This window comes from Flavobacterium sp. S87F.05.LMB.W.Kidney.N (assembly GCF_004366435.1).
In the GTDB taxonomy this organism is placed as follows: domain Bacteria; phylum Bacteroidota; class Bacteroidia; order Flavobacteriales; family Flavobacteriaceae; genus Flavobacterium.
The window spans coordinates 502,216-559,886 of record NZ_SODX01000002.1; the positions used below are offsets into that span (position 1 = coordinate 502,216).

At 33.1% G+C, this 57,671-nt stretch carries 50 protein-coding genes and 1 tRNA gene (1 of these 51 running past the window's edge); 36 read left to right on the top strand and 15 right to left on the bottom strand.

Annotated elements, in window-relative coordinates:
* Window positions 1-134 precede the first annotated feature (134 nt).
* The 3 genes from EDB96_RS08040 to EDB96_RS08050 all read right to left on the bottom strand — a co-directional run bounded on the left by EDB96_RS08040 (window position 135) and on the right by EDB96_RS08050 (window position 10,330).
* Window positions 135-929, bottom strand: a complete 795-nt coding sequence (locus EDB96_RS08040; protein WP_166669278.1) for a 4'-phosphopantetheinyl transferase family protein — start codon at window positions 927-929, stop codon at window positions 135-137.
* Entirely contained in the window at window positions 916-4,926 is a 4,011-nt protein-coding gene (locus tag EDB96_RS08045) for a non-ribosomal peptide synthetase (RefSeq protein ID WP_134140079.1), read from the bottom strand. Before EDB96_RS08045 ends, EDB96_RS08040 begins: the two co-directional genes overlap by 14 nt.
* Before the next feature lie 82 nt (window positions 4,927-5,008).
* Window positions 5,009-10,330, bottom strand: coding sequence for a polyketide synthase (locus EDB96_RS08050; protein ID WP_134140080.1), 5,322 nt, complete (start codon window positions 10,328-10,330; stop codon window positions 5,009-5,011).
* Window positions 10,331-11,238: 908 nt separating this feature from the next.
* Between EDB96_RS08050 and EDB96_RS08055 the strand changes: the two genes are divergently transcribed.
* The 5 genes from EDB96_RS08055 to EDB96_RS08075 all read left to right on the top strand — a co-directional run bounded on the left by EDB96_RS08055 (window position 11,239) and on the right by EDB96_RS08075 (window position 15,687).
* Window positions 11,239-11,763 (top strand): T9SS type A sorting domain-containing protein, encoded by a 525-nt coding sequence (locus EDB96_RS08055; protein WP_134140081.1) that lies wholly within the window; start codon window positions 11,239-11,241, stop codon window positions 11,761-11,763.
* A 15-nt stretch (window positions 11,764-11,778) separates the two neighbouring features.
* A complete protein-coding gene (locus EDB96_RS08060) occupies window positions 11,779-12,507 on the top strand; it encodes a hypothetical protein (RefSeq protein WP_134140082.1) in 729 nt (242 codons plus the stop codon).
* Window positions 12,504-14,681, top strand: a complete 2,178-nt coding sequence (locus EDB96_RS08065) for a hypothetical protein (protein WP_134140084.1) — start codon at window positions 12,504-12,506, stop codon at window positions 14,679-14,681. Before EDB96_RS08060 ends, EDB96_RS08065 begins: the two co-directional genes overlap by 4 nt.
* Window positions 14,682-15,185: 504 nt before the next feature.
* The gene (locus EDB96_RS08070; protein ID WP_144219045.1) at window positions 15,186-15,416 is read left to right on the top strand and encodes a helix-turn-helix transcriptional regulator; all 231 of its coding nucleotides are present in this window, start codon (window positions 15,186-15,188) and stop codon (window positions 15,414-15,416) included.
* 67 nt (window positions 15,417-15,483) lie between these two features.
* Window positions 15,484-15,687: a helix-turn-helix domain-containing protein gene (locus EDB96_RS08075; RefSeq protein ID WP_057116544.1), complete on the top strand. Its 204-nt coding sequence runs from the start codon at window positions 15,484-15,486 to the stop codon at window positions 15,685-15,687.
* An 87-nt stretch (window positions 15,688-15,774) separates the two neighbouring features.
* Here the strand turns inward: EDB96_RS08075 and EDB96_RS08080 are convergent, their stop codons facing one another.
* Window positions 15,775-16,245, bottom strand: a complete 471-nt coding sequence (locus EDB96_RS08080) for a UpxY family transcription antiterminator (protein WP_057116543.1) — start codon at window positions 16,243-16,245, stop codon at window positions 15,775-15,777.
* Between the two features lie 585 nt (window positions 16,246-16,830).
* Between EDB96_RS08080 and EDB96_RS08085 the strand changes: the two genes are divergently transcribed.
* From EDB96_RS08085 to EDB96_RS08215, 27 genes are all read left to right on the top strand, one after another.
* Window positions 16,831-17,265 carry an adenylyltransferase/cytidyltransferase family protein gene (locus tag EDB96_RS08085; protein ID WP_057116542.1) on the top strand — a complete coding sequence of 145 codons (435 nt, stop codon included), beginning with the start codon at window positions 16,831-16,833 and terminating at the stop codon, window positions 17,263-17,265.
* Window positions 17,255-18,256: a mannose-1-phosphate guanylyltransferase gene (locus tag EDB96_RS08090; protein ID WP_134140085.1), complete on the top strand. Its 1,002-nt coding sequence runs from the start codon at window positions 17,255-17,257 to the stop codon at window positions 18,254-18,256. Before EDB96_RS08085 ends, EDB96_RS08090 begins: the two co-directional genes overlap by 11 nt.
* 39 nt (window positions 18,257-18,295) lie before the next feature.
* Window positions 18,296-19,249 (top strand): GDP-L-fucose synthase family protein, encoded by a 954-nt coding sequence (locus EDB96_RS08095; RefSeq protein WP_134140086.1) that lies wholly within the window; start codon window positions 18,296-18,298, stop codon window positions 19,247-19,249.
* Window positions 19,250-19,358: 109 nt separating this feature from the next.
* A complete protein-coding gene (gene gmd / locus EDB96_RS08100) occupies window positions 19,359-20,483 on the top strand; it encodes a GDP-mannose 4,6-dehydratase (RefSeq protein WP_134140088.1) in 1,125 nt (374 codons plus the stop codon).
* A 52-nt stretch (window positions 20,484-20,535) separates the two neighbouring features.
* Window positions 20,536-21,948, top strand: coding sequence for a UDP-glucose 6-dehydrogenase (locus tag EDB96_RS08105; protein ID WP_134140089.1), 1,413 nt, complete (start codon window positions 20,536-20,538; stop codon window positions 21,946-21,948).
* A gap of 64 nt (window positions 21,949-22,012) precedes the next feature.
* Complete coding sequence (locus EDB96_RS08110) at window positions 22,013-23,314, top strand: polysaccharide biosynthesis protein (protein WP_208326187.1); 1,302 nt, start codon at window positions 22,013-22,015, stop codon at window positions 23,312-23,314.
* 84 nt (window positions 23,315-23,398) lie between these two features.
* Window positions 23,399-24,370: a hypothetical protein gene (locus EDB96_RS08115; RefSeq protein WP_134140093.1), complete on the top strand. Its 972-nt coding sequence runs from the start codon at window positions 23,399-23,401 to the stop codon at window positions 24,368-24,370.
* A gap of 21 nt (window positions 24,371-24,391) precedes the next feature.
* Window positions 24,392-25,264, top strand: coding sequence for a glycosyltransferase family 32 protein (locus EDB96_RS08120; protein WP_057116532.1), 873 nt, complete (start codon window positions 24,392-24,394; stop codon window positions 25,262-25,264).
* 60 nt (window positions 25,265-25,324) lie between these two features.
* Window positions 25,325-26,407, top strand: coding sequence for a glycosyltransferase (locus tag EDB96_RS08125; RefSeq protein ID WP_134140095.1), 1,083 nt, complete (start codon window positions 25,325-25,327; stop codon window positions 26,405-26,407).
* On the top strand, window positions 26,404-27,669 hold the full coding sequence (locus EDB96_RS08130) for a glycosyltransferase family 4 protein (protein ID WP_134140096.1): 1,266 nt from the start codon (window positions 26,404-26,406) through the stop codon (window positions 27,667-27,669). Before EDB96_RS08125 ends, EDB96_RS08130 begins: the two co-directional genes overlap by 4 nt.
* Window positions 27,660-28,958, top strand: a complete 1,299-nt coding sequence (locus EDB96_RS08135) for a hypothetical protein (protein WP_134140098.1) — start codon at window positions 27,660-27,662, stop codon at window positions 28,956-28,958. Before EDB96_RS08130 ends, EDB96_RS08135 begins: the two co-directional genes overlap by 10 nt.
* On the top strand, window positions 28,959-30,125 hold the full coding sequence (locus EDB96_RS08140) for a glycosyltransferase family 4 protein (protein WP_134140099.1): 1,167 nt from the start codon (window positions 28,959-28,961) through the stop codon (window positions 30,123-30,125).
* Window positions 30,122-31,195: a glycosyltransferase gene (locus EDB96_RS08145; RefSeq protein ID WP_134140101.1), complete on the top strand. Its 1,074-nt coding sequence runs from the start codon at window positions 30,122-30,124 to the stop codon at window positions 31,193-31,195. The genes EDB96_RS08140 and EDB96_RS08145 overlap by 4 nt, the downstream gene beginning before the upstream one ends.
* 4 nt (window positions 31,196-31,199) lie before the next feature.
* Complete coding sequence (locus EDB96_RS08150; protein ID WP_134140102.1) at window positions 31,200-32,312, top strand: glycosyltransferase family 4 protein; 1,113 nt, start codon at window positions 31,200-31,202, stop codon at window positions 32,310-32,312.
* Between the two features lie 8 nt (window positions 32,313-32,320).
* On the top strand, window positions 32,321-32,872 hold the full coding sequence (locus EDB96_RS08155; RefSeq protein ID WP_134140103.1) for a DapH/DapD/GlmU-related protein: 552 nt from the start codon (window positions 32,321-32,323) through the stop codon (window positions 32,870-32,872).
* Complete coding sequence (locus EDB96_RS08160; protein ID WP_134140105.1) at window positions 32,865-33,683, top strand: glycosyltransferase family 2 protein; 819 nt, start codon at window positions 32,865-32,867, stop codon at window positions 33,681-33,683. The genes EDB96_RS08155 and EDB96_RS08160 overlap by 8 nt, the downstream gene beginning before the upstream one ends.
* A gap of 5 nt (window positions 33,684-33,688) precedes the next feature.
* Complete coding sequence (locus EDB96_RS08165) at window positions 33,689-34,657, top strand: UDP-glucuronic acid decarboxylase family protein (protein WP_134140106.1); 969 nt, start codon at window positions 33,689-33,691, stop codon at window positions 34,655-34,657.
* Between the two features lie 201 nt (window positions 34,658-34,858).
* Window positions 34,859-35,605 carry a glycosyltransferase family 2 protein gene (locus EDB96_RS08170; RefSeq protein ID WP_134140107.1) on the top strand — a complete coding sequence of 249 codons (747 nt, stop codon included), beginning with the start codon at window positions 34,859-34,861 and terminating at the stop codon, window positions 35,603-35,605.
* Between the two features lie 94 nt (window positions 35,606-35,699).
* On the top strand, window positions 35,700-36,467 hold the full coding sequence (locus tag EDB96_RS08175; protein WP_157848507.1) for a polysaccharide biosynthesis/export family protein: 768 nt from the start codon (window positions 35,700-35,702) through the stop codon (window positions 36,465-36,467).
* Between the two features lie 51 nt (window positions 36,468-36,518).
* On the top strand, window positions 36,519-38,858 hold the full coding sequence (locus EDB96_RS08180; RefSeq protein ID WP_166669279.1) for a GumC family protein: 2,340 nt from the start codon (window positions 36,519-36,521) through the stop codon (window positions 38,856-38,858).
* Window positions 38,859-38,896: 38 nt separating this feature from the next.
* Window positions 38,897-39,301 carry a VanZ family protein gene (locus tag EDB96_RS08185; RefSeq protein WP_134140110.1) on the top strand — a complete coding sequence of 135 codons (405 nt, stop codon included), beginning with the start codon at window positions 38,897-38,899 and terminating at the stop codon, window positions 39,299-39,301.
* Window positions 39,285-40,685, top strand: a complete 1,401-nt coding sequence (locus EDB96_RS08190; protein WP_134140111.1) for an exopolysaccharide biosynthesis polyprenyl glycosylphosphotransferase — start codon at window positions 39,285-39,287, stop codon at window positions 40,683-40,685. The genes EDB96_RS08185 and EDB96_RS08190 overlap by 17 nt, the downstream gene beginning before the upstream one ends.
* A gap of 57 nt (window positions 40,686-40,742) precedes the next feature.
* Window positions 40,743-40,946, top strand: a complete 204-nt coding sequence (locus tag EDB96_RS08195) for a hypothetical protein (RefSeq protein WP_128414957.1) — start codon at window positions 40,743-40,745, stop codon at window positions 40,944-40,946.
* Between the two features lie 588 nt (window positions 40,947-41,534).
* Window positions 41,535-41,987 (top strand): hypothetical protein, encoded by a 453-nt coding sequence (locus EDB96_RS08200; protein ID WP_057116516.1) that lies wholly within the window; start codon window positions 41,535-41,537, stop codon window positions 41,985-41,987.
* Window positions 41,988-42,007: 20 nt separating this feature from the next.
* Window positions 42,008-42,083: transfer RNA gene (locus tag EDB96_RS08205), tRNA-OTHER, on the top strand.
* 169 nt (window positions 42,084-42,252) lie between these two features.
* Entirely contained in the window at window positions 42,253-43,437 is a 1,185-nt protein-coding gene (locus EDB96_RS08210; RefSeq protein WP_134140113.1) for an MFS transporter, read from the top strand.
* Window positions 43,438-43,514: 77 nt separating this feature from the next.
* A complete protein-coding gene (locus EDB96_RS08215; protein WP_057116514.1) occupies window positions 43,515-44,336 on the top strand; it encodes a phospholipase A in 822 nt (273 codons plus the stop codon).
* A 69-nt stretch (window positions 44,337-44,405) separates the two neighbouring features.
* On the opposite strand, the gene EDB96_RS08220 is transcribed toward EDB96_RS08215, so the two are convergent.
* Window positions 44,406-44,609 (bottom strand): hypothetical protein, encoded by a 204-nt coding sequence (locus EDB96_RS08220; protein WP_134140114.1) that lies wholly within the window; start codon window positions 44,607-44,609, stop codon window positions 44,406-44,408.
* A 36-nt stretch (window positions 44,610-44,645) separates the two neighbouring features.
* The gene (locus EDB96_RS08225; RefSeq protein WP_134140115.1) at window positions 44,646-44,915 is read right to left on the bottom strand and encodes a hypothetical protein; all 270 of its coding nucleotides are present in this window, start codon (window positions 44,913-44,915) and stop codon (window positions 44,646-44,648) included.
* 122 nt (window positions 44,916-45,037) lie between these two features.
* On the opposite strand from EDB96_RS08225, the gene EDB96_RS08230 reads away from it, so the two are divergent.
* Both EDB96_RS08230 and EDB96_RS08235 read left to right on the top strand, forming a co-directional pair.
* On the top strand, window positions 45,038-45,367 hold the full coding sequence (locus tag EDB96_RS08230) for a helix-turn-helix domain-containing protein (protein WP_082586781.1): 330 nt from the start codon (window positions 45,038-45,040) through the stop codon (window positions 45,365-45,367).
* 175 nt (window positions 45,368-45,542) lie between these two features.
* Window positions 45,543-46,646: a fatty acid desaturase family protein gene (locus tag EDB96_RS08235; protein ID WP_134140117.1), complete on the top strand. Its 1,104-nt coding sequence runs from the start codon at window positions 45,543-45,545 to the stop codon at window positions 46,644-46,646.
* A gap of 117 nt (window positions 46,647-46,763) precedes the next feature.
* On the opposite strand, the gene EDB96_RS08240 is transcribed toward EDB96_RS08235, so the two are convergent.
* A complete protein-coding gene (locus tag EDB96_RS08240; protein ID WP_134140119.1) occupies window positions 46,764-47,285 on the bottom strand; it encodes a hypothetical protein in 522 nt (173 codons plus the stop codon).
* A gap of 204 nt (window positions 47,286-47,489) precedes the next feature.
* On the opposite strand from EDB96_RS08240, the gene EDB96_RS08245 reads away from it, so the two are divergent.
* Window positions 47,490-48,137 (top strand): M15 family metallopeptidase, encoded by a 648-nt coding sequence (locus tag EDB96_RS08245; protein ID WP_057116508.1) that lies wholly within the window; start codon window positions 47,490-47,492, stop codon window positions 48,135-48,137.
* Here the strand turns inward: EDB96_RS08245 and EDB96_RS08250 are convergent, their stop codons facing one another.
* The 8 genes from EDB96_RS08250 to tsaD all read right to left on the bottom strand — a co-directional run bounded on the left by EDB96_RS08250 (window position 48,138) and on the right by tsaD (window position 55,489).
* Window positions 48,138-48,704, bottom strand: a complete 567-nt coding sequence (locus EDB96_RS08250) for a hypothetical protein (RefSeq protein ID WP_057116506.1) — start codon at window positions 48,702-48,704, stop codon at window positions 48,138-48,140.
* A 3-nt stretch (window positions 48,705-48,707) separates the two neighbouring features.
* Entirely contained in the window at window positions 48,708-49,886 is a 1,179-nt protein-coding gene (locus EDB96_RS08255) for a THUMP-like domain-containing protein (protein WP_134140121.1), read from the bottom strand.
* A 2-nt stretch (window positions 49,887-49,888) separates the two neighbouring features.
* A complete protein-coding gene (locus tag EDB96_RS08260) occupies window positions 49,889-50,980 on the bottom strand; it encodes an AI-2E family transporter (protein WP_134140123.1) in 1,092 nt (363 codons plus the stop codon).
* A gap of 107 nt (window positions 50,981-51,087) precedes the next feature.
* Window positions 51,088-52,047, bottom strand: a complete 960-nt coding sequence (locus tag EDB96_RS08265; RefSeq protein WP_134140125.1) for a zinc metalloprotease — start codon at window positions 52,045-52,047, stop codon at window positions 51,088-51,090.
* Between the two features lie 293 nt (window positions 52,048-52,340).
* Window positions 52,341-52,838, bottom strand: a complete 498-nt coding sequence (locus EDB96_RS08270; protein WP_134140127.1) for a TrmH family RNA methyltransferase — start codon at window positions 52,836-52,838, stop codon at window positions 52,341-52,343.
* A 131-nt stretch (window positions 52,839-52,969) separates the two neighbouring features.
* Window positions 52,970-53,608: a DUF4159 domain-containing protein gene (locus EDB96_RS08275; RefSeq protein WP_134140128.1), complete on the bottom strand. Its 639-nt coding sequence runs from the start codon at window positions 53,606-53,608 to the stop codon at window positions 52,970-52,972.
* A gap of 138 nt (window positions 53,609-53,746) precedes the next feature.
* Entirely contained in the window at window positions 53,747-54,463 is a 717-nt protein-coding gene (locus EDB96_RS08280; protein ID WP_057116500.1) for a 16S rRNA (uracil(1498)-N(3))-methyltransferase, read from the bottom strand.
* Window positions 54,464-54,466: 3 nt separating this feature from the next.
* Window positions 54,467-55,489, bottom strand: a complete 1,023-nt coding sequence (gene tsaD / locus EDB96_RS08285; protein WP_057116499.1) for a tRNA (adenosine(37)-N6)-threonylcarbamoyltransferase complex transferase subunit TsaD — start codon at window positions 55,487-55,489, stop codon at window positions 54,467-54,469.
* Between the two features lie 194 nt (window positions 55,490-55,683).
* Between tsaD and EDB96_RS08290 the strand changes: the two genes are divergently transcribed.
* Window positions 55,684-57,671: the beginning of a translocation/assembly module TamB domain-containing protein gene (locus EDB96_RS08290; RefSeq protein WP_134140129.1), read on the top strand. Its footprint extends 2,539 nt past the window's final position; the window shows 1,988 of its 4,527 coding nt (coding positions 1-1,988); its start codon is at window positions 55,684-55,686; its stop codon lies off the right edge, out of view.

Consider the following 57,671-nt stretch of genomic DNA (forward strand, 5'->3'; position numbering starts at 1 on the left):
GGATAGAGCATCCCGATTTTTAATCGGGACGGTCGAAGGTTCGAATCCTTCTGCGTTCACATCAAAAGCCACTCAAATCGAGTGGCTTTTTTGTTTTGGGTTATATTGGTTATTGATGATTTCTTTGTTGAAAATCAATTATTCTTGATTTGAGCCATTTCTAGAAGCTTGTCTATTTTATTAGGTATAATATAAAATACCAAATTTCTACTTATTGCCGATAGGTTTTCAAATGCAACAGCGCCCAAATAAGAATCTGCAAGATTAAAACTATTTACCTGCCAGTTTTTACTGTTTTTTATGAGGCTAAAATCAATTTTATGCTGTCCGTCTAAACTCGGAATTTGTTTAAAATCTTCATCGATGCCTTTTCCTAATGCTTTTACAAAAGCTTCTTTGCGTGTCCATGAAGTATAAAAAGCATGTTTTTTATCAGCTGCATTTTGAATCTGCAAAACTTGATTGTCGTCAAACACATCTGGAAGAAGACTTGTAAAATTGAAATCTTTAGACATATATTCAATGTCTAATCCAACATTTTTGCGCGAAACTGCTATAGCTGCAAAGTCTTCAGAATGTGAGAGATTAAAAAACAACCAAGGATGTGAAGCCAAATATGGTTTTTTGTTAAATTGATAATCCAGATAAATATTCTTTACATTCAATTTGGTATGAGCTGCTAAAACGAACTTTAAAATTGATCTGTATATAATGAATCTGCTTCGGTCTATTTCTTTAAAAAAACGTTGTGCTTTCTTAAGTTCTTTAGAAGTTAGAAACTGAGATAAATCAGATTTTAGTTCGATAAAATCAGGCAGATAAATAGTGTAAATGATTATTTCATCAGTATCTAATGGTGCGAGTTTACAAGGAATCAGTTTTATGTCCTTTATCGTTGAATATTCAATGACAGGTTTAAATGTTCTCATGTTTCTCATCTAAAATGTCCTGAAGTAATCGCGCTAATACTTTGTCATTTGGCGGTGCTACAATATCTAAATGATTACCAGAGATATTATGAATTGTAACGCCTCCTAATGCTGCTTTTTTCCATCCCAAATGTGTTGGGTCTAATTTGTAATTAGCGTCATCTTTTGATCGAAATAAATCAACTTCAATGTTTTGTGGTTTTAAGTGGTAACGGTCTACAATCTTTTTAACCATGCCATCGGCTTCTATAAATTGCTGAAGAGCTAATTCTTCCTGCTCAGTCATTTCTTTTTTCTTGCCAAAATGTCTTTGTAGAATGTATTCTTTTTTTCCATTGATACGCATTTTAAAAGCTTCCCAGCTCAATAACATTTCTTTTAAAAAATCCAGCCTTCTGTGTGTAATATCGAAGTATCTCACAAGTTGTTTTCGCCTGTAATTTCCATAATAATAAGAAGAATCAACATAAGAGTCGAGCAGTGCGGTCAAGCTTACTTTTTTCCCCTGTGCTTTCAATTGGCGTGTCATTTCAAAAGCAACAATACCTCCAAAAGAAAACCCTGCTAATGCGTATGGTCCTTTCGGGTTTACTTTTATGATTGCATCTATATAATGAGCAGCCATGGCTTCAATTGATTCGTACCATCCGTCAAAACCTTTAGGTTTAGTTCCTTGAATACCATAAATAGGCTGGTCTGGGTCAAAATGTTTGCTTAAATTAATGAAATTTAAAACATTAAGTCCTGCTCCATGAACGATAAAAAGTGGCGCTTTGTTTCCCTGCGGTTTTATTGGAACCAGACAATCCGAATAAATTTCTGTGCCGGTGTTCAAAAGTTTTGCAAATTTTTCTACTGTCGAATATTTGAACAATGCTGATAAAGGAATTCGTTTACCGGTATGCTTTTCAATTTCAATCATAACCTTAACGCCTTTGATTGAATGCCCGCCCATTTCGAAGAAATCACTAAAAATATCAATGTTTTCTATATTTAAGCTTTCTTTCCAAATGGTGGCAACTATATTTTCCTCTTCGGTTCGAGGAGCAGTATAAGTTACTTTTTTGTTTACTTTATATTGCGATAATGCTTTGCGATCGATTTTTCCATTAAGCGTTGTTGGTATTTTCTCGATTAAATTAAAATCATGCGGAATTAATTGCACGGGTAATCGTGAGGCTAAAGCTTCGCGCCATTGCGGTATCTGATTTTCTGCATTTTCTAAGCTGTTATCAGGTACTATATGTGCTATAAGAAAATTTTCATCGGCTAATACGACAGCAGCTTTTATGCCGTCAAGTAATAACAAAGCTTGTTCGACTTCGCCGGGTTCAATTCGGTGACCTCTAATTTTAACCTGCTGATCCAGGCGTCCTAAACATTCAATTTCATTGTTGGGAAGTATTTTTCCTAGATCTCCTGTGCGATAAATAACATCCTCTTTATTAGAAGAAAATCTGTTTTCAATAAATTTTTCAGATGTTAGCTCTGGTCTGTTCCAGTAACCTTTTGCAACGCCATCACCTCCAATAACAATTTCTCCGATATTTCCAGGTGCAGCAAGCTGACCATGTTCATCGATTAAATAAATTTGTGTGTTTCCAATTGGTTTTCCAATAGTTATTAATTTATCGTCAGCTTTTATTTGTTTTATAGAAGACCATATTGTGGTTTCTGTTGGGCCATAAACATTCCAAAGAGTATCACATTTAGACAAAAGTTCTTTGGCAAGATCTGCTGGCATTGCCTCACCGCCGCAAAGGGCTTTAAGTGGTAATTTTTCAGACCAGCCAGAATCTAAAAGCATTGACCAGGTTGTTGGTGTTGCTTGTAAGAAATTAATATTTTCACGTTCTACTAATTCTAGTAAAAGTCTTCCATCTCTGGCTGTTTCATGATCGGCTATTATTAATGTCGCACCTTTAATAAGCGGGAGGTATAATTCTAAACCTGCAATATCAAAAGATATAGTGGTTATAGATAGTAATCTATCATTTTCAGTAATGCCAGGTTCTAAAGCCATGTTGCAAAGAAAATTCACCAAATTTTTATGGGTAATAGGAACACCTTTTGGGTTACCAGTTGACCCAGAGGTATAAAGTACATACGCTATATTTTCTGGACTAACGGTTTCAGGAAGCGGTAATGTTGAATATTCATCTAATGAATCCATTGCATCTTCTATAAAAAGCGTTTGCGGCCATGATGGCAAAGATGCGAACAATGTTTTACTGGTTAATAAAACTTTCGCACCCGAATCATTGAGCATGAATTCTAAACGTTCTTTAGGATATTCTGGGTCTAATGGTAAATAGGCGGCGCCGCATTCCATAATGGCTAATAATGTATAAACCAGTTCTGGACTTCTTGAAAAAGAAACCGCAATAAAATCGCCCGATTCAACTCCCTGTGCTTTTAAATGATGCGCCAGCTGATTTACTTTTTTATGTAATTCCAGATAGGTAGTTTTAGAATCGTGAAATTCTAAAGCTATATTATCAGGAGTAATTTCAGCTTGTTTTCGAAGTAATTCAATTAAGGAAACGTTTGGATAAGGCATTTCGGTATTATTCAGCTCACTATAATCTGCTAAATAATTACCTCCTATAAAATCGGATAATAGATTATCTGCATTGTCTATGATTTTATGGAGAATTTCTTCAAATGATGCCATCATCTGAACTATAGTTTCTTCTTTGAATAATGTTGTATTATAAGACCATTGAAATGAAGGTCCATCTTTGGCTTTAAAAATATGGAGCTGAATTTCAAAAGTTCCAAATTGACGTGGATTTACTTTAAGTTCGTGCGAAAGACCTGCAAATGAAAATTCCTCTTCTATAGTTCGATTCATGTCAACAGTAAGTATAACTGGAACTAGCGGAATTCTTGAAGGATCTCTGGCAATGGCAAAACTTTTTAATAAATGACCAAAACTAACCTGCTGATGTTCATAAGCATCAAACAATTGAGAATTTCTTTCTTTTAAATAATCTGAAAAACTAATTTCTGAGCTGATTTTACTTCTGAGCGGCAGCAGATTCACACAATCGCCAATCAATTGGCGCATGTCGTATAATGTATTTCCCGAAGAAGGAAATCCTACGACTAAATCATGCTGGCCAGTAATTTTACATAAGAATACTTCAAATGCTGAAAGTAGTGTGGTAACCAAACTACAGCCGGCACTTATTCCTATATTCTTTAATTTATTTATAATAGTTTCATCTAGAGGAAAATCAATACGGCTGCTGTTATAGGTTCGTAAAGGAGGTCTTTCGAAATCTAATGGCAGTTCAATTGTAGGAACCGATTCTTTGTAAATATTAATCCAAAAATTTTCTAAAGGTTTATATTCACTGCTTTCCATAAACGAATTTATTCTTTCGGCAAATTCGCTAAAAAGTTCAGGTGTTGTCAGTTTTGGTTCTTTATTTTCGATATACGCAGAATAAATTGTACCCAGTTCCTCTAAAATTATATCAATACTTAATCCGTCGCCAATTATATGATGGATTGTTAAGGTGGCGAGATATTCAAAATCATCAATTTTAAGTAAGTTAACTCTAAATAAAGGACCGTTGACAAGATCAAAAAGAGCATTAACTTCTTCTTTTATTAAATTATCTGTAGAAAGTTCTTTTTCAATCGCTGACAGGTTAGAAAAATCATTATGAGAGATTTCAAAGTTGACTTGGCTGTAAATACACATAAAGCGGCCGTCTGGACTAAATGTTGCTCTCAAACCTTCATGACGCTGTACTAAAGTTTGAACGGTCTTCTCAAATTTATCTATTACTAAATTGCCTTTCAGTTTAATAGATACAGACAAGTTGTAAGCTTTATTGGCATCACCTCCGCCAAAAATACAATCTGTCCATATTTCTTGCTGCGAATTTGTGGTGTAAATTACGCGTTCAATTTCAGGTGAAAATGGATTAAATTGAATTTCAGTTTCAGTTTCCATTTCTGTTTGTATTTGAGGTTGATTTTTCATTACTACTCTGTTTTAAAGGTAATTGTGCAGTTTTAAATAGATAATTTAAGATGCTAATTACTAGTTATTTCTTATCTGTTTCTTATAACTTGATCTTCACAAAATTTCCATTTTGAGTAGGATCTTGTATAAACCATGCCGGATTTCCGTTTTCATCCCGTCCCAGTTTACTGCCTTGAACAGGAGGTTCATTTGCCATTATTGTATACTTTTTTTCAGCAGTATTATTTTCATTTGAATGGTGATTATTGAGTTTTGAAATTTCAAAAGACTTTTCTTTTTTATGAACCCCATTCGTTCCATTTGTTTCGTTTCCATTTTTAGTATTCAATTTAACCGTGTCAAAATGTTCTGCTTTTAGATGGGTAAACGAAGGATTTCCGTTTGTAGAAGAGCTCTGATAATTTTGTAATTGATCTACTTTCTGACTCAAAAGATGAATTTGCTGTACAATTTGTTCTAACGAAATTTGATTTTGATTGGAAGATAATTGTATGTCATTTGAAGAAATATTTGGTTTAATAGTTTGGTCAGAGCCTATTTCAATTTGCTTATTATTACTATTGATTGAATGCTCTTCGGGTAAATTAAGTTCTATGTAATCGGCTAATAATGATGGCGTTGAATAACTTTCGTTAAGCTGTCTAAATGTGATTGGTAAATCAAACTCTTTTTTCAATTTTCCCGATAACTGAGTAAGTGATAAAGAATCTAATCCCAATTCTAAAAAACTGTACGACGCTGAATCTGAATCGTATGTTATGCCTGATGCATTTTTAATAATCTCTGAAATTTTAAAGAGAATAGATTCTTTTTTAGAATCATTTGACGAATTGTTTATGTTATCAGATTCTATTGAAATTGCAGGTATTTCTTCTTGGATTATTGATTTTTTGACTATTGTTTCAATTGTACCTAAAGGTTCAATCCAGCAAGGTTTGCGATCAAAAACATAACTAGGTAATTCTATTTTTTGTCTTTGCTGTTCCTTGTAAAAAGCTTTCCAGTCTGGGTTTATACCTCTCAACCATAAATCGCCTAAAGTATTTAATATTGTAGCGTATTCATTTTCCTCTTCGTCTTTTGGAAAAGTCAAACTAGGAAAAGCAGCGATGATTTTTCCCGCAGCCTGTTGACGTGCGAGAGTTGTTAAGGTTTGTCCAGGACCAATTTCTAGTAAAATAAAATCATCTAACTCGAATGCTGTATTCATAGCATCGGCAAATCGAACTGTGTTTTTTAATTGATTAACCCAATACATTGAATTTGTCGCTTCTGTATCTGTAAGCCAAGTTCCTGTTGCTGTTGAAATAATTGGCAGGCGAGGAATGTTTAATTTTATTTTTTCTATTTCATTCTTGAAGTTGTCTAAAATCGGTTCCATCATGAAAGAATGAAATGCATGACTTGTATTAAGCAACTTGTTCGGAATTTCTTGAGCATCAAGTTCCTGATTAAAAGCAGCAATGTCTTCTTTCTTACCCGAAACAACACAAAACTGATTTGCATTTATGGCAGCAACAGAAAGTGTATCAGGAATCAGTTCATTTAATTTATCAATAGATACTCGAACAATAAGCATAGAGCCGCCGGGAAGTTCGCTTATTAATCTTCCTCTTACGGCAACTATGTGTAATGCATCTTTCAAACTTAGTATTCCTGCTAAATGTGCAGCTGCAAATTCGCCAATACTATGACCGCAGAGAAAAGTTGGTTTTATTCCCCAGCTTAGCCACAATTGCGATAATGCATATTCTGTGACAAATAAAGAAGGCTGTGTTAAACGAGTATCTTTTAGAAGTTCCTCGGCTTCGTTCGATTTAATCTGTGGATAAATTATATCACGTATATCTAGCTGCAACTCGTCCATTAAAAGCTCGGCGCATTTGTCTACAGCGTCACGATATACTTTTTCATTGTTATAAAGTGTTTTACCCATTTTTACATATTGGGAACCTTGACCAGGAAAAAGAAATCCAATTTCGTTAGGGACACTTTTTAATAAAGAGGTTTTAGAACTTTTTGTTTTTAGGCAAAGTAATTTTTCGGCAGCACTTTTTGTAGAATCTGCTATTAAAAAACTTCTATGGTTAAAGTCATCTCTCGTTACATTCAAAGAATAAGAAATGTCCGCTAAAGGAATTTCTTTTGATTTGTCAATAAAATGTCCCAGCGCATTTTCATAACCCAATAAACTGTTTTGGCTTTTTGCAGACCACATTAATATTTCAAGTGGTCTTCCAGCTGAGGATATTAAAGGTTTCGCTTCATATTCTTCAACAATGGCATGAACATTTGTACTGCCAATTCCAAAAGAACTTACGCCGGCTCTTCTTATACTGTCTGCTTTCCAATCAATTAATTTATTATTGATGTAAAAAGGACTATTGTCAAAATCGATATTCGGATTTGGTTTAGTAAAATTAACCATAGGCGGTATTTGCTTATAGCGCATTGCCAATAATACTTTGATTAAGCCCGCAACTCCGGCCGCAGCTGTAGTGTGACCCATGTTGCTTTTAATAGAACCTAATGCGCAATAATTATTTTTTTCTTGTCTGCCGTAAGCAATTTTAAGTCCTTCTATTTCTATTGGATCACCAATTGGAGTTGCAGTACCATGCGCTTCCATATAACTAATTGTTGAAGGTGATATTTGAGCATCATTAAAAGCATTAATTATTGCTCCTGCTTGACCTTTTGGACTTGGTGCCATAAAACTGCCTTTGTCTCCTCCGTCATTATTTACGCCAACTCCTTTAATTACACCATATATAATATCGCCATCTTTTTCAGCTTCTTCTAATCTTTTAAGTACAACTACTCCGGCGCCGTCACTAAAAACAGTACCTTTTCCAGAAGCATCAAAAGATCGGGTAGAACCGTCGGGGCTTTTAATAAATCCATCATCGTAAAGGTGACCGCTATTAATAGGTGCAGTAACACTAGATCCTCCTGCAAGAGCTAGATCGCACATGCCAGTTCGTATGGCTTTTACGGCTTCCGCAACTGCTAATAAAGATGTGGAACATGCGGAATGTACACTAACAGATGGTCCTTTTAAATTTAAATGATAAGAAGTACGCGGTGCAATAAAATCTTTTCCGTTTACGGTATAGATCTGTAATTCACCAATTGAGCTTTTTAGTTCTTTGTTGTTAAAGATATTGTTTTCGTAATACGAATTGATTTCACTGCCAGAATATACCCCAATGCTTCCTTTATAATGTTTCGGAAGATGCCCGGCTTGTTCCAGCGCTTCAAATGATATTTCTAAAAATATTCGGATTTGAGGATCCATTGCTGCGGCAAGCTGCGGATTTAATCCGAAGAAATTAGCATCAAATGTTTTAGCTGAAGGCAGAATTCCTCTAGCGCCTATATAAAGCGGATCTTTACGAAGACTTTCGGGTAAGCTGCTGTCTAATTCCTCTTTTGTAAATAATGAAATTGTTTCTTTTCCATCTCTTAGGTTTTCCCACAATTCGTCTATGGTGTCAGAACCAGGAAATCTTCCAGCCATCCCAATTATTGCTATGTCTGGAGAAGTTGTTTTATTAGTTTCCTTAAATTTAAATAAGTCTTCGTTGGCAGTATCGCTGTTATTTTCTTCTAAAATAGCTACAAGTTCTCGAATTGTTGGATGAATATAAATTTTGGAAACAGGTACATCTTTCGATAATTGCTGTTTCATTAATGTAGTTACTTTTTGTGCTAATACAGAGCTGCCACCCATATCGAAAAAGTCATCATCGATTCCAATACTTGATATTTTCAATTCTTCGCTCCAGATTTTTGCAATATCTTTTTCTAATTGTGTGTTTGGTTTCTTAAAAAGAGGAGCAGAGTCTGGTCTATTATATTCAGGAACGGGTAAATTCTTTTTGTCAATTTTTCCATTTGGAGTTATCGGGAAATCATCAACCCAAATGTATTTAGAGGGTAGCAATATTTCTGGTAAAACTTTTGAAAGCGCTTCGTGTATTTGTTTTTCATCTTGTATTTGTTCACTAGATTTTAAATAAGCCACAATTTTGTCTTCATTACCAAAGTGATTGCTGACAATTACTGCAGATTGTTTTATGCCAGATAACGTATTTAATGTAGCTTCTATTTCGCCTAACTCAATGCGGTGGCCTCTAATTTTTACTTGATGATCTATACGTCCTAAACATTGAAACTCTCCATTTGGTAAAATTTTACCTAAATCTCCCGTACGATACAAAATCGAATCTGGGTCATTAGAAAACGGATTTGTAATGAATTTTTCGGCTGTAAGTTCTGGACGTTTCCAGTAACCTTCTGCGACTCCGTCTCCGCCAATAACTATTTCTCCAATTGCTCCTGTTGTAACAATTTGACGCTGCTCATCTAATAAATAGATTTGTGTGTTTGCTATTGGCAGTCCAATTGTTATTAATGCATCATCAGCTTGAATTTGCTTTACAGCAGACCAGATTGTAGTTTCTGTTGGGCCATACATATTCCAAAGAGAATTGCATCTCGAAGTTAGCTGGCGGGCAAGGTTCAAAGGCAGAGCTTCGCCGCCGCAAAGTGCTTTTAAAGCAAGCGGAGTTTCCCAGCCAGAATCAAGCAGCAACTGCCAAGTAGTTGGTGTAGCTTGAAGTATTGTAATTTGTTTCTTTTGCAAAAGATTCAATAATAACTGTCCGTCACGAGTAGTTTCATGATCTGCAAAAACGACAGCGGCACCTTTTATTAAAGGAAGAAATAATTCTAATCCAGCAATATCAAATGAAATAGTGGTAATAGACAATAGTTTATCTTCTGCATTTATGCCTGGTTCAATCGCCATGCTGAAAAGAAAGTTCACTAAGTTTTTGTGGGTTACAGTTACACCTTTAGGTTTTCCGGTAGATCCAGAAGTATACATCATATAAGCAACTGCTTTTGGATCGACTGAAATAGAAAGCGGTTCTACAGCAAATTGTTCTAATGAAGCCAATACATCTTCGATCACTATATTTTTGGATGAATTTGGCAGCGAGCCTGAAAGTGCTTTTGTGGTTAGCAGAAAACTAGCTTTAGAATCTTCGAGCATAAATTCCAAACGTTCAGCGGGAAATTTTGGATCTAAAGGCAAATAGGCAGCTCCACATTGTAAAATTGCCAAAAGAGAAGCAATTAAATTTGGGCTTCGATCCATAGACACAGCAACAATTTGTCCAGAAGATAAACCTTGAGCAGCAAAATAATGAGCTATTTGGTTTACTGTTTTTGCTAATGCGCTGTAGGTAATCTTTTCGTTTTCGAATTCAAGTGCTATTGAATTGGGAGATACTTCAGCTTGTTGTGCAAAAAGCTCGTGCAGCGGACGGTTTGGATATTCCATTTTTGTCCCTTTTATTCCTTTTTCTAAACTATTGTTGTTAGGTCTTTTCATTTTAAATTATATTAAAATTAAAGTTTGAGCAAAATAATATGATAATATTAGCGTTGGGACTAAAAGAACAGAATTTAATTTATTGGCTTACAGTTTATTAGTAGGAAAAGATTACATTTTTTTTATTTGCATTTCTGCTTGATTAATAAATAGATGTAAGAATTTTGATTGGTTTTAGCCTAAATATTGTCTTTATATTAAAATAGTATTTACAGCTTATTATTCAATAAGTTGATCAAAAAAAGGAAAAATATTTCATTAATACTTGCATTTTCTATATAAAGCTATTATTATCGATGAAAAGCATTTTTTAAATTAAAGAAGACATAATTTATCAAAAATTGATGATAGCCTTTCATCGTTATTTTTCATTTTTTAACATCCTTTTTGTGTCAAATTCTTAAATTTTAAAAAGGAATATGATTTAGGTTAATTTTTTCCTTTGAAAAAAAAATTTTTGGAGTTAATCCATTTATTAAAAGAAATAATTAATTTTATATTTTTGATTAAGTGATTTAAAATCAAATAGATATATGTTAATTAAATGAATTATGTTTATTTGCATGCCTAGTAAATGTGAATTATAAATTATATAGACAGCTGAATTGAAGATTAGATAAAACTGATGTTCTTATATAATTTATAAAATATTGCAGCGTTATTTCATAGATAACATTCGTTTCTATTGCGAGCCAAAAACATTTAATCTTAATTGTTTCGTGTAGTTAAATTTATTTCCCAAATTGTTTTGTTAACCATCAAATTAATTTTTTTAACTTTTTCAATGTAAGTAAAAAGTCATTAAAATACTACATTTGGTGCGTTTAATCGGAATTAAATTTAATTATATCGATTAATTTTTGAAATTAAATATTTTTGCAGTATAAACAAAATATAGGATATAAACTGTGAAGTATTTAAGAGCGAAATATACTAACCTACACATAATTGCACTGTTTTTCATTCCTTTTTTAGGAATTAGTCAAAGTACGCCGGCCAACGATATTATGGAAACCATAATTACATCTGGAAGTAATGCGACTGGAAGTTCTGGAACCGTTACCTACTCAATTGGACAAGTATTTTACACTTATATAGGAGAAGAATCTGTATATAATGTTGCTCAAGGAATACAGCATCAAGAAAAAGATGCCAATTTAGGCACTCCAGAAGTTGACAAACCTACAACAGAAATATTCGTTTTCCCAAATCCAACAATAGATTTTGTTACCGTAAGCATGACCGGATTAGAGCTGGAAAGCGGTCAAAGGTCCTACAAGCTTTATGATATTCAAGGCAGACTTTTAAAACAAAACACAATTAATCAAACTGAAGCGCAAGTCAGCTTTAGTTATCTAAGTCCATCTATTTATATACTTGTGCTGTATAATGACAACAAAATTTTGAAATCTTTTAAAATAATAAAAAACTAAAAAAATAAAAAGAGAATGAAACTGGCATATACCCTTTTATTATTATTTGTGACTGTTACGCTTAAGGTATTTGCACAATCACCTGAGAAAATGAGCTACCAGGCAATTGTTCGAGCCCAAGATAATAGTTTGGTTGTTAATTCGAGAGTCAGCCTTCGAATTATTGTGCATCAAGGCACTGCAACAGGAACTAATGTTTATCTGGAAACACATTCTGTTACTACAAATGCAAATGGTCTGGTTTCTCTTGAAATTGGTACAGGAACAATTGGTACAGGAGATTTTAGTAAAATCGCTTGGGATAAAGGACCTTATTTTATAGAAACTCAAGTAGACGTTAAGGGAGGATCTAATTACAATATTACGGGAGTTACTCAGCTTTTGAGCGTACCTTATGCTTTGTATGCAAAAACAGCAGGAGGAACATCAAGTACTCCATTTAGATCAGCAATCGTTTCATTTACTTCATCCAGAAACATTGCGGCTGGAGATGTAAACAATACAATAGAATGTACAGCTTCATCTACATTAACGCTGACTGCTGACTTTGGAAGTATGGCAATTGGTGAAACTATTAATCTAGAAGCACACAATGGTGCTGTGCTAACAATACAAGCGGCTTCTGGTGTAACAATTAATTATAATGCAGCTGGAAGCGGAAAGTTTACTAGTACTGCTGGAAATGTAAGGTTTGGATTTCTTAGAAAAACAGGCACAAATTCCTATATTATATCGGGACAATGAAACATCTAATTTACTTTTTACTCTTTTCAACTGCAGTTTTTTCACAAAACTATCATTATGCAATTGATGAGGCGCCGGTTAAAACTCCAGAAACTCCAGTTGTAAATAATCAGCAGGAAGAAAACGACTATTTTAATGCTTATTTATTACCAGTTACCCAAAAAGCGACTCTTCAGCAGGCTTTAGACAAATATGGTTCAGTAAGATTAGAAAAGGGAGATTATTCTGGCGTGGACATTGTCATGAAAAGTAATCAAAAATTATACGGACATCCGTCTTTAAATTTGTTTTCTAATATTACAATAGCCGCAGGAAGTACAGGCGTTGTTATAGAATACCTGCTTCCAGCCGATAAGACAATTACGCTTCAGGCAGGAGGAGTAATTTCTAATTGCACTTTAAAATCAATTAAATGGGCAACTTTGAAAGCCACAAATGCCACGTTTGAAAATAACTCATTTATAAATTTTGGAGGTCCTATATTAGTAGACTGTAGTCAGTCGGGTTATTTTAGAAACAATAAATTTATAAAGCATCAATCTGGCGGAGTAGCTACAGTCCTTACTATGAAAGGAAATTCAACAACTCCTAGTTATGGTAATGTACATTTGCATACTAACTTTTTGACGCCTCACGCCAATACAACAGAAATGGATAATTTAAAGTCTGCTACATTTGTTGGTATTGATGCTGAGGGATGGAACCTTGAAGGAAAGGGAACTTTTGCAATGTTTAAGGCCAGCAATATGGGGAATGTTAAAATTACCGACTTAGGTGGTGGTAATAATTATTCTGCAGTTCGTACAGGAGCTTTTGATATTGATGCTGCCAACGTTTCGATATTGAATAAAAAACTTACCACAGAATTTGATGTAATCTCAGCAAGAACCAATATGACTATGATAGGTGCTGTAGGAGGATACAAAAGAGGAAGCGGAACTGTAACAGGATATGATCTTTGGGGAAATGTCGATACGAGTAATTCTATAAAATATAATGGTGTTGAACAAACAGCAGCAATCGGCAATTCGACTGTAATTTCAAATTTAAGCAGTTCTATTTTAGGAACAAAATACACAGCGTGGGCTCGACCAAACTGGGAAACTTTACCAGATCCGCTGGGTGCAAATTGGAGAAACGACAGAAATGGTAAACCCGATAGTACAACCTATATTCAGAACTTAATTAATAATGCAGGAATCGCAGAACTTCCAGAAGGTGTTTTTTATATTAGTTCAACTTTAAAAATTCCTCTTGACAAACTTCACGGAATTACAGGAAAAGGTACTGGTAAAACAGTTATTGTTGGTTTAAAAGACGATTTTCCTTTAATATCACTTACAGGCGGTCAGGATGCTAATTTTGTATTAGCACATTTAACGCTTCAAGGTGGAAGTACAGGCGTTTATTCGTCACAAAACTACGGAACACAACATATGGCTTATGTGTGGCTGAAATATGTAGTGTTTAGAGATCAAACTAATGGAATTCATCTGGATAAAATGATGGGATTTGATAATAATTTCCTAGACAATATTTCTTTTGTAAACTGTGGAAAAGGTTTCCTTCAAGATCCTCTTGCAGGTGGTGTTTCTGACAATTCTAGCTTTGTTGACAAAACAATGTTTTACAGAAGCCAGTTTATTAATTGTACCACAGCCGTTTCTATGCTAGCGACAAGGGCAGATAATTTAAATGCCTGGGTAAATTGTAAATTTAGCGGCGGACAAAATGCACTTGCTTTAGCATCAAACAATTATCCGCTGGTTGCCAATAGTGATTTTACGGGCTACACAGGAAATTACACTATCAGCAGTGGAGAGATTTCTTTGTACAGCGTTAATTTTTCGGGTAATTCAAATACAAAATCAACCATTAAAGCTATTACAACCTTTATAGAAGGCTGTAATTTCTCTGATGCTGCTCCAATATTTTCATCTGTTTTATACAACCCGGTGTATGCAAGTATATTAAACTCGACAATTACAAGTAATGTAACTGCTCTTGCGGTTGATGGAGATTGGAATAGTAAATACTCCGCTATATTTATGAATAACGATTTTAAGTCAAACTCAGCGCTTAGTAAATTGTTAGTCAATGTAAAAGAAGGAGTGTCAACTGTAATTATCAATACAACTTCTAATCCTTATCCGCAGTTTCTGGTAACTCAATAAGCATAATATTTTATAACTCCATCCGTTAACTATTAAAAAAGCTTTTAAAGCCGACATTAATAGTTAACGGATTTTTTTGTTTGAACTCTTCATCAGAATCTTCTGATTTCTCTTTTTCAATGTAACTATGCAGCAATTACGTTCCTGAAGTGCGTAGAATTACGTGATTATTATCTTATAAAATAAGGATTTTTGAATATTAGGAAGCACTTTTTGGAGCCTTAAAATGTAACATGTTGTATTTTATCGGATTTTAAAATACGTTGAACAGATTTATTATTAAATAGTCGAAACATTATATATTTTTGATCAAAATTTAAAATGAATGATAAAGAAAAACCGTCATTTAGCTTTAAACCTTATTAATAATTGAATAGTTGTCGTAAAAATGTGTTTTTTTTACAAATAAGACAAAAATAACGAATGACTTACTGTCAAGATTTAGTAATAGTTCTAACAGTAACTTCAAATAAGATTATTTATATTTTTTATTTTTTACTTTTTATGAAATACAGTGTATACGAAAATATTAGAAAGATAAGAGAATTAAAAAATTTCACTAGGGAATATGTAGCTGCTGAATTAAAAATGAGTACCAGCGGTTATGGCAAAATTGAAAGAGGCGATGTTGATTTAACGGTCTCTAAATTAATCGAAATTTCAAAAGTTTTAGAGGTCTCAATAGAGTTCATATTTAAATTTGATGTATCCATTTTTTTTAGTGAAACGAGATAGAATACCCATCGCAATTAATTATTAATCAAACTTTAACCAATTAGAATTAGTAATAAAAAATACGATTATGGAAAATTACTATTTAAAAATTAGAGAGTATCGGTTGCAAAATAATCACACCCCCGAGTATGTTGCAATTCAAATGGAAATTAGTGTCAAAAAGTACGAAAAAATCGAACAAGGAATGGTCGATCTTAAACTATCAAAGCTAGACCAATTAGTAAAGATTTTAGGAATCAAAAAAAGCCAGATTTTTCAATTAGATAATTAATTTTCAAAACGCAATCTTCATTTTGAAATTTTAAAAAAGAGTTTACTTAAGATCATCAGGGATATCTTAAAAAACTCTTTTTTCGTTTTATGATTTATGCTTTACTTTTAAAACGTACCCTAAAGATTCTAGAATTAAAACATAATGCGTTTTTGTAATGTCTTTTACCACTGCATTTTGATCGCAGAAAGGGCCAGAATTCAAATGAATTTTATCTCCAATTTGGTATTGCATAACAGATATTTCTGAAGCTGTGTCTCCAGTATTAAGCCATTCTTTAATAGTCTCAATTTCTTGATCCTTTACAATAGCATGTCTTCCAAGCCAGAATAAAAATCGCACTACTCCAGGAGAATGAAATACTAAGTTTCTATCTTTTTCTGCTAATTGTACAAATATGTAATGATTAAACAATGGCACTTCTACCTTTATTTTCCTATCTGATCTTTGTTGAATTTTTTTAATCACAGGACAATAACAATTGATATTAAACTTAGTTAATTGTTCTGCGGCTCTTTTTTCCCATTTAGGTTTTGTGTATACTACATACCATTTCATAATCCTTAATTTATTGTATTTGTAAATTAGTTGTTTAAAATAGCTTAAGCCGTTATATTGGTAATTCTCTTTTAATGGATAATAGTCTATACATTGATTGGTGTAAGCCAAATGTTTTCCATTAAATTATATGTTGCAGTATCTGGAAACCATCATTAAGATATGATATGGTTTTGTATACAAACTAAGATGTAAATTTAATTCGAGGACACTAAAATCACTGATGGTTTTTATGCTAAAATTTCCTTATTAAGGACATTTAGCAACAAAAACGAAATTTCTCATCAGCCGTATTATCATAATTTTATCTTAAATTATTGTTCTAGACAAATTGATATTATTTGATTTTGGTTTCGAGCTTTTTAATGCAGAAATAAAAATTTTTTGATACTAATATAGGAGCAAAATTTTAAAAGTTTTTTACCATTTATTTTTTCTTTTTTGAGTAGTTAGAATGTAACTATTCACGGGGAACCCTTATTCAAAATTTTAAAAAAACCGCCGAAACCCCAATAAAACGGTTTATTTTTTTACCCGACAATTCTACATTAACAAACATATTTTTTAATTTAAAACATTAAGCAGATGAGAACTGGAATAACATTTAGTGCTTTTGATTTGTTACATGCAGGGCACGTTAAAATGCTTGAAGAAGCAAAACAACATTGTGATTATTTAATTGTTGGTCTACAAACAGATCCAACATTAGATCGCCCGACAAAAAATAAACCAACACAAACTGTAGTAGAGCGTTACATACAGTTAAAAGCGTGTAAGTTTGTTGATGAAATTGTTCCGTACGCTACAGAACAAGACTTAGAAGACATTCTAAAATCTTTTACTCTCGATGTGCGCATTGTAGGTGACGAATACAAAGACAGAGATTTTACCGGAAGGACCTATTGTGAAGAAAAAGGAATCGAATTGTATTTTAATACCAGAGACCACCGTTTTTCGAGCACTAACCTTCGTAATGAAGTGTATCAAAAAGAAATTTTAATGCACTCTAATGGCAATTAGTTCTGTAACACATGTTGTTTTAACTGGCGGAATTGGCAGCAGGTTGTGGCCTCTTTCCAGAAAAACACTGCCTAAACAATATCTGGAACTTTTTGACGGTGAGTCGCTTTTCGAAAAAACGGTGGCCCGCAATCAAAATGTTTCAAACAAAATGATAGTAGTAGGAAATATTGAAAATTACAAAATGAGTAATCTCATTATGTCTAAATTCAATAGACCTTTTACTCATATTATAGAGGCAGTTCCCCGAAACACAGCTGCGGCAATTGCGTTTGCAGCTTTTGCATCAAAGCCAGAAGATGTTTTATTGATTACACCATCGGATCATATTATAGATGGCGAAGATTCATATCCAGCTGCTTTACAACGTGCAATTGCATTAGCCAATCAGGATTATCTAGTAACCTTTGGAATAAAACCAGCAAAACCAGAAACGGGCTACGGCTATATCGAATTTGAAGGTGAAAATGTAATTGCATTTCATGAAAAACCAAATTTAGAAACAGCAAAAATGTATCTGAAAAACGGAAATTATTTCTGGAATAGCGGCCTTTTTTGTTTTAAAGCTGGAAAGTTTTTAAGCGAACTTGAAAAGCAGGAACCAGAAGTTTATTGGGCATCAAAAGCAGTTTGGGAATCTAATAAAGATGGTTTTTTAGATTATGAATTATCACTTACTATTCCTTCCATAAGCATTGATTATGCCGTTATGGAGCGAAGTAAAGACATAAAAGTAGTTCCAGCTCAGTTCGAATGGTCAGATTTGGGTTCTTTTGAATCGGTTTATGATTATTTGGTTGAGAAAGACCATCCAATAGATGTCAACAGAAATATTGTAATAGGAACTTCAATGCATACCACTTTTATTGGGGTTAAAAATTGCATTTTGATTTACACTGCCGATGCTCTAATGGTTTTGCAAAAAGAAAATTCGCAGGAAGTAAAACAAGTCTACCAGCAATTAGAATCAATTGCTTCTCCATTATTATAAAATAAAACTCTTAAAAGAATCAATAAAAAAGAGCCTGATATGATTGATAAAAATGCTGCAATATATATTGCTGGACATAAGGGAATGGTAGGAAGTGCCATTTGGAGAACCTTGACTGCAAAAGGTTATCATAATCTTATTGGAGCTTCAAGCACAGAAGTGGATTTAAGAGAACAAGACTCAGTTCGTGATTTTCTAGGAGAAATTAAACCAGACGTTATTATTGATGCCGCTGCAAAAGTGGGCGGAATTTTGGCAAACAATGATTATCCGTATCAGTTTTTGATGGAAAACATGCAAATTCAAAACAACTTGATTAGCGAAGCGCATAATTTGGGTGTAAGCAAATTTATCTTTTTAGGAAGTTCATGTATTTATCCAAAATTAGCAATACAGCCATTAAAAGAAGAATACCTGCTAACAGCATCTTTAGAAAGTACTAATGAATGGTATGCTTTGGCAAAAATTACTGGTGTAAAATTATGTCAAGCAATACGCAAGCAGTTTAAAAAAGATTTTTTGAGTTTGATGCCGACAAACTTATACGGAATTCACGACAATTTTGATTTGAACAGCTCTCACGTTCTGCCAGCTATGATTCGCAAATTTCATGAAGCTAAAGAAAACAATAATGCTTCTGTAATACTTTGGGGTACTGGTAAACCCATGCGCGAATTTCTATTTGTAGATGATATGGCAGAAGCCGTAGTTTTTGCTGTAGAAAATCAGCTTCCGGGATATTTGTACAACGTAGGAACAGGAGAAGATTTAACTATTAAGGATCTGGCTGTTACGATACAAAAGATTGTGGGTCATACCGGAGATATTATTTGGGACGAAAGCAAACCTGACGGCACTCCGCGAAAATTAATGGATGTTTCTAAAATGCATAATATTGGCTGGAAACACCAAGTGAACTTAGAAGAAGGAATCCAAAAAACCTACAATTGGTTTCTAGAAAACATTGAAAACTTAAAAGAAAAGATTTACTAATCAGTCCATTCTTTTAATCTGGAAATCTCTCCCCAAAAACTTTACAAATAAGACTTTATCAAACATTGCAACATTGCAGCATAATGCCTTTGTGCCTTATAATTACATTATGAATCTATTAAAAAAAACAGCCTTCATTACAGGAGTGACAGGACAAGACGGAGCCTATTTAAGTGAATTTTTATTAGAAAAAGGCTATATAGTACACGGATTAAAAAGACGTTCGTCTTCATTTAATACCGATCGAATTGACCATTTATACCAAGATCCTCATATAGAAAACAGAAATTTTATTCTGCATTATGGAGATATGACCGACAGTACAAATTTGACGCGTTTGATTCAGGAAATTCAACCTGATGAAATCTATAATTTGGCTGCTATGAGTCATGTGGCAGTTTCTTTTGAAACTCCTGAATATACAGGAAATGTTGATGCCTTGGGAACTCTGAGACTTTTGGATGCCGTTCGTTTACTTGGATTAGAAAACAAAACTCGAATCTATCAAGCTTCAACTTCGGAGTTGTATGGAAAAGTACAAGAAGTACCACAGTCAGAAACAACACCTTTTTATCCAAGATCACCTTATGCAGTAGCCAAAATGTACGCTTACTGGATAACTGTAAATTACAGAGAAGCTTACGGAATGTACGCCTGCAATGGTATTTTGTTCAATCATGAATCTCCTATTCGTGGAGAAACTTTTGTAACACGTAAAATTACCAGAGCAACTTCAAGAATTGCGTTGGGATTGCAGGATAAACTTTATTTAGGAAATCTTGATGCCCAAAGAGATTGGGGACATGCCAAAGATTATGTGCGAATGATGTGGATGATTTTGCAGGCAGAAGAAGCTGAAGACTGGGTAATTGCTACAGGAAAAACTACCCCTGTTCGTGAATTTGTCCGAATGAGTTTTGCCGAAGTAGGTATCGAATTAGAATTTAGAGGCAGAGGAATAGATGAAAAAGGATATATAGCTTCTTGCAGTAATCCAGATTATCAGCTTCCAATTGGGAAAGAAGTATTGGCAGTAGATTCAGAATATTTTAGACCAACAGAAGTAGATTTACTAATAGGCGATCCTACAAAAGCTAAAAAGAAACTAGGCTGGGAATGTCAATATGAGTTATCTGAATTAGTACAGGAAATGATGCAGTCTGATATAAAATTAATGAGAAAAGAGCAGCTTTTAAAAGAATGCGGTTTTTCGATAATGAATTATTTCGAATAACTAATTAGTTTCCAAAAACGAAAATTATTCGCCTCCCAAAAAAGATATTTAAATGAAAATCAAAAATATTTGCTGCTTAGGTGCTGGTTATGTAGGTGGTCCTACAATGTCTGTTATCGCATTGAAATGTCCAGAAATTAAAGTAACTGTTGTCGATTTAAATAAAAGCCGTATTGCGGCATGGAATGATGAAAATTTAGACAATCTTCCTGTGTATGAACCTGGACTTGCAGATGTTGTTCGTGAAGCGAGAGGACGTAATTTGTTTTTTTCTACAGAAGTAGACAGCGCCATCGAAGCTGCTGATATGATTTTTATAGCTGTAAACACACCAACAAAAAATTATGGAGAAGGCAAAGGAATGGCTGCTGACTTAAAATTTGTTGAGTTATGCGCCAGACAAATAGCCAGAATAGCGAAGAACGATAAAATTATAGTCGAAAAATCGACACTTCCGGTTAGAACAGCAGAGACTTTGCAGACTATTCTAGATCATACTGGAAACGGATTTAAATTTGAAGTTCTTTCTAATCCTGAGTTTTTGGCAGAAGGAACAGCAATCAATGATTTATTAAATGCCGACCGTGTTTTAATTGGAGGAAACCAAACAGAAAGCGGTCAAAAAGCTATTCAATCTTTAGTCGATATTTATGCACATTGGTTGTCTCCAGAACAGATTTTAACTACGAATGTTTGGTCTTCAGAATTATCAAAATTAACGGCCAATGCATTTTTAGCACAGAGAATTTCTTCTATTAATGCCTTGTCTGCTTTATGTGAAGTTACAGAAGCAGATGTTGATGAGGTTGCTGGTGCAATTGGGACTGACAGTAGAATTGGTTCTAAATTTCTTAAAGCTTCTGTAGGTTTTGGAGGATCTTGTTTTCAAAAAGATATTTTAAACTTAGTCTATTTGTGCCGCTATTTTAATTTGCCAGAAGTTGCCAATTATTGGGAGCAGATAATTATCCTAAATGATTACCAAAAATATCGTTTTGCAAAAAAAATTATTACCTCTCTTTTTAATACAGTCAGTGGTAAAAAAATAACATTTTTGGGATGGGCATTTAAAAAAGATACCAATGACACCCGTGAGTCGGCGGCGATTTATGTAGCGGAACATCTTATTGAAGACGGAGCAGAAATTCATGTCTATGATCCTAAAGTTTCTGAAGCAAAAGTCAAAGACGATATGCGCTATTTATGGGAATTAAAAGGACTCACAGAACAAAAAATCGATTTAAAACTCAAACAGATTTTTGTTTACCAATCACCAATTGAAGCGCTCCATCAGGCGCACGCAGTTGCTGTTTTAACAGAGTGGGATGAATTTAAAACCTACGATTGGAATTTGATTTACATCAATATGTACAAACCTGCTTTTGTATTTGACGGACGTAACATTTTGGATGCAGAAAAATTAGCCGCAATTGGTTTTCAGATTAAAGGAATTGGGAAAGGTTAAACTTATCAATTGTAAAAAAGAATCTATTTTTTAATCTTTTTATTTCTATTTCTTGAAAAATATTTTGATAAAGCTCAAACAACACCCTAAGTATGATACTGTTATCAATTGGGGCAAATTAATTTCAATTACAGGAAGTGCGCAAATTCTGATACAAGCTTTAGGATTTGCTTCTGGGATTTTAATAATTCGATTGTTGTCTGTTCAGGAATATGCTTTTTATACTTTGGCCAATACCATGCTCGGGACAATGACTGTTCTTGCTGATGGAGGAATAATTACCGGAGTAATGGCACAGGGCGGAAAAGTGTGGGAGAATAAAGAAAAAATGGGTGCCGTTTTGGCAACAGGTTTAGATTTAAGGAAAAAATTTGCAGTAGCAAGCTTATTAGTTTCCGTACCAATCTTATTTTATTTATTACTGCATAATGGAGCCAGCTGGATTGCAGCAATTTTCATTGTAATAGCTTTGATTCCTGCTTTTTATGCAGCTTTGTCCGACTCGTTATTAGAAATTATTCCGAAATTGAATCAGACAATTTTGCCTTTGCAGAAAAATCAAGTCGGCGTGGGAATTGTGAGGTTAATACTTTCGGCATTAACCATGTTTATTTTTCCATTTTCTTTTGTAGCCATTTTGGCGGCAGGAATACCTAGAATCTGGGGAAATATTGGTTTACGAAAAATAGTGTACAGCATGGCAGCTAAAGATCAGCAGCCTGATGCAAAAGTTAAAAGGGAAATATTAAGCTTAGTTAAACGCATTTTACCAACCTCAATTTATTATTGTCTTTCGGGTCAGATTACAATTTGGCTGATTTCAGTTTTTGGTAACACAACTTCATTGGCACAATTGGGAGCCTTAGGCAGATTGAGCGTAATGCTAACAATTTTTAATGTAATTATTGCAACATTAATAGTGCCGCGATTTGCCAAATTGGCGACGCAAAAATACCTTTTATTGACACGTTTTTTTCAAATAATGGGATTTTTGGCGGTTTTACTAAGTTTAATTGTGCTGGCGGTTTATTTATTTCCCGCTCCAATTTTATGGCTTCTAGGAGATGCTTATGAAGGATTATCGTTTGAATTATTATTAAGCATCATCAGCAGCTGTATTGGATTATTCAGCGGAATCGTTTTTAATTTATATAGTTCACGAGGCTGGGCGATGTCGCCAATAGCGGTAATTTTAATCAATTTAATTGCCATTATTGGTTTTGCAAGTCTGCTGGATTTGAGCAATTTGAGAGGAGTTTTATATTTTAATATAGCTTTAGGATTAGTATCCGTTGTCCAAACTGTTCTGTTTTGTTTGTATCATATTCTTCTACTAAAAAATCAAGAATATGAAGATGTCTCATAAGTCATCATTGTAAATAATAAAAGCCTGTAAATGAATTTAGACAGGAGTACTGCACGTTTTATAAAAAAAAGAACATAATAAGATATGATTTCAGCTGTTTGCACCTTATTTGAGGGACATTACCATTATGGAGTTGCTACCCTTTCTAATTCGTTATACATAAAAGGGTTTCGTGGAACTGTTTATGTAGGTTATCGAGGATCATTGCCAGATTGGGTTTCAAAAGACAAAAAAGAACACATTGGTAAATGGAAGGACGCAATTACCGTAAGTCCTGTTGACGGCATTCAACTCGTTTTTTTGCAGCTCGTTACGAGCTACAGTCTTACGAATTACAAACCAGATTTTATGCTGGAATTATGGGAAGGTCCTGCAAAAGATGCAGATGCGCTATTCTATTTTGATCCAGATATTGTTGTTGTTGATTCGTGGACATGCTTTGAACAATGGGTTCAATGCGGTGTGGCCGTTTGCGAAGACATTAATTCGCCTTTACAGGAATTTCATCCGCGCAGACAAGGATGGAGAGACTATTTTAAAAATTATAATATTGATTTACAGTTTAAAAACCAGATTTATGTAAATGGCGGTTTTGTTGGACTCAGTAAAAAAAATATTTCTTTTTTAAAGTTGTGGATTAAACTTCAAGAGCGAATGGGCGACGCAATAGGCGGACTAGATAAATCGATATTTCTAAATCAGGTGCATAATTCAACCATATTAAGAAGGGAAGGATTTCAGTTTTTTGATAAATCAGATCAAGATGCTTTAAACGCAACTATCGAAGCCTATCATGGTAAGATAAGTTACATTGGAAAAGACGGAATGGGTTTTATTCCCGGAGAAGCAACCATGATTCATGCATTAGGAAGTTCAAAACCTTGGAGAATAAATCACTTTGCAAGATTTTTTAAAGGGAGAATACCAAGAAAAGAAGATGTAGTATACTGGGAATATTCTAAAAGTCCAATTTTAGCGCACTCGAGAAGAGAAATTAGAAAAAAACAAATAGCTATTAAAATCAGCAAGTTCTTAGGGAGGTTTTATAGAGTTTAATCTAAAAAAGGATAATAAATTATGATTCCAAAAACAATTCATATATGCTGGTTTAGCGGAGAAGAATATACTCCATTTATAAAAGAATGTATTGAAACTTGGAAAATTCATTTGCCAGAATTTAATATCCGTTTGTGGGACAAGGATAGTTTTGATTTTGATTCGATACCTTTTGTAAAAGAGGCATTGCTGGCCAAAAAATGGGCTTTCGCGGCAGATTACATTCGTCTATATGCCTTATATACTGAGGGCGGACTATATCTAGATTCAGATGTTCGAATACTTAAACCCTTTAAAGAAGAATGGTTTGATTATGGGTTTTTTAGTGCCCATGAAATACATCCTGGATTGTTTGAAGAAGATGGGGGAATGCAGCGTTTAAATTCTTCCTTCCTGCCTAAAACTGCCGGAAAACCAATAATGGGTTTTGCTATTCAAGGTGCCATTTTTGCTTCAGTACCCAAACATCCTTACATTAAAGATTGTTTAGACCAATACAAGAATCTGCAATTATTTGCTGATGACGGAACCATCGATTTAAAAAAAGTAATAATAGGTTCTGTAATAACCCCAGTCGCCGAAAAATACGGATATACCTATCAAGACAAAGAACAAATCTTAAAAGAGAATATGCTCATTCTCCCATCCAATATATTAGTAGGAAACTCAATTTATTTAGATAAAGAATCGTACGCTATCCATCTAATTAATGGAAGCTGGAGAGGAAAAAAAGGAATTGAAAAATTTATGCATTTAGTGCGAAATCATTATCCTCGAATATTCCCAGTTGTCAACTTTATTGATAAAGGTTTTAAGAAAACTTCCCGTACCTCCAAACATATAAAAAAAGTATCCTACAACACCATCAAGACATTGATTAAGATTGTTTCCTGACTTGTAAGTAAGGAAATTATTAAACCTGATGATTCTATAATTTATAATTAAAATCAAAAAATGGATATTCTCTTCATTTGCGGTTCTGCCGAAATTGGCAATGACGGCGTAGGCGATTATACTCGCCGTTTATGCGGCATGCTGATAAGATCTGGCCATCAAGCTCAGATTTTAGCCTTATGCGATCAGCAGATTACTTTTTTTACTACTGAAAATCAAATTGCAGAACAAACTCCAGTTACAGTTCATAGAATTCCTATAATCGCAGATCATAATGAGCGCTTAGTTTTACTACAAAATGTTATAAAAGATTTAGAACCCGATTGGATTTCTTTACAATATGTACCGTACAGTTTTAATCCGAAAGGATTGCCATTTTGGTTGCCTTCTTATTTAAAAAAAATAAGAGGAAATCATAAGTGGCATATTATGTTTCATGAGTTGTGGTTAGGAATAGATTCAGAATCTTCAATCAGGCACAAAGTTATTGGCAAATTGCAACAGGTAATAGCCAAGAAAATAGTTCATAATACTAAAACGCATTCGATTAATACCCAAAATAAATTATACCAATTCTTTCTTCAATCACAAAATATTACAGCAGAAGTACTGCCAATTTGCGGCAACATACCGCTGACAGCTGTGAAAAAAGAAACGCAGGAATTTACACAGTTTGTTTTGTTTGGTACAATTCATAACGGAGCTCCTTTTAAAGATTTTGTTGATGATTTGATGAAAACTTCAAATACATTTAGTAAGCCTCTAAAATTTGTTTTTATTGGGAACAATGGTCCTCAGCTAACGAACTGCACCAAGATATTAGAAAATTATAATATAGAGTATGAAGTTCTAGGAATACAAGCTGAAAATGTAATATCGCAAGTACTCTTAGACAGTGATTTTGGAATTTCGACAACACCTTATTTCCAGACAGAAAAAAGCGGCGTTTATGCAGCTTACAAAGAGCATCAAATAAATACAATTTGTGTTTCTAGAAACTGGACACCAACTCAAGGACAATATACTATACCGCAAATCATTAAATACGAAAAAAATAATTTGAATATAGTTCCAATGAATCTTGAGGTTTCTGATTTAAACGGCATTGCATCACAATTTATTAATTCAATTTCTATATCATGAAAGTGCTGGTCTCACATCCGACCTTAAATGCAAATTCAAAAAATTTGATCAATGGGTTATTAAAAGAACAGCAGCTTTTTAAATTATTTACCTCAATTGCAATATTTCCGGGTCAAATATTATATAAGTTAGGCAATAATCCGAAGTTAAAAGATTTAAAAAGAAGAAGTTTAGATACAGCATGGCAGCCTTATACACGTTCAAAATCTTTTTTTGAGTTTGGACGTCTGCTGACTTCAAAATTCAAATTAGACTTTTTAATCACACACGAAAAGGGTTTTTTCTGTATTGACAGAATATATCAAAAACACGATAATTGGGTAGCCAATACTTTAGCGAAAGCCAAAAAACAAGGATTATCTGGCGTTTATGCCTATGAAGATGGCGCGCTGTCAACTTTTATAGAAGCAAAACAATTAGGACTGTATTGTATTTACGACCTGCCTATTGGCTATTGGAAAAGTTCTCGATCATTAATGCAAAAAGAATTTATTATTAATCCAGACTGGTCAAGTACACTTACCGGTTTTAATGATTCTTCAAAAAAGTTAAATAAAAAAGATCAAGAACTGGCTTTGGCCGATATCATTTTTGTAGCCAGCAGTTTTACCAAAAAAACACTTGAAGAATATTCTGGAGACTTAGCAGAAATAAAAGTGATTCCGTATGGATTTCCAGAAGTTACAGCAGAAAAGAAATATCCGCCGCTTGTTAATAGAAAGCTTAAAGTTTTGTTTATAGGCGGCTTATCACAGCGAAAAGGACTTTCTTATTTGTTTGAAGCTGTTGAAGGACTGCAGGACAAAGTAGAGTTGACAATTGTAGGACAAAAAGCCGTGCCCAATTGTGCTTCACTAAACCGTGCATTAGAAAAACACAAATGGATTCCATCCTTATCTCATGATCAAGTGCTGGCCTGTATGAGAGAACACGATGTATTTGTATTTCCTTCTCTTTTTGAAGGTTTTGGATTGGTAATTACAGAAGCAATGTCGCAGGGAATCCCAGTAATTACAACCGATCGTACAGCAGGACCAGATTTAATAAAAGATGGCGAAGACGGCTGGATTGTACCAGCAGGTTCGTCAAAAGCATTGAAAGAAGTAATTACAAAAATACTTGAGAAACCTGAATTGGTAGAAAAATTTGGGCTTGCAGCACAAAATAAAGCGAAGACCAGACCTTGGTCGGTATATGGAAAAGAAATGGCAGATGCACTTTCTTCTTTGAGTTTTATAAAAAATTGGGATAAATGGATATAACAAACGAAATAGCGGCACCAAATTACAAATCTATAAAAATAGCGATATGGCTTTATTTTTTACTATGGATTTTTGAAGGTGCTTTGCGTAAATGGATTTTGCCAAGTTTGGCAACGCCTTTATTAGTAGTGCGTGATCCAATTGCAGTTTACATTATCCTGCGGGCTTTTTATCTGCATGTAAAATTTGTAAACGGCTATGTGGTTTTAAGCAGCATTTTTACGCTTTTAGGATTGGCGGTAACATTGACTTTTGGACATGAAAATCTTTTCGTAGGACTTTATGGAGCAAGGATTATGCTGCTTCATTTTCCTTTGATTTTTATAATTGGAGAAGTTTTTAAGAAAGAAGACATATTGAAATTTGGACGTGTGATGCTGGCAATAAATATTCTGGTAACCTTAATCGTTTATTTTCAATTTATAAGTCCGCAGACTGCATTTATTAATGTTGGAGTTGGAGGAGAAGGAAGTGCAGGTTTTTCTGGTTCGATGGGCTATTTTCGTCCATCAGGGACATTTTCTTTTACAACGGGATTATCGGCTTATTACATTTTAGTTTCTGTTTTTGTCTTTTATTTTTGGATGTCTAAAGAAGCTTGTTCTAAGATTCTGCTTATTTCAAGCACCATCGCCTTGCTGATTGCTTTGCCTCTTACAGTAAGCAGAACTTCGGTTGGAGGCGTAATCTTAGTAGGTTTATTTACTTTTTTAGGTTCATCTACAAGTGTTAAATCGATAATTAGACTGGCATTTACTGTTGTAGTAATCTTTGTTTTATTTACAGTTTTACAAAAAACGACAACAATTTTTAGTTTAGGAACAGAAGTTTTTATGAGCAGGGTCGAAACTGCAAATACTCAGGGCGGCGGTATGAAAGATTCATTTTTTACCAGAGCGATATCAGGATTTACCGAGCCCATAGTTTCATTATTAAAAGCACCTTTATTTGTGGGCAATCTCGGAATGGGAACCAATGCTGGTGCACAAATGTTAGTAGGAAAAAGAGATTTCTTAGTTTCTGAAGGAGAATTGAATCGAGTCGGAGGAGAACAAGGACTGATTCTGGGCGGCGGCCTTATTGTTTTAAGATTGGTTTTAGCAATCAGTCTGTTTTTAAAATCAATTAAATTACCAAGTGCATACAAATTACTGCCGGTAACATTTTGCGGAACGGCTTTATTTATGATTACTCAAGGCCAATGGGCACAGCCAAGTATGCTGGGCTGCGCGGTAGTTGCTACAGGTTTATTAGTAGCAAGTATAAATATCAAACCGAAAACCGAATAAATGAAAATTGTTCTTTTTGCACATCCTTCTTTTTTAGATCACCAAAGTATGCCCCGTTATGCTAATATGCTGTTCAACGGAATGACAGAAAGAGACCATGAAGTAGAAATTTGGAGTCCGAAAGCTCGATTTTACAAACTTCCAAGTTCTAAGTCTTTAAAAAAGTGGTTAGGGTATGTAGACCAATACATTATTTTTCCGCTAGAAGTAAGGTTCAAACTGCTGGGAGCTTCAAAAGATACTCTTTTTGTATTTACAGATCAGGCTTTAGGACCTTGGGTTCCTTTGGTAAAAAATAAAAAACATGTAGTGCACTGTCATGATTTTTTAGCCTTGAAATCGGCTTTAGGGAATATTCCAGAAAATCCAACATCATTTTCAGGTAAGAAATATCAAAATTATATTAGAAATGGCTTTTCAAAAGGGAAAAATTTTATTTCAATTTCAAAAAAAACACAAGAAGATCTGCACGAGCTGCATCAAGGCAAAATTGTGAACTCTGCAGTATGTTACAATGGATTAAATCGTCCGTTTCATCCATTATCTCCAATTGAATCCCGCAATTTATTGAAAGCTAAATTAAATATAGAATTGACAGATGGATATATTATGCATATTGGTGGAAATCAATATTATAAAAACAGAAAAGGCGTAATAGAAATATATGATTTCTGGCGCGGAATAAGTAAAAAAAAGATTCCGCTGCTTTTAATAGGCTCAGAACCTTCAGAGGAATTGTCTGATTTACATCAAAAATCACCTTATAAAGAAGATATTCATTTTGTTAGTAATTTATCTGATGAATATATTAACAATGCATATTCTGGGGCTGTTTGTCTTTTGTTTCCTTCTCTTGACGAAGGTTTTGGATGGCCTATAATCGAAGCAATGGCTTCGGGTTGTCCAGTCATAACCACTAATAGATCTCCTATGAACGAAGTGGGCGGACCAGCAGCTTTTTACATTGACAAAAGACCTAATGATGAATTGCATTTAAAAAAATGGAAAGAAGATTCGGCAAAAATTTTAGAAAGACTGATTACTCTGGATACACTTCAAATGAAGGAATTGATGGAGAAATCATTAAAACAATCTCAAAAATTTACCACCGAACATTCTTTAAATGCTATTGAAGTTGTTTATAAAGAAATTAATCAAATTGTATGAAAGTAATTCACTATATAGCCAGTATCGATAAAAGCGGCGGCGGCACTACAGAATATATGCGTTTGTTAAGCAAAGCATTAAAAAACGATACTTCGTTTAGCATCGCTACAGGAATGTCCAAAGATCCTATTTCTATCGACGGAGTATCAATTAAATTTTTTAATAACAGTTTATTACGCTGGTTTTCTTTGGCAAATGAGTACCGCATTTTTCTTGAAAACGAAAAACCAGATATTGTACACATCAACGGAATTTGGAGCCCTCAAAATTGGATCTTTCAAAAAACAGCTCAAAAATTGGGAATAAAAGTAATCGTTTCTCCTCACGGAATGCTGGAGCCTTGGATTCTGGCTCATAATCCGCTGAAAAAAAGAATAGCTCTTTTTTTATATCAAAAACATGCCATAAATAAATCGGTTTGCCTTCACGCAACCGCTGATATGGAAGCTGAAAATATTAAAGCATTAGGGTTTAAAAATCCAATTCATATTATTCCAAACGGTATTTATTTAAGAGATGTCAAAAAAATCAAGGAAAAATATGGAACCAAAAAGATGATATTCATGTCAAGAATTCATCCTAAAAAAGGTGTAGAATTACTGATAGATGCTTGGAGAACAAGTAATACAGAAGACTGGACGCTAGAAATTGCAGGTACTGGTGAAGAAGAATACGTAACAAATTTAATTAAGAGCGTCGAGGATTTAAAAAATGTCCGTTTTGTAGGGGCAAAATACGGAGAAGACAAATGGGATTTTTTACGATCTGCAGATGTAATGGTTCTTCCAACTCACAGCGAAAATTTCGGAATTGTTGTCGCCGAAGCACTGGCAGTAGCCGTTCCGGTAATAACAACGCACGGTACGCCGTGGGAAGATTTGGAAATACACAAATGCGGGTGGTGGATTGATTTATCGGTTACAAATTTAGAAAAGACTTTGCTTAAAGTTTTTAATTCTTCAAACATGCTCTTAGAAATGATGGGAAAACATGGCAGAGAATTAATAATAGATAAATACGACATAAAAACAGTAGGAAAGAAAATGGTTGAATTATATAAAACTATGTAAGGCAATGAAAATAACAATAGTTCAAGGCGCTTTTTTCCCCGTTCCGCCATTATTGGGCGGTGCTGTAGAAAAAATGTGGTACGGTTTGGCAAAAGAATTTGTTAATCAAGGTCATGAGGTAAATTACATATCAAAATCGTACGAAGGATTTTTAAATGTTGAAAGCGAAGGCGGAATCAATCACGTTAGGGTTAAAGGTTACAAAGTTCCCTCTTCTGGTATTGTTCTTAAAATTTTAGATCTCTTTTACACTTTAAAAGCCGTCCGAAAAATAGCCAATAATACAGACGTTATTATTTCTAATACTTTTTGGCTTCCCATTCTTTTAACATCCAATCAAAAGAAAAAATGTATGATTGATGTATCTAGAATGCCTAAGGGGCAGATGAGATTTTACACCAAAAATTCCAGATTACGCGCAAATTCAACCCCAGTTGCAAAAGCAATAAAAGACGAAATCAAAAAAGAGTATTTTGATAAAGTGGTAATGATACCTAATACACTGCCTTTTAGAAATACAAAAGCTGTTGATTTTTCAAAAAAGGAAAAAATAATACTATACACAGGGCGAATTCATCCTGAAAAAGGTTTAGATATTTTAATTAAATCTTTTGCCTCTTTAGACACAAACGACTGGAGGCTGCTTATTGTAGGACCTTATTCTACAGAAACCGGAGGAGGCGGAGAAGCTTATTTAGAAGAACTAAAACAGCTGGCAAAAGACAGCAATGTGAGATTTCTGGAACCTATTTTTGATATGGACAAATTAAACGAAATGTACTCCAAAGCTTCCGTATTTGTCTATCCTTCAGTAGCAGAAAAAGGCGAAACATTTGGAGTCTCCCCATTAGAAGCCATGAGCTGGGGCTGTGCAACAATAGTTTCCAATTTAGATTGTTTCAAAGATTTTTTAATTCATAATAAAAACGGTTTGTGTTTCGATCATCGTGTGGAGAAAAGAGTCGAAATTTTAAATCAATACCTTAAAGATTTAATCAATAACCCCTCACAGCTCAATGATTTAGCAAGAGCAGGCTTAAAGGTAAACGAGACTCACTCTAACGAAAAATTAGCAGGTGAGTTCTTAAATGAATTTGAGTCTATGAAAATCAAATAATAACAATAATGGAACAAGAATACTCACAAAATTCGCCTTACGATTCACCATGGTCAGTATCGCAGCGAATTAAAATGATAGTTTGGGAATATGTTTGGTTATTATTTTGTGTCTGGACTCCAAAACCGGCTAATGCCTGGAGATTATTTTGGCTCAAATTATTTGGCTGTAAAATTTACGGAAAACCATTTGTGCACCAAAGAGCGAGAATTCAAATTCCGTGGAATCTAATTCTTCACGATCATGCTTGTCTGGGAGATCGTGCCAACGCCTACACGCTTGGCATTGTAGAAATATTTGAGCACGCCACAGTAGGGCAGGAAGTGTATTTGTGTACTGGAACCCACGCCTTTGATAATCCGTCAATGAATTTGATTACCAAAAAAATAACAATTCATAAAGGAGTTTTTATAGGAGCGCGAGCACTTATAATGCCAGGCGTAACAGTTGGCGAAAATGCAATTATAGGTGCAGGAAGTTTAGTAACCAAAAATGTCGAGAAAAATACTATCGTAGCAGGAAATCCTGCCAAATTAATAAAATCTAGAAGCTTTGAATAAAATTCCAATTTCCGTAATCGTTTCTGTTAAGAACGAAGCTCAAAATTTACCCTCATGTCTGGGTAAATTAAAGCGATTTTCTCAAGTAATTGTAGTAGATTCAGGTAGCACCGATGATACTATAGATATAGCAAAAGCTATGGGAGCCGAAGTATTGCAATTTCAATGGAATGGTAAATTCCCAAAAAAAAGAAATTGGGCACTTCAAAATGCAAACCTTCTCAACGAATGGATTTTGTTTTTAGATGCTGACGAATTTGTAACCGACGAATTTGTGAACGAAGTAGAAACTAAAACCCAAGATCCTGCTTATAATGGTTTTACCATTCAATTTGAAAACTATTTTATGGGCAGAAAACTGAGATATGGTTATGGATTTAAAAAATCGGCACTTTTTAAAAAATCAAAAGGAGCCTACGAAAAAATCGATGAAGATTTATGGAGCCATTTGGATATGGAAGTGCATGAACATCCTATTATAGAAGGCAAAGTTGGTATTATTGATGCTAAAGTTATCCATAAAGATTTTAAAAATCTAGAACATTACATTGACAAACACAATGCTTACTCGACTTGGGAAGCACAAAGGTATTTACAGCTTAAACAATCTAAGAACACTCTTTTATCCTTAAATCAAAAAATTAAATACGGACTTTTAAATACAGGACTACTGCCTGCTGTTTATTTTTTTGGTGCTTACTTTTTAAAATTAGGTTTTTTAGACGGGAAAGAAGGGTTTTATCTGGCACGTTTTAAGTCACATTACTTTTTTCAAATTCAGACAAAAATTGATTTAATCAAAAATAAATAGAATATATGAAAAGAATACTGATAACTGGAGGAGCTGGATTTGTAGGTTCACATTTATGTAAAAGATTATTGAATGAAGGAAACGAAGTAATTTGCTTGGACAATTATTTTACTGGAGCAAAATCTAACATTATTGAGCTATTGGATAATCCGTATTTTGAAATGGTGCGACATGATATTACAGAACCGTATTATGCTGAGGTTGATGAAATTTACAATCTTGCCTGTCCTGCATCTCCTGTACATTACCAATACAATCCCATTAAAACCATAAAAACGTCTGTAATGGGAGCAATTAATGTACTTGGATTAGCGAAACGCATTAATGCTAAAGTATTGCAGGCCAGTACAAGTGAAGTATATGGAGATCCGCTTGTGCATCCTCAAACCGAAAGTTATTGGGGACATGTCAACCCAATTGGGATTCGTTCCTGCTATGATGAAGGAAAACGTTGCGCCGAAACCTTATTTATGGATTATCACAATCAAAATAAAGTAGCCATTAAAATTATTCGAATTTTTAATACTTACGGCCCAAATATGAATCCGGCAGATGGCAGAGTGGTTTCCAATTTTATTGTACAAGCATTACAGGGAAAAGATATTACAATTTTTGGAGATGGACTGCAAACCCGCTCTTTTCAATATGTTGATGATTTAGTCGAAGGCATGATTAGAATGATGGGTTCTGCTCCTGAATTTTTAGGACCTGTAAATTTAGGGAACCCAAATGAGTTTACGATGCTGGAACTGGCTCAGGCAATTATTGACTTGACAGATTCTAAATCAAAAATAATTCATCTCGAACTTCCGCAAGACGATCCAAAACAAAGACAGCCGGATATTTCTCTGGCAAAAAATAAACTTAATAATTGGGAACCTAAAATCCAGCTTAGAGAAGGTTTGGTTTCTACAATTAACTATTTTGACAAGCTATTGTTAAATCAACAAACAGCTTCTTCTGTTTTTTACTAAAAACATAAATTATCGCTGCTAATTTCTTCCCTAAATTTCCTGATTAAGGACATAGATCGCTCATTTTTAAGACCTAAACTTCATTTTTTTGGGTTTTAACGAGGATTACGGTGCTTCGTCGAGAACTTTTTTTAGTAGTATTCTTTTGTTTTAGCTTTACCTTATAATTATGAAAGATTTTCACCTTAAAATATAATTATTATGAGAATTACCATAATCACAGTTTGTTACAATCGTAAAAATACAATCGAAAAAGCGATTAAAAGTGTATTGTCTCAAAATTATCATGATGTAGAATATATAATCGTTGATGGGAACTCTACAGACGGAACCAAGGAAATTATTTCCTCTTATAGTGATAAAATAACTCAGTTCATTTCTGAACCAGATAAAGGAATGTATGATGCCATAAATAAAGGACTTAAACTGGCAACAGGAGACGTTATTGGATTGATGCATTCTGATGATGAATTTTATGATAAAAAGGCTCTAACCAGAATTGCAGCTCGTTTTGAATATGAACCAAACATCGACGGCGTTTACGGCGATGGAGTTTATGTTTCGAATGATCTGCAGGAACGATTAATTAGAGACCGAATAGGAGGTGTTTTCAGTATTAAAAAAGTTAAAGAAGGCTGGCTGCCATTGCATCCTACTGTTTATCTAAAGAAAAGTATAATCGATAAACACGGTTTGTACAATCTGGATTTTAAAATTGCTTCAGATACAGAATTCTTACTTCGCTATTTGTACAAATATAAAATTAAGATGAGTTATATCGATTCTTATATCGTTAAGATGAGAATGGGAGGAATGAGCACTAGTTTTAAACGCGCTTTTGAAGTTTTACAAGAAGATTATAAGATTTATAAATTTCATGGTTTAGCAGCAATTGGAACTGTTTTTTTGAAGAAAACAATCGCTTTAAGGCAGTACATCGTTCATTAACATTGATCCATTTGTTTTAAAGAAGTGTAAGTCATCAGCAGAATTTTGATTCACGAAATTTAGATTAAGAATACTAATATATAATATGATTAACATGAAAAAGATTTCCTTTTCAATAATTTTATTGCTTTTAATGATGCTTCAGTCTTGTACGACCAAGAAACAAATGTTGTATTTGCAAGATTTAGATAAATATGCAAACACGACGATTAATTATACATCTCCTAAAATTCAGCCAAATGATATTTTAAAAATTGATGTTGGTGATCTAAATCCTTTAGTTGCTGCACCCTTTAATATTAATAACGGAACCAATAATTCGCAGACTTCTGTAGAAATGATGAGGTTATCAGGATATTTGGTTAATCCGCAAGGAACGATTATGATGCCTATTTTAAATGAAGTTAAGGTTGGCGGATTAACTCCAGCCAATGTCGAAGTCAAAATAAAAGAACGTCTCATCAGTGAGAATTATTTAGTAAATCCAACCGTTCAGGTAAGAGTCCTCAATAATAAATTTACCATTTTGGGAGAAGTAAATTCTCCAGGTGTTATAGCTTTTAGCGAAGAATCTATAAGCTTACTTGACGCAATCGGACTGGCAAAAGACTTGACTTATTCGGCAATTCGTACAGATATACAACTAATTAGAGAGTCAGAAGGAAAACGTTTGGTATATCATATTGACTTGACAACCGCTTCTTGGATGTCGAATCCAAATTTCAGAATCAGACAAAACGATGTTATTGTTGTAACGCCAAATAAACTAAAAGCAAATAGCGGTGGGGTAATCAAAGATCCATTACAATTAATCGGAATAGTTGCTTCTCTGGCAGCGCTGATTATAGTAATTGCAAAGTAAAATTTACAAGTAAAAAATAGAGTAATAGAATTGCTAATTAATTAAATGGTTATGGATTTTAAAAAAGAATTTTTAAAGTATTTTCAGTATTGGCCTTGGTTTTTACTTAGCTTAATTGTATTTGTAGGTGCTGCTTATATTTTCATAAAAATAACGCCGCCAACATACGAAACTTCGGCTACGGTCTTTATTGATAAAAAACAAGAAGACAAAACCAAAATAATTACCATCAGTACAGACAAAAAAAGTAGTGAGGATAATTTAGAAGACGAAATTAGACTGATGACTTCCAATGAGTTTTTGTTGGGTGTAGTAAAGAATTTGAATTTAAATTTCAGCTATTTTGAAAAAGCATACACTGTACAAAATAATTATATAAATGAAGTTCCTTTTGTTTTGATTCCAACAGTTTCTAGAGATTCACTGCCACAAGTTACCTATGAAATTAAAATAGACAAAGAAGGATTTACGGTAACAGATCCAGCTGCAGAAAAAAGTTTCAGAATTAAAGGATATCAAAGCAATGAACCAGTGTATGGACTGCCATTTAAAATTCAATTATCTGCAAAAGCAAAAAAGAATCCAGCCTATTATTTTGAGAATGATTATAAGGTAAAAATTGAACCGACAGATATAGCTTTAAAAAATCTGAAAGAAGCGCTTATTGTTTTATCTGACGAAAAAGCACAAGGAGTAATAGAATTACAACACACAGGTTCAAGTCCAGATCGTTCCAGAAAAATATTAAACGAGATGATAACGTTGCTGGATAAAAATATTGTCATCAACAAACAAAAAGTATTTAGTAATACGGTTTCTTATTTAAATCAAAGGATAAAAAATTTCACCAAAGAAAAAGATTCTATAGAAAGTGTAAAAGAAAAATACCTGCAAAATAATGATATCGGGGTAATGGACAATTACATCGTTGAAAAAACAGCCGATAGAAGCCAGACAAAAGAGAGCTCTATGCTCAACGAACGTCAAATAACACTTACCAATTTTGCGATTAACGATATTAAACAATCTGGCGTTGCACAAACTTTGGGTACAGGTTATAATTTAGATTCTCCAGCTGTTAATCAGATGCTTGTAAATTACAATGCAAAGCTAATGGACAGCCAGCTGATCTTAGAAAGAGCACAAAAAAATAATCCTGCGTATATTAGTTTAATGACCCAGTTAAAGGTTCAAAAACAAGAAATATTAAATACGCTGGAAGGGTATTTAAACTTTCTAATTCAAAATAGTAGAGCAAATAAATCAGAACAAAGTATTGCCGAAGCAAAAGTAAAAAGCATTCCTACAAAAGATAAAGTATTGGGTAATATCAATAGCAATCTTAATATGAAAGAAGAAACTTATGTGGCATTATTGCAAAAGAAAGAAGAAGCAGTTTTAAACGGCGCAATTTTAGAATCAAACCTAAAAACTTTAAATGCTCCTGAAACCAATTATTCGGCAATTTTTCCGCAGCCAAAAGCATTTATGTTAGGAGCTTTTATGTTTGGTTTACTTATTCCTTTCGGGTTCACATATCTTAGATTATTCTTAGATACCAAAATTCACAACGAAGAGGATATTCAAAAGGTAATTGCCGACATTCCAATTTTGGGACATATTCCTAAAATAAATACAAGCGAAAAACTGGATAACACTGCGACTTCTCGTTCGCTGATTGCAGAAGCATCACGAGCCTTAATGTCAAATATATCCTATCTGCTGCCCAGAAATAAGGAAAGTAAAGGAAATGTAATCCTGTTTACATCATCTATTCAGGGAGAAGGAAAATCGTTCTGTGCTTTTCATAATGCCATAACAATTAGTAATCTCAATAAAAAAGTACTGCTTATTGGAGTCGATTTAAGAAATCCTCAATTACACGATTATTTTAGTATTAATAGAAACGTATTAGGACTCTCTAATTTCTTAGCTAATAAAGCAGACGACTGGAAAGAATTTTTGCAGAAAGACAATAATTTTTCTACCAACTTAGACGTCTTGTTTGCAGGAGAAACACCGCCAAACCCCTCTCAATTAATAACCAATTCTAATTTTGATTCCTTGATTGAAGAAGCTAGAAAAATTTATGACTACATCATTCTAGATACGGCTCCTGTGCAAATAGTATCTGATACACTGAATTTTAGTCATTTGGCAGACGTAACAGTTTTTGTAGTAAAATACGATTATACAGATAAAAGCAATTTAGTCCAGGTAAGTAATTTTATTAAAAAAGAACAATTAAAAAATGTCGGAATTGTTATAAACGGCGTAAACATGAAAACGGCATACGGATACGGTTATGGCGTAAGCTACGGCTACCAGTATCAAGAAGCAAAAGTAAAGAAACCTTGGTATAAAAGAAGCCTTGCTGTAAAAGGCGCTTAAGCAATACAAAGCCATTTACTAAAATTAAATAATATAAAATGTTTCATAAAATAGTTCTATTGCTATTGCTCTTTGTTATTGGTGCCGTTTTTTATTTTTCGTGGCTGTCTGATCCTGGTTTTGGGGGAGAAACCTATCTGCCAAGATGGCTTTTGAACTGGAGTAACCATTATTATAATTTGCGTACTGCTGTTCCTTTTTTAGCTGTAGGTTTCTTGTTGGAAATCTATACGGAACAGAGTGAAAATAACAGCAAAAATTTGAATTTCATACAAAATATTGGCATCGCAACAATAATAGTATGTATAGCTGAGGGAGGACAGTTTTTGATCCAGAGAAGAAGCCCCGATTTGATGGATATTTTTTATGGAATCGTTGGAAGTTTAATAGGAGCATTGTGTTACAATTTATTGAAAAAGATAAGAAATGCGAAACAGACATAAATTTACTTTCATAATGTGCTGCGCCATTGTAGATATGATTGCGATGGTATTAGGGACTATGATATTTTTGAATTTTGCAACTGAAGAAAATATTGGTTGGAATGGATTATTTCTAAATAAAATGATTCCGATTACAATTTTAAGCTGGTTGTTTTCAGTTACTTATTTTCAATTGTATCGAGTAGACGTTCTTTTTAGTTTAGATGAATTTTTTAGAAACAGCTGGCGTGCTTTCTTTACACAAAGAATATTATGGCACAGTTATATTTTCATTTTTCAGGATGACGTTTTGTACTTCTTTGGAAGCAAGGCAAATTTAATACAGTTGAGTTTTTTACTGTCTTACTTTTTGTTTTCCAGAATTTTGTTTACAGTAGTTATCGGAAAAATAAAAGGCTGGGTTTTTAAGCAATATACAGTTGCAATATGGGGCTTTAATAAAACAAGTATCGAATTGGCTTCTCATTTAGAAAACAATTCATTCTTCATAAATTTTGTGGGTATTCTTAACGAAAATTCGTCTGTAGAATACACAAGTAATGAAGATTTTTCCTTGGCACTTTGCGACGCCATTCATAATGCATCTGAAAATAATATAAATGAATTGTACATAGTTACTAAACCTGATTTTATTTCAGATTTGAATTATTTCTTTGAGCTTGGTGACAAGCATTGTATGCGTTTGAAATTTGTACCCGATTTTTCATCAATTTCAAAAAAACACTTTAATTCAACTCATTTAAATAATTTTCATGTTATCAAGCCCCGTTTTGAGCCTTTACAAAATGCTTATAATAGATTAGCAAAAAGAATATTTGATCTAGCTTTCAGTATTTTGGTTATTGTTTTCATCTTGTCCTGGCTGTATCCTTTGTTAGCTTTTTTAATTAAAAAACAAAGTAAAGGACCAGTTTTATTCAAACAAATGCGAACGGGTAAAAAGAACCAGCATTTTTGGTGTTATAAATTCCGAAGCATGTATGTCAATATGGGAGACGAAACCCAGCAGGCACAAAAAGGAGACAGCAGAGTAACGCCAATAGGAAAATTTATCCGCCGTACCAGTTTAGACGAAATGCCGCAGTTCTTTAATGTTTTGATAGGAAATATGAGTGTCGTAGGGCCGCGCCCTCATATGATTAAGCACACATCTGACTATAATGACCATATCAATAATTTTATGGTACGTCATTTTGTTAAACCAGGAATTACAGGTCTGGCCCAAGTTTCGGGCCTTAGAGGCGAAACTAAAAAAGTATCAGATATGAAACGCCGTGTGACAACAGATATTGAATATGTACAGCGATGGAGTCTGATTAAGGATATTAAAATTTGCTTTCTAACAGTTATTGTAACCTTAAAAGGAGATAAAAATGCTTTTTAAAAATTATAAAATAAATAAACCAAAAAAATAAACTAATAAACTTAAATAGAAGAAATTATGGACATGACTAATTACCTTATTGGTTTACTCACAGGAGTTTCTGTGACAACCTTTTTTATTGGAAAAGAGTGGTATAAATATTATACTAAATACACGATCCAACAAAAGCAATTGGATCGAGTTTTGAAATTAAACGATAAAATTAAAAAACTGAAAAATTACAGTCCGTCTGAAACTCAAAACTTAAATGTTGGAGTCTAAAATTATTTTTCTGATTTAATTTTTACGAATGCTTGTTAATCATTTAAATCTAGATACTTATTATCAAGTGTAAATAAACGATGTCAAAAACTTAAATAATTTTATGATGAAGTTAATAATGAGCTCGATAAAATGTCGAGCTCATCCCTTTTGAAATTACCTCTACGCCTGTTACTTATTTTAAGTTCCTTTTATAGTCCTGACTATTGAGGAATATTTTTCCTTATATGATTCGTGTTCTTAATTCATATAAAAACTTTTAAATCTCCCTTATCTCCAAGATGTTATATATTCTGTTTTCTTTAATGGAAATACCCAATACATCTAACCTTCTTTATACAACTTTACAAAGCTCCCAAATCCTATTTGAGGCTTAATAGCATTGCGATTGAGCCATTTGCATACATGTTTTTGCTCGTATGTATTCTTCATTTTACAAGTCAGCTAAAAATGAACAGTACTTATTTTGTAAAAACTATATATGATTTTAATTAAAGTCCCGATATGAGAATATAAGGGATTTTCGTGTTTTATGTTGTTGAAGTATAATCTATTATAAATAAGGATAAAAATGCTAAATCTTGAGAGATGATTAAAAAAGAAAAAGTTTTAGTTCGCGATAATAAAGGTATTTTTTTAAAAATGTTCAAAAGAAAGTTCAAGAGTGAATTTGACTTTTCTGAAGATTCCTTCTTGTTGAAAAATGAAAATAAATCGGGAGGTTTTGATCATTCTGTCTTTGTAGTTTATGAATATTCTGAATTAGTAGATTTTTTCGAATTAGACGGAATAAATACAAATTCTATGGTTTGCTTATTTAGTAAACATCTCTATAACAGCTTATCTAGAATAGAAGAGATTAAAGATTTAATTTTAATAGATGCCTCAAAGTCAAAAACAGAAATTTTTGAAGATTTAAAAGTATGCTTTAAAAAGTCTTCATCGCTGCTTCCAAAATTATCTCAGAACAAATTTGTAAAATCAAAAATGCCCAAAAAGCAGCTCGAAGTATTGCAGAGAGCTTTATATTTTATGATGTAAGTAACTCGAAAATTTATTACGAATGCATAGCTCAGCTGGTTAGAGTCTCCCAACTTCAGTCGGGAACGGTCGGGGGTTCGAATCCTTCTGCGTTCGCAAATAGCCACTCCTTTGAGTGGCTTTTCTTTTTTTTTTAGAATTGACTGAAATTGAAAGCAATTTTTTAGAAGATTTATTAAAAGCTTTTTCAGAATAGAAAAGTATATTTGCAGCCTGCGATTTATTCCATTCTTCGCTTCGCAGCAATTATTCTAACAGCCTGATAATGTCACAAAATAAAAAATCTATTTATACGCTTCAATTCATTCTGCTTTGCATGAGCTCGCTTTTGTTCTCGTCAAGTTTTAATATGATAATTCCAGAACTTCCAAGTTATTTAAGCAGTCTAGGAGGAGCAGAATATAAAGGATTAATTATTTCATTATTTACTTTAACAGCAGCAATTTCGAGGCCTTTTAGCGGAAAACTAACCGATAAATGGGGACGCGTTCCTGTAATGGCTGTAGGATCTGTCGTTTGCTTGATCTGCGGATTTTTATATCCCATCTTAAGTTCAGTTTCTGGATTTTTACTTTTGCGTTTAGTTCATGGTTTTTCAACCGGATTTAAGCCTACTGCGACTTCTGCTTATGTAGCAGATATTATTCCGCAGGAGCGCTGGGGCGAAGCATTAGGTTTGCATGGTTTATGTTTTAGTATTGGCGGTGCTTTAGGACCTGCATTAGGCGGCTGGGTCGTAAATGCTTATGGAATTGATGTTATGTTTTATGGTTCGTCATTTCTTGCCTTTCTTTCAATTGTCATTGTAATGAACATGAAAGAAACTTTAGCAACAAAAGAAAAACTTCACAGATCTATGTTTTATATCGGTCGAAAAGATATTATAGATGTTGGGGCACTTCCTGCAGGAATCATCACTTTCTTTTCTTATACAGCCTATGGTTTAATTTTGACATTGATTCCAGATTGGAGCGAACATTTGGGAGCACAGAATAAAGGAATATTTTTTACAGCCTTTACAGTAGCATCTGTCTTGATAAGATTTGGAGCTGGAAAAGTTTCTGACAGACACGGAAGAACGAATGTCATATTAGCAGGACTAGTGGCAACTGCAATTGCATTATTTGTAATAAGCGAAGGCACTCATATAAATATGCTATTAGCAGGCGCAGCACTTTACGGAATGGGAACTGGAATTTTATCTCCAGCAATAAGTGCATGGACAATCGATTTAAGCAATCCAGAACACCGCGGCAAAGCAGTAGCCACAATGTATATTTCTATGGAAATAGGAATTGGGTTTGGTGCATTGTTAGGAGGAAGCTACTATAGCGATCATATAATGCGAATACCGCAGATTTTCAAAATAGACATCCTAATAATACTAACGGGACTCTTGTATCTTTTGTATTGGAAAAGCAGAAATACTAATAAAAAAATGTTGAAATAAGCAATTTTTAAATTCAGTAAAAATAACGTACATTAGTGTAAAAGCTTACAATAAAGCTCCAACTTTAAATCATAAAAATGTACTTTAAATACCTATTGACTTGTTTCATATTGTTTACAATCACATCCAACTCACAAATTGTAGAAGAGAAAAAAAATTTCCGCGCCGCAGATTCACTGTTAAAAGAACATAGCTTTTCTGTTCATAAGGATAATTATTTTTTAACCGGTATACCGTTGAGCGAACCCATTACACGAAATTCTGCAGATGTAAAGTATCAAGTTAGTTTTAAACTTCGACTAAACTCAAAACCTTTATGGGGTGGATTTTTCCCTTATCTAATGTACACTCAAAAAGCATTTTGGGATATTTACGCAAGTTCAAAACCCTTTTCAGAAATTAATTTTAACCCTGGAGTTGCTATCGTTCGTCCGTTTTATTTAAAAGGCGGAAGATTAACGTATGGAACAATTTCGTTGGAACACGAATCAAACGGAAGAGATTCGATCTATTCAAGAACTTGGAATATGCTTGCCTTTTCATTAAAATCACAAGTCTCTCCAAGATGGACAGTTGGAATTAGAGGCTGGATTCCGCTAGTTGATAAAGAAGATAATCCTGGATTAACCAAATATGTCGGTTATGGTGAGGCAAGCGCAACTTATCAGATTCAGCCGGGAAGATGGAGCGCCGACGTTCTTTTTAGAAAAGGAAGCGGACTCATCAATTATGGTTCTCTGCAGACGCAGCTGAACTGGAAACCCTATAAAGACGAGAATTATTACATTACATTGCAATGGTTTGTGGGATATACAGAAAGTTTAATAGATTATCAGGAACATAAAAGCATGCTCCGTTTAGGCTTTACAATCAAACCAGAAAATATGGGAATTTTTTAGATCAAAAATCTCATTTTTTAGTAGCATTCCAAAAAAAAAATAATTTCGAGACAAAATAAAAAAATAGTTTTAATTTAATTCAGCTTCTATTTTTTTAAGCTGATCAAAACATCTGAAATGTATTTCTGCACCTTCTATATATTGTTCAGGAGTCATTCCGTATAAGTTTAGGTTTGCTAAATCGTCTAGGGTAAGAGATTTATTTCTGAGCAGATCATTAGTAAAATCCATTTGGTATTCTTCTTTTGTGTTGTGTATATCCTGGTTGATCATAATTTTATTTTTAATAAGATTCGATTAGAAATCTTTTTAAGAAGTTATAAGTTTAATTTTTTCAATTGCCTCTTTATTTTCTGCAGCTACTTCTACCAATGCAAGCAAAATGTCATTTCTTAATATTGCTTTATTTCTTACATTTCTAATCAAAGCTTTACTTGGAGGAGTTTTTCCTTTTTTAAGCAGGCAAGCGATAGTTAAGTCGACATAGGTAACTGGTAAATGCTTGTCAATAAATTCGTAAGCTTTTATGTTGTGAGAATTATCTTCTTTAAAATTGCTGTTTTTGATTAATTTTGACATATATTTGCTATTAATAACTTAATCTTTTATAATTTATGTAAATGTAAGAAAAATATTATATTTTAAATAAGTTTTTATGTTAAAAAAAGTATTTTGAGTACATTTTATATTGAATTTAAATAATGATGTATAACGAAAAATTAAGCAAATTCTTTAAAGCTAAAGGATTAAAGCAAAAAGAGGTTGGCGAAATTTTAGGATTTAGCCCAGTAATGATTGGAAGATATTTACATGGTACTGCTAATATTGGATCTGAATTCCTTATTAGTTTAAGTAAAAACTTCCCAGATGTAGATTTGAATGATCTTTTTGCTCCAGAAAAAGAGCAAAATATGGTTAATGAAGACAGGGCGGTTTACGAAAAACATGATATTCTTAATGATTTAGAAGAAATAGAAGATCGTATCCATACCATTAGATTGCGCCTGGCAGAAAAAAAGTTTGAGGAATAGTTTTAAAAAATAATTTTCCGAAAATATCTAACAAAATAACCTGAAAAAGAATTATTGAAACCACTCTAATAGAGTGGTTTTTTTATTTTACAAAGTTTATAGTTAAATAAATGTGTTATAGTAGATTAAGTTTTTTTTTATTAAATTTGATAGACAATTTCTAGCCAGAATACACATGGAAAAATTAAAACGACCGGTTTATGTCAAACCCGGAACTGATGATTTTTTTAAAAAGATGCGTTTAGAAGTGAATGAAACCGTCTTAAAGAATTCATCTTTATACGTATTAAATGTTGTAAAATCTCTAGGACTTCTAGTTGTTTTCTTTCTATTTTACAGCTGTATTTTACTTTTTGGTAACCAGACCTATTTGCTTTTTCTATTTTATATTTTGTCTGGAATTACTATGATTGTTTTATTTATAAATGCTTTTCATGATGCAGCGCATGGAGCATTGTTTAGAAAACCGAAACATAACGAATGGTTTTTATATGTTTTAGAACTCTTCGGCAGTAATCACTGGCTCTGGATGCGCCGTCATATCAGCCTGCATCATGCATATCCAAATGTTCCAGATTGGGATGTAGATATCAAACAAAGCGATATAATTAGAATATTTCCAAACAGTCCATTACTTAATTATCATAAATATCAGCATATTTATATGTGGTTTATATATCCGCTTTATAGTCTCAACTGGATTTATATACGAGATTTTAAAGACTTTTTTGGTACCAAAGATAATTACGTAAAAAAAGTAGTCGAAAAGATTCCGAGACCAGAAATCTATCGCTTATTTGCGGCCAAGATTATTAATATTGCTTATTTGCTTTTCCTGCCAATGATACTTTTAAAACAGCCTTGGTATATGGTTCTTTTTGCCTGGCTGTCTATGCACATGTGCGGCAGTGCGCTTGGGGTAGTAGCCTTGGTTTCGACTCATGTCGATGAAGATGCTCATTTTCCGAATACAGATGAAGAAGGCAATCTTTCTGATACTTGGGCAGTACATCAAATGATAGTTACCAAAGATTTTAGCACCAATAGTAAACTAGCCAATTTTTTATACGGCGGATTTACACATCACGTTGCCCATCATCTTTTTCCAGGTGTTGGGCATACTTATTATCCATACATTACCCCAATAATAAGACGTTACGCAGAAGAATACAACCTGCCTTATACTTCGTATCCTTTTTATCACGCCGTGCGTTCCCATTTCAGAATGCTCAAAAATAAAGGAGTAAAAGAAAATATTTTAATGACAGGGGAGATTTGATTAAAAATTAAAAATTAAAAATTAAAAATTAAAAATTAAAATAGGCATTAAACACCAACCATTAACAATTAACCATTAACCATTAACAATTTACCATCAACCATCAACCATTAACAATTACCCCTCAACTTCTACATTTTCTTTTTTAACGTTCAAATCTTTCAAAAAGTTATCTTTAATTTCGATTTCAAAATCATCTTCTTTAAAAATAGTTAGCTTAGATTTTTCAAACTTGTAAACATTTATCTTGTTATTTTTTACGTCGATAAAAAGATCATACGAATAGGTACTGCAGTCGTGTTGTTTACATCCCCAGGCATGCAGGATATTTTCCTGTTTTTCAAAAGGCGTTTCTGTATTCCAATATTTTACCATTTGCTCATAATCAGCTCCTAATAGTTTTTTCAGCCTTGGAGCCAGACTGCTTTTAGTTAAAAACTGAGTTCCAATAACGCTTTTATCAACCAAATCATTTAAAGTATCGGATGGATTAATTACGGCCGAATCTGATTGTAAGGCATGTGTTATTATAGAGGTTGAATCTGTTGTAGGAAGACTTTTAACCGTTTCTTTTTTACATGAAATCAATATAAAACTACTTAATAAAACTAGAGAAAAGTATTTGGCTTTGCAATTCATAATAATTGATTTTAGAATTAATAATTTAAATTATAAAGTCATAATAATCTAATATTCATAAAGATATTAAAATAAAGTCTGTTTTGAAAGAGATTTAAAACCATGTAAATTATAAAACATATTATTTTAGTGTAAAGATCAAATTATAAAGGAAGCAGTTTTAAGTTTTTTTGATTAACTTCAATTTTTTAAAATTATAAAGCAATGAATTGTTTTTCAAAACTTTTATGCGTTTTCCTTTTTGGTACCGCATCTTTACAAGCACAAAACGAAGCCTACACAGATATTTCTGAATCACAAATTTCAGATACAACATTCGTAAATCTAAGAGATTACAGCAATGATTTTATCTACGACATGAAATACGCAACCGAAGATAATTTTCTAAAAGCAAAAGTATATGATTGTGCCGAATGTATGCTGCGTTTAAAAACAGTCAAAGCTTTAATTGCGGCCAATACTGATTTTCTAAAAAAAGGCTATAGAATCAAATTATTTGATTGTTACAGACCTTTGGATATCCAAAAGAAAATGTGGGAGATTGTGTCGAATCCAGAATACGTTGCAGATCCAAAAAAAGGCTCCATCCATAATAGAGGAGGAGCCGTAGATATTTCTTTGGTAGATATAAATGGAAAAGAAGTCGATATGGGAACTTCTTTTGACTTTTTCGGAATTCAAGCGAGCCACAATTTCAAACAGCTTTCAAAAGAAATCCTTTCAAAAAGAGCTTATCTGAAAAAAGTTATGATTAAAAACGGCTTTAATTCTTTTGATTCAGAATGGTGGCATTATAATTTAAAAGCGGGTTTAAAAGATAAAGTTGCCAATCAAAAATGGAAATGTGATTAATTATTCGACACATCGAATGTTGTCCATAAAATAAGTATTTGGATGGAAAACTTTACCATTCATTTCAGATGTTAGTTCAGACTTTACAATGTAATCTTCAATGTTGGTTAAGTATTTAACTCGCATTAAGGTTACAGGAGATTTTTTTAGCTCTTCGTAATTGTCTTTCATAAAAAGAAAAATACCAGTATTTACACGATTGTCAAAACCCTTTTCGTCACGGATAAGAGTTCCGCAATTTTCTTGGTTAATGTGCATTAGCGAAACAATTTTTCCGTTTTGCAGCTGTAAAAATATTTTAGAATTTTTGTCAAAACAATTCGCTTTGATAAATTCTTTACTTTTTTGAATTAACTGCACATTTAAAGTCGGTAGTCCGTCTGTTTGAGCAAGCGAAAAAAAGATGTAATTAGAAGTTCCTCCAAAATTTTTCTCGTTTACTAAATATTCGTTGGTGATTTTATAAGAACCAATAGAATCGGTAACGTTGGTACTATATTCACATGGTTTTTGGGCAAAAGCGGTAAGGGTTAATAGAAAAATGGTTAAAGTAAATAGTTGTTTCATTGTTTAGATTATTTTGCTGCAAATTAAAACTATTTTGTTATCTTTTACATCGGTTGTAAAAAAACAATACAAATTCCCGCCATTTTTTATTTTCCATTTTTTTCTAATGTTTTCAACCGTTTCTGGAAAATTACGCGTTGTGATATTCGCCTGCTGATTCGCAAGTTCATTTTTCATTTCGTTTTTATTGTACGGAATCACTTTTTGGATTTCAAATCTTCTTCCTGGAAAATCAATTAAGTTCTCTGAACTGTACAAATGGGAATGTTTGTGAAGTTTGTTAATTTGAAAAACAGCACTTACTTCATCAAAACCGCCAGATTTCATAATAGCCGAATTGGGTTCGTAGAGATATTTCTGCGGAAAATCATAAATAGGAAAAGAAATTTCGCCTAAAACAAACTCAAAAGTTTCGGTTGTCTCTTTTAAAATATTCGCAGTCTTTAATTTTATTTCACCCGAATAATTTTTGTGAATTTCGAAAAGTAATTCTTTAACCTCATTTTCCAGCGCAATGACATGAATGTTTTTTACATTTTTCAATTCAGACAATCCAGCCGAAATATCCAGCAAAGGCGCAGTTTTAATTAAAATAGAATCTGCTTTTTCAAAATAAAAATCAAGTAATTCGGGAACATTTGGCAGGCAGTCTTTCAGCATAAAAACTTTGCCTTTTGCATCATTTCTTCGCGAAGGATCTATGTAAATCCAATCATATTTTTGATTGGATTTTTCTAATAAATGAATGGAATCGCCAGCATAAAAAGTACAGTTTTTAATCTCTAACTGATTGAAATTATGTTTTACAATTTCAGATAGATCCTCATTGATTTCGCAGTGCGTTACAGCTTTAAATTTTTTAGAAAAGTAATAATCATCAACCCCAAAACCGCCTGTAAGATCGATTAAAGTTTCACCAGAAATTAAATCAGCTTTGTAAGCAGCTGTTTTTTCTGAAGAAGTCTGTTCTACAGAAATTTTGCTTGGATAAATAATATTTGCAGCCGAAAACCAAGTCGGAAGTTTTTCTTTTGCTTTAGAACGCGCTTCGATTTGATTTAAAATTAAAATCCAGTCTGCTTCTGGAAATGGATTTTTCTGAAGGGCTAGTTTCGTTAAGTCTGCACCAGTATTTTGAATTATAAATTCCTGAATATCTGGATGCAAAATAGAAGTGTTCAAAGCTAAATTCTTTCGGTTAATACGGAGACAATTTTATTGTTAGGAAAAAATTCTTTTAAGATTACTTTAATCATTGTAAAAACAGGAACTGCGATGATCATACCAACAATTCCAAATGTAATACCGCTAATTAAAATAATTAAAAATATTTCTAACGGGTGCGAATTTACACTTTTTGACGAAATTATTGGCTGGCTGATATTATTGTCAATAGCCTGAACGACTAAAAAACCTATTATTACATAGATTGTAGTCGGCAGAATTTCCGATTGAAAATCTTGTCCGATCATGCTGATCATGGTTAAGATTCCAGCCAAAGTAGTTCCTATAATCGGTCCCAAATATGGAATTATATTTAATATCGCACACAAAAAAGCAATTACAAATGCATTTTTATTTCCGAATATGAGTAATACAATAAGGTAAAGAATAAATACCACTATTAATTGCAAGAGTAAACCAATAAAATAGCGGGTCAATAGATGATTTATTTTGGTGATTGAGTTTATAATCTTGTCTTCATTTGAATCTGGAAGTATTCTTCTCGCTTGATCTTTAAAAACGGTTTGATCTTTAATAAAAAAGAAAGTAATAAAAAACACTGATACCAATCCCATTCCCATATTGGCCATGAAATTAAGTATTGAATTAAGAAATCCTGTAAAATAGCTGAAATCCAATACGGAAGTAAGTTTAGAATCTTTTATAACTTTATTTAAATCAATATGCTGGATATTAAAATATTCCTCAAGATGTCTTTCTGTTTCCATAAATTTTGTCTGAAGATGCGCTGTATCTAAAAGCGCTAAGTTGTTGGCCTGAGAAATAATTAACGGAACAAACAATAATATGAAGCCTGCAATTAAAAAGACGAAAAGAATGATCGTTGTTGTAGCCGCTAAAGAATTGCTGAATTTTAATTTATTCTTTAAAAATAAAACCAACGGATTTGAAATTAAGCATAATAGTAATGAAATGCATAAGTATACAATTACTGTTTGAATTGAATATAAAAAGTATAAAATTATACCAATTATTAAGATTGTTGCTAAAGCTCTTAAAATTCCGTTTGAAATAGTTTTTGAGGTGATCATGTTTTCATTTTAGACTATAAATATAGGAAAAAGCATTTTAAAATTTGAGTTTAAATAAAAAAAGCGGGATGTATTACATCCCGCTTTGCCATATAATTTTTTGCTGATTATTGTGCAAATGAAGCTCTAGCACCTCCAGTTGTGAATATTGCAGCTATTCTGTTTTTTTGTCCAGTTGAGAACATATACATTGCAGCATCATCAACATAATCCATGTAGTTCATAGTCATTTCTACAGGATTTCCTGAACAAGTACTATAATGAGGATAAGCAGGAACGCCATAGTTTTCTGCGTTATGAGTAGGAGTATCGGCAACAAGGTCGCTTCCGCAAGTTGCATCTCCCCAGATATGACGTAAGTTCATCCAGTGTCCAACTTCGTGAGTAGCAGTTCTTCCTAAGTTAAATGGAGCATTTGCAGAACCAGATAATCCAAAGTAACGTGGGTCAATAACAACCCCATCTGTAGATGAAGATCCGCCAGGAAATTGTGCGTAACCTAAAATACCGCCTCCAATGTTACAAGTCCAAATGTTTAATTTAGTTGTTGGAGAAGTAGGAGCAAGTCCGCCTTGAGCTGTTTTTTTCATGGCATCATTTGTACCCCAAGAAGTTTTGGTAGTAGATTTTCTAATGATCTGATCTAAAACAAACGTAATTCCGATATTAGCTTTAACTCCAGAGAATAAAGCAGGTACATTATTAAAATCAGAGTTTAATGCATTAAAATCTTTGTTTAAAACATCAATCTGCGATTGAATTTGTGCATCTGAAATATTTTGTGCAGCAGTTTTATACAGAACGTTTACTACAACTGGAATTTCGATTTTGCCATTTACTAAACGGCCTGTAAAATTGGTAAGAGAATGTTTTGCAGTAAATGCTTCAATCTCATTCATTCTAATAGCTAATGAAGGATCAGCTTTTAATTGTGCTTCTAAAACGTCTTGTGTAGCGCATCCTCGGCGAGAAGCTGCTACTGCATCTGGACTATTAGAATCAGATTGTTCATTTTGACAAGCAAAGAGCATTAATGCTGCAAATGTGGTAATAATAACTTTTTTCATAATAATTTGGGTTTTTGTTATAAAAATGTTGATTAGTTAAACATTGCAGCAATTTTATAACAAAAATAAATTACAGAAAAATTTTATAAAGAATATTTTGTGGGAATTTTTGCAGTGCCTTACAAACACTGGTTCTTACAAAAAATCAATTAAAAATATTAGTAAGATTTTACTTTATTTTTATTTTTTTTGATGCATTTCGTCGTAAAAATTTGTACGTTAAACGATTATTTTGATAAATCAAATTGTTGAAAATCAAAATAATGGTTCAAAATACAAGCAGAATTGATTAATTATTTACACGTAAGCTCGTAAAGTGCAATACTCGCAGCCTGAACCACATTCATACTGCTGTTTTTTCCAAACATATTAATATGGACAATTTGGTGTGAAAGCTTTAAAAGTTCGTCTGAGATTCCATTGATTTCGCTTCCTATCAAAAGAGCGATTTTTTTGTTTTCTGGAATAACGACTTCTTTTAAGGGTTTACTAGTTAAGGCAATTTCTAATGCAATAATTTCAAAATCATTATCGATCAGAAAAGATTGAAGGTCGGTAAAATCTTCAATCACAAAATGAGGTACATGAAGATGAGTACTTCTAGAAGTTTTATTGATTTTACGAGGTGTCAGCGGAATATCTTTTCCAAAAAAGATAATATTTTCTACTCCAAAAGCTTCAGAAATTCTGAATAAAGAACCAATATTCTGTTGAAAGTAAATATGATCACAAACTAAAGTGATGGGAAATGTTTTTCTTTCAAATTGATTTTCTTCGTGAGTAAGCTGCATTTTTTTAGTGAAAAGTGAATGGTAAATAGTGATTAGTGGATAGTGACTAGTAATTTGTGAATAGTATAATTCTGGTATGGCGTTTTTTTGTTTTTGTTTTTGATGAACTGCTAATTACTACAGACTAGTCACTAATTAGTAAATATATAATTAATGATGTTTGCACCCATTTTCAAGGCTTTGTCTCTAACATTTGCAGGATCATTATGAACTTCAGCATCTTCCCAGCCATCGCCCAAATCGCATTCGTAGGTATAAAGTAAAACCAATTTATTTTCGATAAAAATACCAAACGCTTGCGGACGAGTTCCGTCATGTTCGTGAATTTTTGGTAATCCGTTTGGGAATGGAAATGGTTTTTGAAAAATAGGATGACTTGCAGGAATTTCAACTAAATTATTATTCGGAAATATTTTTTTGATCTCTTTTCTAATAAATTGATCCATTCCGTAATTATCATCAATATGCAAGAAACCGCCAGCTGTTAAGTAATTTCTAAGATTGGTAACATCAGAATCGCTGAAAACTACATTTCCGTGTCCTGTCATGTGCACAAAAGGATAAGAAAATAAATCAGGATTACTTGGCTCAACAGTCGAAGGTTTGCTTTTTATACGGGTATAAATATTAGCATTGCAAAAACTGATTAGATTAGGCAGTGATGTTGGATTGGCATACCAGTCGCCGCCTCCGCTGTATTTAAGCAAAGCAATTTCTTGTGAAAATGAAGAAACTGAAACCAATAAAAACAAAAGAAATATTTTTTTCATGTAATTTATATTATCAATCTGTCATTGCGAGGAACGAAGCGGCCTCACGAAGTAATACGACCTTTTGTACTTTGACAAAGCTTTGTAAATTTAATTTGAAAGTGCGATTACTTCGTTCCTCGCAATGACTAATTAAACTTAATTATTAGGAACTTCATTAAAAAAAACAACACTATGACAAGCCACAACTGCTGCCGTTTCTGTTCTTAAACGTGTATTTCCTAAAGTTACAGGCTTGTAATTATTTTCTAATGCCAATGCAATTTCTTTCTCAGAAAAGTCACCTTCTGGTCCAATTAAAATGGTTACATCTTCGCTTGGTTTTAAGACTTCTTTTAGTGATTTTTTATCGGTTTCTTCACAATGCGCAATCAGTTGAAGGCCTTTTTGCTGTTTTTTGATAAATTCCTTAAACGAAATTGCTTCATTTAATTTTGGCAGAAAAGTTTCGTTGCATTGTTTCATTGCCGAAAGAATAATTTTCTCGAAACGGTCTTTGTTAATCACTTTTCGCTCAGAACGATCGCAAAAAATTGGGGTAATTTCCTGAATTCCAATTTCAGTTGCTTTTTCAAGAAACCATTCAAAACGATCATTCATTTTAGTTGGCGCAACGGCTAAGTGTAAATGAAATTTAGGTTTTTCGGCATTCGTTATAGAAAGTACTTCAACGATGCATTTACTGTCTGAAGCCAATGTAATCTGGGTTTCAAACAATAATCCTGAACCATTTGTAACATGCAGAATATCTGAATCTTTTTTTCTAAGAACTTTTATAATATGACGGCTCTCTTCTTTATCAAAAGAAAAACTTTGAGTGCTTTCGTCTATATTCGGATTAAAAAATAACTGCATGATTTAAAATTGAATTCGTGCTTTTGAAACTACAGAAGAAGTTTCAAAACGATTTGATAAATATTTTTGATAACCTACAATTCCAATCATTGCAGCATTATCTGTTGTGTATTCGAATTTCGGAATAAAAGTTTTCCATCCGTATTTACTTTCTGTTTCTTTCAATGTGGTTCTAATGCCTGAATTGGCAGAAACACCGCCGCCAATGGCAATTTGCGTAATTCCGGTTTCTTTTACCGCCATTTTTATTTTATCCATCAAAATTTCGATAATTGTATGCTGAATCGAAGCACAAATATCATTTAGATTTTCTTCAATAAAATTGGGGTTGGCTTGTTTATTTTTTTGGATGAAATATAAAATAGCTGTTTTTAGTCCAGAGAAACTAAAATCTAAACCAGGAACTTTCGGTTTTGTAAAAGTAAACGCTTTCGGATTTCCTTCTTTGGCATATTTATCAATCAATGGTCCGCCGGGATAAGGAAGTCCTAAGATTTTTGCGCTCTTGTCAAATGCTTCACCTACAGCATCATCTGTTGTTTCTCCGATGATTTCCATGTCAAAAAAGCTGTTCACTTTTACAATCTGTGTATGTCCGCCGCTAATCGTTAAAGCTAAAAAAGGAAATTCTGGTTTATCATAACCTTCTTCATCAATAAAATGCGCTAAAATATGTGCATGCATGTGATTTACAGCAATTAACGGAATATCTAACGCCAATGATAAGGATTTACTAAAAGAAGTTCCAACTAATAAAGATCCCATTAAGCCTGGTCCTTGTGTAAATGCGATTGCGCTTAACTGTTCTTTTTGTACATTTGCTTTACGAAGTGCAGCATCTATAACTGGAACAATATTCTGCTGATGTGCTCGCGAAGCCAATTCAGGAACTACACCGCCGTATTGATTGTGAATTAATTGATTGGCAACAACATTTGACAATACTTTGTCGTTATGTAAAACCGCGGCAGCAGTATCATCGCATGAACTTTCGATGGCAAGAATAAAAACCTCTGGATTTTGCATATAAAGGCACAAATTTTGAATTATATTTGACAAATCAAATTATTATATTTCTTTGATTTAAGAAGTGACCAAAATTAAAGAATTTTTATCAAAAACAGCGGTTCTTTGTCTGTTCAAAATAAATTTAAAAGAAAACTAAAATTAAAGAAGCTATCAAAAAAGTAAAGAAAATAATATCTAGAACCCTAATTGGGTTGATTTTACTTTTGTTAGCATTAGCTATTACATTATCACTTCCTGTAGTTCAAACTCAGATTGCCAACTATCTGACCAATTCTTTAAACGAAGATTTTAAAGTAAATATTAGTGTAGAAAAAACGGCGATCAACATTTTTGGAGGTGTAAAATTGAAAAATGTGATGATTTTAGATCATCATAAAAAAACTTTGATTTATTCGGATATCATTACTACAGATATTGCCAGCTTCACCAGACTGCTGGACGGCGATTTGATTTTTGGCGATTTACGTTTGACAGGTTTAATTTTTAATCTGAAAACGTATAAAGGCGAAGACGAAAATAATATCAATAAGTTTATAAAAGCCTTTGAGGTTAAAAATACTCCGAAGAAAAAATCAACAAAACATTTCCTTTTAACTGCAAAAAATGCTTACATCGAAAAGGGAAGATTTTCTGTTGTAGATGAAAATAAAACAACGCCTTTATTTTTAGATTTTACCAAACTAAATGCTTATATAAGTGATTTTAAATTGTATGGACCAGATGTAACTACTAGGATTCATCGATTTTCATTTATGGATCACCGCGGTTTGTATGTTTCTAATTTTGCAGGGAAATTTGCGTATAGCAAAAAACAGATTAAGGTTGAAAATTTAGCAATTACAACCAAACGATCTTCAATTTACGGTTTAGCCATTTTAAATTATAAACCAGAAGATTTCATTGATTTTACAGACAAGGTCAAGTTTAATGTTGTAATAGATTCAGCATCGATTGCAACAAATGATATTCGTAATTTTTATGATGGCTTAGGTAAAAATCAGCATTTTAAACTAAAAACAAAATTAGATGGTCCGCTAAATAATTTAACACTTTCTAAATTAAAATTAAGCGATACAAACGGATCAAAAATTAACGGAACTATAAATTTCAAAAATCTTTTGGGCAGTAAAACTCAGAAGTTTTTTATGGACGGTAAATTTGATAAACTGCTTTCAAGTTATGATAATTTAGTGGTTTTGCTTCCAGAGGTTTTAGGTAAAAAACTTCCGAAAGAACTTAAAAGAATAGGAAAATTTAATATTGTCGGAAAAGCAAAAGTTTCTACAACAGCATTAGAAACAGATTTTAAAATGGCAACCGATCTCGGAAATGGACAAGTCGATCTTCATATGAATAATATGGATTTTATTGATAAAGCTTCATATTCTGGAAATATTATCCTGACTAATTTTGATGTTGGTGCGGTTCTAGCCCGAAAAGATATCGGAAGAACAACGCTGAATCTGGATGTGGATGGAGTTGGTTTTACAGAAAAGTATTTGAATACGATTATAAAAGGAGATATTTCGAAATTAGATTATAACAAATACACGTATAATAATATAGTAGTAAATGGAAATTTTAAACTGCCGTATTATAAAGGTCAAATTGCGATAAATGACCCAAATCTGAATTTAAATTTTGATGGTTTATTAGATTTAAGTAAAAAAGAAAATCGTTATGATTTTCATATTAATGTTGAGAATTCAGATTTAAGAAAACTGAAATTTATCAACGATTCCATTTCTCGTTTCAAGGGAGATGTTGTGGTTCAGGTAACGGGAAATTCGATAGAAAACCTTCAAGGGAACATTTTTATAAAAGATGCTGAATATCAAAATCCAAAATCCAATTATGTTTTTGAAGATTTAACGATCAATTCCAATTTTGACGCAGACAGACTAAGAACTATTACAATTAGTTCAAATGATGTTGTAGACGGAAAAATTGTTGGAAAATTTAGATTTGACCAATTGGATAAATTGGTAATGAATTCCGTTGGAAGTTTATATACCAACTATAAACCTTATAAAGTTAGAAAAGGCCAGTTTTTGCGCTTTAATTTCCGTGTATACGATAAAGTGGTAGAAATGCTTTATCCAGACATTAATATCGATTCGTCTACAGTTGTTCGAGGAAAAATCGATTCAGATTTACAGGAATTTAAATTCCGTTTTAG

Bases quoted from the DNA above. Each gene is read 5' to 3' on its own strand.
- EDB96_RS08085 (WP_057116542.1), top strand. From the start codon at position 16,831: ATGAGAACTGGAATAACATTTAGTGCTTTTGATTTGTTACATGCAGGG.
- EDB96_RS08170 (WP_134140107.1), top strand. From the start codon at position 34,859: ATGAGAATTACCATAATCACAGTTTGTTACAATCGTAAAAATACAATC.
- EDB96_RS08230 (WP_082586781.1), top strand. From the start codon at position 45,038: ATGATGTATAACGAAAAATTAAGCAAATTCTTTAAAGCTAAAGGATTA.
- EDB96_RS08060 (WP_134140082.1), top strand. From the start codon at position 11,779: ATGAAACTGGCATATACCCTTTTATTATTATTTGTGACTGTTACGCTT.
- EDB96_RS08150 (WP_134140102.1), top strand. From the start codon at position 31,200: ATGAAAATAACAATAGTTCAAGGCGCTTTTTTCCCCGTTCCGCCATTA.
- EDB96_RS08190 (WP_134140111.1), top strand. From the start codon at position 39,285: ATGCGAAACAGACATAAATTTACTTTCATAATGTGCTGCGCCATTGTA.
- EDB96_RS08090 (WP_134140085.1), top strand. From the start codon at position 17,255: ATGGCAATTAGTTCTGTAACACATGTTGTTTTAACTGGCGGAATTGGC.
- EDB96_RS08240 (WP_134140119.1), bottom strand. From the start codon at position 47,285: ATGAATTGCAAAGCCAAATACTTTTCTCTAGTTTTATTAAGTAGTTTT.
- EDB96_RS08220 (WP_134140114.1), bottom strand. From the start codon at position 44,609: ATGATCAACCAGGATATACACAACACAAAAGAAGAATACCAAATGGAT.
- EDB96_RS08185 (WP_134140110.1), top strand. From the start codon at position 38,897: ATGTTTCATAAAATAGTTCTATTGCTATTGCTCTTTGTTATTGGTGCC.
- EDB96_RS08235 (WP_134140117.1), top strand. From the start codon at position 45,543: ATGGAAAAATTAAAACGACCGGTTTATGTCAAACCCGGAACTGATGAT.
- EDB96_RS08225 (WP_134140115.1), bottom strand. From the start codon at position 44,915: ATGTCAAAATTAATCAAAAACAGCAATTTTAAAGAAGATAATTCTCAC.
- EDB96_RS08105 (WP_134140089.1), top strand. From the start codon at position 20,536: ATGAAAATCAAAAATATTTGCTGCTTAGGTGCTGGTTATGTAGGTGGT.
- EDB96_RS08165 (WP_134140106.1), top strand. From the start codon at position 33,689: ATGAAAAGAATACTGATAACTGGAGGAGCTGGATTTGTAGGTTCACAT.
- EDB96_RS08050 (WP_134140080.1), bottom strand. From the start codon at position 10,330: ATGAAAAGACCTAACAACAATAGTTTAGAAAAAGGAATAAAAGGGACA.
- EDB96_RS08070 (WP_144219045.1), top strand. From the start codon at position 15,186: ATGAAATACAGTGTATACGAAAATATTAGAAAGATAAGAGAATTAAAA.
- EDB96_RS08140 (WP_134140099.1), top strand. From the start codon at position 28,959: ATGAAAATTGTTCTTTTTGCACATCCTTCTTTTTTAGATCACCAAAGT.
- EDB96_RS08095 (WP_134140086.1), top strand. From the start codon at position 18,296: ATGATTGATAAAAATGCTGCAATATATATTGCTGGACATAAGGGAATG.
- EDB96_RS08245 (WP_057116508.1), top strand. From the start codon at position 47,490: ATGAATTGTTTTTCAAAACTTTTATGCGTTTTCCTTTTTGGTACCGCA.
- EDB96_RS08215 (WP_057116514.1), top strand. From the start codon at position 43,515: ATGTACTTTAAATACCTATTGACTTGTTTCATATTGTTTACAATCACA.
- EDB96_RS08130 (WP_134140096.1), top strand. From the start codon at position 26,404: ATGAAAGTGCTGGTCTCACATCCGACCTTAAATGCAAATTCAAAAAAT.
- EDB96_RS08250 (WP_057116506.1), bottom strand. From the start codon at position 48,704: ATGAAACAACTATTTACTTTAACCATTTTTCTATTAACCCTTACCGCT.
- EDB96_RS08210 (WP_134140113.1), top strand. From the start codon at position 42,253: ATGTCACAAAATAAAAAATCTATTTATACGCTTCAATTCATTCTGCTT.
- EDB96_RS08200 (WP_057116516.1), top strand. From the start codon at position 41,535: ATGATTAAAAAAGAAAAAGTTTTAGTTCGCGATAATAAAGGTATTTTT.
- EDB96_RS08260 (WP_134140123.1), bottom strand. From the start codon at position 50,980: ATGATCACCTCAAAAACTATTTCAAACGGAATTTTAAGAGCTTTAGCA.
- gmd (WP_134140088.1), top strand. From the start codon at position 19,359: ATGAATCTATTAAAAAAAACAGCCTTCATTACAGGAGTGACAGGACAA.
- EDB96_RS08280 (WP_057116500.1), bottom strand. From the start codon at position 54,463: ATGCAGTTATTTTTTAATCCGAATATAGACGAAAGCACTCAAAGTTTT.
- EDB96_RS08275 (WP_134140128.1), bottom strand. From the start codon at position 53,608: ATGAAAAAAATATTTCTTTTGTTTTTATTGGTTTCAGTTTCTTCATTT.
- EDB96_RS08075 (WP_057116544.1), top strand. From the start codon at position 15,484: ATGGAAAATTACTATTTAAAAATTAGAGAGTATCGGTTGCAAAATAAT.
- EDB96_RS08065 (WP_134140084.1), top strand. From the start codon at position 12,504: ATGAAACATCTAATTTACTTTTTACTCTTTTCAACTGCAGTTTTTTCA.
- EDB96_RS08195 (WP_128414957.1), top strand. From the start codon at position 40,743: ATGGACATGACTAATTACCTTATTGGTTTACTCACAGGAGTTTCTGTG.
- EDB96_RS08120 (WP_057116532.1), top strand. From the start codon at position 24,392: ATGATTCCAAAAACAATTCATATATGCTGGTTTAGCGGAGAAGAATAT.
- EDB96_RS08115 (WP_134140093.1), top strand. From the start codon at position 23,399: ATGATTTCAGCTGTTTGCACCTTATTTGAGGGACATTACCATTATGGA.
- EDB96_RS08180 (WP_166669279.1), top strand. From the start codon at position 36,519: ATGGATTTTAAAAAAGAATTTTTAAAGTATTTTCAGTATTGGCCTTGG.
- EDB96_RS08125 (WP_134140095.1), top strand. From the start codon at position 25,325: ATGGATATTCTCTTCATTTGCGGTTCTGCCGAAATTGGCAATGACGGC.
- tsaD (WP_057116499.1), bottom strand. From the start codon at position 55,489: ATGCAAAATCCAGAGGTTTTTATTCTTGCCATCGAAAGTTCATGCGAT.
- EDB96_RS08155 (WP_134140103.1), top strand. From the start codon at position 32,321: ATGGAACAAGAATACTCACAAAATTCGCCTTACGATTCACCATGGTCA.
- EDB96_RS08265 (WP_134140125.1), bottom strand. From the start codon at position 52,047: ATGAAAAAAGTTATTATTACCACATTTGCAGCATTAATGCTCTTTGCT.
- EDB96_RS08135 (WP_134140098.1), top strand. From the start codon at position 27,660: ATGGATATAACAAACGAAATAGCGGCACCAAATTACAAATCTATAAAA.
- EDB96_RS08045 (WP_134140079.1), bottom strand. From the start codon at position 4,926: ATGAAAAATCAACCTCAAATACAAACAGAAATGGAAACTGAAACTGAA.
- EDB96_RS08145 (WP_134140101.1), top strand. From the start codon at position 30,122: ATGAAAGTAATTCACTATATAGCCAGTATCGATAAAAGCGGCGGCGGC.
- EDB96_RS08270 (WP_134140127.1), bottom strand. From the start codon at position 52,838: ATGCAGCTTACTCACGAAGAAAATCAATTTGAAAGAAAAACATTTCCC.
- EDB96_RS08175 (WP_157848507.1), top strand. From the start codon at position 35,700: ATGAAAAAGATTTCCTTTTCAATAATTTTATTGCTTTTAATGATGCTT.
- EDB96_RS08040 (WP_166669278.1), bottom strand. From the start codon at position 929: ATGAGAACATTTAAACCTGTCATTGAATATTCAACGATAAAGGACATA.
- EDB96_RS08080 (WP_057116543.1), bottom strand. From the start codon at position 16,245: ATGAAATGGTATGTAGTATACACAAAACCTAAATGGGAAAAAAGAGCC.